At 49.1% G+C, this 57,671-nt stretch carries 43 protein-coding genes and 1 pseudogene (2 of these 44 running past the window's edge); 14 read left to right on the forward strand and 30 right to left on the reverse strand.

Going from position 1 to position 57,671, the window contains the following annotated elements; genetic code table 11:
- The 7 genes from ACZ5DH_RS15220 to ACZ5DH_RS15250 all read left to right on the forward strand — a co-directional run.
- On the forward strand, positions 1–1,183 hold the 3' portion of the coding sequence (locus tag ACZ5DH_RS15220) for an Eco57I restriction-modification methylase domain-containing protein (protein ID WP_464255080.1). The gene continues 2,321 nt to the left of window position 1, outside the view; 1,183 of the gene's 3,504 nt are visible here — the last part of the coding sequence; its start codon lies off the left edge, out of view; it ends in the stop codon at positions 1,181–1,183.
- Positions 1,180–3,837 carry a TrlF family AAA-like ATPase gene (locus tag ACZ5DH_RS15225; protein ID WP_464255081.1) on the forward strand — a complete coding sequence of 886 codons (2,658 nt, stop codon included), beginning with the start codon at positions 1,180–1,182 and terminating at the stop codon, positions 3,835–3,837. Before ACZ5DH_RS15220 ends, ACZ5DH_RS15225 begins: the two co-directional genes overlap by 4 nt.
- An 8-nt stretch (positions 3,838–3,845) precedes the next feature.
- Positions 3,846–5,084, forward strand: coding sequence for an RNA-binding domain-containing protein (locus ACZ5DH_RS15230; RefSeq protein ID WP_464255082.1), 1,239 nt, complete (start codon positions 3,846–3,848; stop codon positions 5,082–5,084).
- 45 nt (positions 5,085–5,129) lie between these two features.
- Complete coding sequence (gene pglZ / locus ACZ5DH_RS15235) at positions 5,130–7,472, forward strand: BREX-1 system phosphatase PglZ type B (protein WP_464255083.1); 2,343 nt, start codon at positions 5,130–5,132, stop codon at positions 7,470–7,472.
- A gap of 5 nt (positions 7,473–7,477) precedes the next feature.
- Positions 7,478–9,520, forward strand: a complete 2,043-nt coding sequence (gene brxL / locus ACZ5DH_RS15240; RefSeq protein ID WP_464255084.1) for a BREX system Lon protease-like protein BrxL — start codon at positions 7,478–7,480, stop codon at positions 9,518–9,520.
- Between the two features lie 361 nt (positions 9,521–9,881).
- The gene (locus ACZ5DH_RS15245) at positions 9,882–10,169 is read left to right on the forward strand and encodes a helix-turn-helix transcriptional regulator (protein ID WP_464255085.1); all 288 of its coding nucleotides are present in this window, start codon (positions 9,882–9,884) and stop codon (positions 10,167–10,169) included.
- A gap of 24 nt (positions 10,170–10,193) precedes the next feature.
- Positions 10,194–10,463, forward strand: a complete 270-nt coding sequence (locus ACZ5DH_RS15250) for a hypothetical protein (RefSeq protein ID WP_464255086.1) — start codon at positions 10,194–10,196, stop codon at positions 10,461–10,463.
- Here ACZ5DH_RS15250 and ACZ5DH_RS15255 read toward each other — a convergent pair.
- Positions 10,450–11,676, reverse strand: coding sequence for a tyrosine-type recombinase/integrase (locus tag ACZ5DH_RS15255; RefSeq protein WP_464255087.1), 1,227 nt, complete (start codon positions 11,674–11,676; stop codon positions 10,450–10,452). The two genes, ACZ5DH_RS15250 and ACZ5DH_RS15255, sit on opposite strands and share 14 nt — an antisense overlap.
- A 342-nt stretch (positions 11,677–12,018) precedes the next feature.
- Here ACZ5DH_RS15255 and ACZ5DH_RS15260 point away from each other — a divergent pair, with 342 nt between their 5' ends.
- The 4 genes from ACZ5DH_RS15260 (at position 12,019) to ACZ5DH_RS15275 (ending at position 17,576) form a co-directional block, all read left to right on the forward strand.
- Positions 12,019–13,854: a DUF6538 domain-containing protein gene (locus ACZ5DH_RS15260; RefSeq protein WP_464255088.1), complete on the forward strand. Its 1,836-nt coding sequence runs from the start codon at positions 12,019–12,021 to the stop codon at positions 13,852–13,854.
- 225 nt (positions 13,855–14,079) lie between these two features.
- Positions 14,080–15,618 carry a DUF3987 domain-containing protein gene (locus tag ACZ5DH_RS15265; RefSeq protein ID WP_464255089.1) on the forward strand — a complete coding sequence of 513 codons (1,539 nt, stop codon included), beginning with the start codon at positions 14,080–14,082 and terminating at the stop codon, positions 15,616–15,618.
- Positions 15,619–15,871: 253 nt separating this feature from the next.
- Positions 15,872–16,696 carry a ParB/RepB/Spo0J family partition protein gene (locus ACZ5DH_RS15270; RefSeq protein ID WP_464255090.1) on the forward strand — a complete coding sequence of 275 codons (825 nt, stop codon included), beginning with the start codon at positions 15,872–15,874 and terminating at the stop codon, positions 16,694–16,696.
- A 163-nt stretch (positions 16,697–16,859) separates the two neighbouring features.
- The gene (locus tag ACZ5DH_RS15275; protein WP_464255091.1) at positions 16,860–17,576 is read left to right on the forward strand and encodes a Fic family protein; all 717 of its coding nucleotides are present in this window, start codon (positions 16,860–16,862) and stop codon (positions 17,574–17,576) included.
- A gap of 55 nt (positions 17,577–17,631) precedes the next feature.
- Here the strand turns inward: ACZ5DH_RS15275 and ACZ5DH_RS15280 are convergent.
- Together ACZ5DH_RS15280 and ACZ5DH_RS15285 are read right to left on the reverse strand one after the other, a co-directional pair.
- Positions 17,632–18,347: pseudogene (locus ACZ5DH_RS15280) on the reverse strand (type II toxin-antitoxin system HipA family toxin).
- Positions 18,348–18,496: 149 nt separating this feature from the next.
- Positions 18,497–18,715, reverse strand: coding sequence for a HipA N-terminal domain-containing protein (locus ACZ5DH_RS15285; RefSeq protein WP_464256573.1), 219 nt, complete (start codon positions 18,713–18,715; stop codon positions 18,497–18,499).
- 124 nt (positions 18,716–18,839) lie between these two features.
- Between ACZ5DH_RS15285 and ACZ5DH_RS15290 the strand changes: the two genes are divergently transcribed.
- Together ACZ5DH_RS15290 and ACZ5DH_RS15295 are read left to right on the forward strand one after the other, a co-directional pair.
- On the forward strand, positions 18,840–19,079 hold the full coding sequence (locus ACZ5DH_RS15290; protein ID WP_464255092.1) for a hypothetical protein: 240 nt from the start codon (positions 18,840–18,842) through the stop codon (positions 19,077–19,079).
- Positions 19,080–19,218: 139 nt separating this feature from the next.
- The gene (locus tag ACZ5DH_RS15295) at positions 19,219–22,038 is read left to right on the forward strand and encodes a DUF927 domain-containing protein (RefSeq protein ID WP_464255093.1); all 2,820 of its coding nucleotides are present in this window, start codon (positions 19,219–19,221) and stop codon (positions 22,036–22,038) included.
- A 730-nt stretch (positions 22,039–22,768) separates the two neighbouring features.
- On the opposite strand, the gene ACZ5DH_RS15300 is transcribed toward ACZ5DH_RS15295, so the two are convergent.
- Positions 22,769–23,650: an SWIM zinc finger family protein gene (locus ACZ5DH_RS15300; protein ID WP_464255094.1), complete on the reverse strand. Its 882-nt coding sequence runs from the start codon at positions 23,648–23,650 to the stop codon at positions 22,769–22,771.
- Positions 23,651–23,782: 132 nt separating this feature from the next.
- Positions 23,783–27,043 carry a DEAD/DEAH box helicase gene (locus ACZ5DH_RS15305; protein WP_464255095.1) on the reverse strand — a complete coding sequence of 1,087 codons (3,261 nt, stop codon included), beginning with the start codon at positions 27,041–27,043 and terminating at the stop codon, positions 23,783–23,785.
- A 232-nt stretch (positions 27,044–27,275) separates the two neighbouring features.
- Between ACZ5DH_RS15305 and ACZ5DH_RS15310 the strand changes: the two genes are divergently transcribed.
- Complete coding sequence (locus ACZ5DH_RS15310) at positions 27,276–28,424, forward strand: glycosyltransferase (RefSeq protein WP_464255096.1); 1,149 nt, start codon at positions 27,276–27,278, stop codon at positions 28,422–28,424.
- Here the strand turns inward: ACZ5DH_RS15310 and ACZ5DH_RS15315 are convergent.
- The 25 genes from ACZ5DH_RS15315 to ACZ5DH_RS15435 all read right to left on the reverse strand — a co-directional run.
- Positions 28,419–29,693 carry a glycosyltransferase family 4 protein gene (locus ACZ5DH_RS15315; RefSeq protein WP_464255097.1) on the reverse strand — a complete coding sequence of 425 codons (1,275 nt, stop codon included), beginning with the start codon at positions 29,691–29,693 and terminating at the stop codon, positions 28,419–28,421. The two genes, ACZ5DH_RS15310 and ACZ5DH_RS15315, sit on opposite strands and share 6 nt — an antisense overlap.
- Before the next feature lie 8 nt (positions 29,694–29,701).
- Positions 29,702–30,505 (reverse strand): glycosyltransferase, encoded by an 804-nt coding sequence (locus ACZ5DH_RS15320; protein ID WP_464255098.1) that lies wholly within the window; start codon positions 30,503–30,505, stop codon positions 29,702–29,704.
- A complete protein-coding gene (locus ACZ5DH_RS15325; RefSeq protein WP_464255099.1) occupies positions 30,502–31,254 on the reverse strand; it encodes a hypothetical protein in 753 nt (250 codons plus the stop codon). The genes ACZ5DH_RS15320 and ACZ5DH_RS15325 overlap by 4 nt, the downstream gene beginning before the upstream one ends.
- A complete protein-coding gene (locus tag ACZ5DH_RS15330; RefSeq protein ID WP_464255100.1) occupies positions 31,247–32,479 on the reverse strand; it encodes a glycosyltransferase in 1,233 nt (410 codons plus the stop codon). Before ACZ5DH_RS15330 ends, ACZ5DH_RS15325 begins: the two co-directional genes overlap by 8 nt.
- A gap of 2 nt (positions 32,480–32,481) precedes the next feature.
- The gene (locus tag ACZ5DH_RS15335) at positions 32,482–33,423 is read right to left on the reverse strand and encodes a methyltransferase domain-containing protein (RefSeq protein ID WP_464255101.1); all 942 of its coding nucleotides are present in this window, start codon (positions 33,421–33,423) and stop codon (positions 32,482–32,484) included.
- A 36-nt stretch (positions 33,424–33,459) separates the two neighbouring features.
- A complete protein-coding gene (locus ACZ5DH_RS15340) occupies positions 33,460–34,350 on the reverse strand; it encodes a glycosyltransferase family 2 protein (protein WP_464255102.1) in 891 nt (296 codons plus the stop codon).
- An 18-nt stretch (positions 34,351–34,368) separates the two neighbouring features.
- A complete protein-coding gene (locus ACZ5DH_RS15345; RefSeq protein WP_464255103.1) occupies positions 34,369–35,190 on the reverse strand; it encodes a glycosyltransferase family protein in 822 nt (273 codons plus the stop codon).
- A gap of 13 nt (positions 35,191–35,203) precedes the next feature.
- Positions 35,204–36,169, reverse strand: coding sequence for a glycosyltransferase family 2 protein (locus tag ACZ5DH_RS15350; protein ID WP_464255104.1), 966 nt, complete (start codon positions 36,167–36,169; stop codon positions 35,204–35,206).
- Positions 36,166–37,236 carry a non-hydrolyzing UDP-N-acetylglucosamine 2-epimerase gene (gene wecB, locus ACZ5DH_RS15355; RefSeq protein WP_464256574.1) on the reverse strand — a complete coding sequence of 357 codons (1,071 nt, stop codon included), beginning with the start codon at positions 37,234–37,236 and terminating at the stop codon, positions 36,166–36,168. The genes ACZ5DH_RS15350 and wecB overlap by 4 nt, the downstream gene beginning before the upstream one ends.
- A gap of 5 nt (positions 37,237–37,241) precedes the next feature.
- Complete coding sequence (locus ACZ5DH_RS15360; protein ID WP_464255105.1) at positions 37,242–38,312, reverse strand: polysaccharide biosynthesis protein; 1,071 nt, start codon at positions 38,310–38,312, stop codon at positions 37,242–37,244.
- A complete protein-coding gene (locus tag ACZ5DH_RS15365) occupies positions 38,293–39,198 on the reverse strand; it encodes a dTDP-4-dehydrorhamnose reductase family protein (protein WP_464255106.1) in 906 nt (301 codons plus the stop codon). The genes ACZ5DH_RS15360 and ACZ5DH_RS15365 overlap by 20 nt, the downstream gene beginning before the upstream one ends.
- 165 nt (positions 39,199–39,363) lie before the next feature.
- Entirely contained in the window at positions 39,364–40,647 is a 1,284-nt protein-coding gene (locus ACZ5DH_RS15370; RefSeq protein ID WP_464255107.1) for a glycosyltransferase, read from the reverse strand.
- Between the two features lie 108 nt (positions 40,648–40,755).
- A complete protein-coding gene (locus ACZ5DH_RS15375; protein WP_464255108.1) occupies positions 40,756–42,588 on the reverse strand; it encodes a hypothetical protein in 1,833 nt (610 codons plus the stop codon).
- A gap of 2 nt (positions 42,589–42,590) precedes the next feature.
- Complete coding sequence (locus ACZ5DH_RS15380; protein WP_464256575.1) at positions 42,591–43,622, reverse strand: GHMP family kinase ATP-binding protein; 1,032 nt, start codon at positions 43,620–43,622, stop codon at positions 42,591–42,593.
- Positions 43,622–44,845, reverse strand: a complete 1,224-nt coding sequence (locus ACZ5DH_RS15385; RefSeq protein ID WP_464255109.1) for an HAD-IIIA family hydrolase — start codon at positions 44,843–44,845, stop codon at positions 43,622–43,624. Before ACZ5DH_RS15385 ends, ACZ5DH_RS15380 begins: the two co-directional genes overlap by 1 nt.
- Positions 44,835–46,334 carry a B12-binding domain-containing radical SAM protein gene (locus ACZ5DH_RS15390; protein ID WP_464255110.1) on the reverse strand — a complete coding sequence of 500 codons (1,500 nt, stop codon included), beginning with the start codon at positions 46,332–46,334 and terminating at the stop codon, positions 44,835–44,837. The genes ACZ5DH_RS15385 and ACZ5DH_RS15390 overlap by 11 nt, the downstream gene beginning before the upstream one ends.
- Positions 46,335–46,353: 19 nt before the next feature.
- Positions 46,354–47,391, reverse strand: a complete 1,038-nt coding sequence (locus ACZ5DH_RS15395) for an alpha-ketoacid dehydrogenase subunit beta (protein WP_464255111.1) — start codon at positions 47,389–47,391, stop codon at positions 46,354–46,356.
- A gap of 3 nt (positions 47,392–47,394) precedes the next feature.
- On the reverse strand, positions 47,395–48,363 hold the full coding sequence (locus tag ACZ5DH_RS15400; RefSeq protein ID WP_464255112.1) for a thiamine pyrophosphate-dependent dehydrogenase E1 component subunit alpha: 969 nt from the start codon (positions 48,361–48,363) through the stop codon (positions 47,395–47,397).
- 5 nt (positions 48,364–48,368) lie between these two features.
- On the reverse strand, positions 48,369–49,388 hold the full coding sequence (locus ACZ5DH_RS15405) for a GDP-mannose 4,6-dehydratase (protein WP_464255113.1): 1,020 nt from the start codon (positions 49,386–49,388) through the stop codon (positions 48,369–48,371).
- 1 nt (position 49,389) lies between these two features.
- Positions 49,390–50,592, reverse strand: a complete 1,203-nt coding sequence (locus ACZ5DH_RS15410) for a DegT/DnrJ/EryC1/StrS family aminotransferase (RefSeq protein ID WP_464255114.1) — start codon at positions 50,590–50,592, stop codon at positions 49,390–49,392.
- A 21-nt stretch (positions 50,593–50,613) separates the two neighbouring features.
- Positions 50,614–51,549: a GDP-L-fucose synthase gene (gene fcl / locus ACZ5DH_RS15415; RefSeq protein WP_464255115.1), complete on the reverse strand. Its 936-nt coding sequence runs from the start codon at positions 51,547–51,549 to the stop codon at positions 50,614–50,616.
- A gap of 19 nt (positions 51,550–51,568) precedes the next feature.
- On the reverse strand, positions 51,569–53,377 hold the full coding sequence (locus ACZ5DH_RS15420; protein ID WP_464255116.1) for an ABC transporter ATP-binding protein: 1,809 nt from the start codon (positions 53,375–53,377) through the stop codon (positions 51,569–51,571).
- 407 nt (positions 53,378–53,784) lie between these two features.
- A complete protein-coding gene (gmd, locus tag ACZ5DH_RS15425; protein WP_464255117.1) occupies positions 53,785–54,933 on the reverse strand; it encodes a GDP-mannose 4,6-dehydratase in 1,149 nt (382 codons plus the stop codon).
- 109 nt (positions 54,934–55,042) lie between these two features.
- Complete coding sequence (locus ACZ5DH_RS15430; protein ID WP_464255118.1) at positions 55,043–56,482, reverse strand: mannose-1-phosphate guanylyltransferase/mannose-6-phosphate isomerase; 1,440 nt, start codon at positions 56,480–56,482, stop codon at positions 55,043–55,045.
- A gap of 132 nt (positions 56,483–56,614) precedes the next feature.
- Positions 56,615–57,671, reverse strand: partial view of a phosphohexomutase domain-containing protein gene (locus tag ACZ5DH_RS15435; RefSeq protein WP_464255119.1) — the 3' portion only. Its footprint extends 353 nt past the window's final position; only the last 1,057 of its 1,410 coding nucleotides appear in the window; its start codon lies off the right edge, out of view; the stop codon is at positions 56,615–56,617.

The raw sequence follows: 57,671 nt of genomic DNA on the forward strand, positions 1-57,671 counted from the left end.
AATATTTGGCAAAAACGGCGGAACACTTATCCTTAAAAGCAACAAAAACCTGCCTGCAACATGGGCTTTTTGTGAATCAATAGCATATAGTGGATTGGTTCGAGAAATCGATCAGTCTATGGCAGTCACCGTTGGCTCGATGATAAAAATCCCCTTCGACCTTGACCACTGGACTGCCGTTGCCGCCGAAAAATACCCTCACGGTCTGCCCAAGCCCTATACCGACGACCCCACGCAGTGGATATTCCACGGCCACCCTTGCGGTTCTGTTATTTGGGACGAAGACGCCAAGCTGACAGCCCACGGCCCGCTGCGACAGGACGCCACTGTGCTGGATGTGGCTGTGGCCCGCCTGCTGGGCTACCGCTGGCCCGCCGAACTGGATGCAAACATGGAGCTGGCGCCGGAACAGCGCCAGTGGGTAGAGCGTTGCGACGCTCTTTTGCCCTATGCCGATGATGACGGCATCGTGTGCATTCCCCCGGTGCGCGGCGAAGCTGCCGCGCCTGACAGGCTGCTGGATTTGTTGGCCGCCGCCTATGGCCCGGCCTGGAGTAGCGAAACCCTTTCCGCCTTGCTCACCCAGGCCGACCACGCTGGCAAAACCTTGGAAACCTGGCTGCGCGAAAAGTTCTTTGCCCAGCATTGCAAACTGTTCCAGCACCGGCCCTTTATCTGGCATGTCTGGGATGGCCTGCGCGACGGCTTTTCCGCCCTGGTCAACTACCATAAGCTGGATTATAAGAACCTGGAAACGCTCACCTATACCTATGTGGGCGACTGGATAAGCCGCCAGAAGCAAGACCAGCAGAACGGCATTGACGGTGCGGGCGAACGCCTGGCCGCCGCCGAATCCCTCAAGAAAAAGCTGGAACTGATCCTTACGGGTGAAGCCCCCTACGACATCTTTGTTCGCTGGAAAGCCTTGGACAAACAGCCCATCGGCTGGAACCCTGATCTTAACGATGGCGTCCGCCTGAACATCCGCCCCTTCCTCTCCGTGCCTGATGTAGGCAAAAAAGGCGCGGGCATCCTGCGCGACAAACCCAATATCAAATGGGACAAAGACCGGGGCAAGGATGTGGAATCCGCCCCCTGGTATCATGCCTTCAATGGCGACCGCATCAATGACCACCACCTGACTCTGGCGGAAAAACAAGCCGCAAGGGGAGTGACGCAATGACCAGCTACACGAGGGCACGATTTTGGAAGTGCGCGCTTCAGGTAAATCCTTCGGAGTATATACGCTTTCGAGGTGAAAACCACGGAATGCAAGAAGCAGAGTATAATGCTCAGTTGGTTCACTATGCCAAAGAAAACGCTATAAAAGTTATTGGGCTGGCACATCATGGAAGTGTTGAAGGTGCCGATGCCATAAGAAAAGCGCTAGACGAAGAAGGCATTCTTGTCTTTCCAGGATTTGAAATATCTTCAAGTGAGCAGATACATTTTGTTTGTTTATATTCTGAAGAAACAACTACAGAAGAATTGCATCGCTATCTTGGAGACTTGCAACTCCTTAACCCAAGTGATGGCATACGCCCTTCCTCGTTAAGCGCATATCAGCTTATTGAGAAAGTTGTAAAAAACCACCACGGTTTTATTTATGCTGCACATTGCGTCAATGAAAGCGGGCTTCTTAATAAAAAGAATCCACATATCTGGAAAAATCCTCTTCTCAAAGCTGCGCAAATAGCAGGCTCTATTGAAGACCTCACTGGTGTTGATGGCGATTTTTATCGCAAGACTATTTTGAATAAAGAACACGCCTATAAGCGTGAGTATCCTATGGCAATTATCAATGCTAAGGACGTAGCAAGACCTGAAGAATTGGGAGATTTAAGGTCTTCATGTCTCATAAAAATGACCAAGCCAGGCTTTGAAGCATTTAAATTGGCGTTTCAAGATCCTGAATCACGGGTGCGTTTAAACAGCGATGTAGAAGAGAAATATTATTCACAATTAACGAATCTAAAAATAACAGGAGGTTACCTGGACAATCTTTGTATTGAGTTTTCTGAGCATTTGAATGCCGTCATTGGTGGGCGCGGCACTGGAAAATCCACGCTCTTGGAGTGTCTCCGTTATGTTTTAGGAAAAACCCCTATTGGTAAAAATGCTCAAAAACAACATACAGAAATTATAAAAGAAAATATTGGAAAAAATAAGGCGCGCATTGACCTTTCCGTGCTCTCTTCAGCCATGAACGGCCAACAATTTACCATATCACGGCGCTACGGCGAAAATTTAGTTGTGCTGGATGCAGAGGGTAAACCTTCAAATTTTTTACCTGATGATTTGCTGCCTGGTATTGAGTTCTTCAGTCAGAACGAAATTTACGAAATAACCCAGGATCAAGAGGGTCAGCGTAACTTGCTTGAACGCTTTTTGGATAGTGGACATGGCGAGCTTGAAGCCGTCATCCGCGAAGCAATGACAAAGCTTACTGAGAATCGTAAACAAATTGTCCAGGCCAGTAACGATGTTCAGGCTTTAGAAGATCAGGTTGCGCGGTTACCAAAAATTGATGAACAGCTTGGCATGTTTAAAAGTCTAGGAATAGAAGAAAAACTCAAGGCTATTCCTGTGCTGGAAAAGTCAAAGCGTTTGTTAAACCGTGCAGCCGAGCAAGAAGGTTCAGCACTGCAAAAGGCAATACATACGCTTAAAGATAATTATCCAGATACCGCTTTCTTAAGTGACGCTGCTTTAGAAAATATCCCCCAAGCAGAGAACTTTAGAAAAATCAAGGCAGAACTAGATAAAATCCAGCCATATACTGAAGGGTTGTTGGCGCAGTGGGTGTCCTTTTATGCAGAAGTGCATAAAAGGATAGCTATGGTAGCTCAAGAAATCATAGCTGCGCTAGCCTCGGAAGAACGTGCACTTGAAGCCGTTTTCGCAGAGTTGCCAACCAGTGCGGGTAAAAGTGGCCAGGAAATAGGTATGGAGTATCAAAAGCTTCTAAAAGAGCGAGAACGTATTATTCCGGCACAGGCCACAAAGTCAACAAAGGAGCAGTACTTAAATTCACTTAAACAACAGCGAACTGCTATTCATAATGAGCTTTCTCAAGTCCGTGCAGAGCGTGCCGCACGATTTGAGCGTGCTTTAAAGAGAACCAATAAAAGACTGGATGGCAAACTAAAATTAACAATAAAGCCAGAGGCAGACCGCAAGCCAATGTTGAATTTTTTACTTGGATGCCATCTTGAAAATGTTGGAGTTGCGCGGTTAAGCTGGGTAGAGCAAGTATCTGATTTTTCTCCGCTGAAGCTCTCAGGCCTCATACAGAGTGGCAGTGAAGCACTAAAAAGTGCAAATTGGCAGATTCCGCCCTCTGTAGCGGATGCTTTACCGCGTATGTCTTTAGAGCAGCGCTTACAGCTTGAAGAAATTGAATTGCCTGATCAGGTAAATATAGAACTGAATGTCAGTCATGGTGACGAAAAGAACTATAAAGACCTTAATAGACTTTCTACAGGGCAACAATGCACAGCTATTTTACACCTTTTATTGTTGGATAATAAAGACCCACTTGTCATGGATCAACCCGAAGACAACTTAGATAATGCATTTATTGCAGAGCGAATTGTTGCAGAGTTACGACGAGCCAAGATTTCAAGGCAGTTTTTGTTTGCCACTCATAACGCAAATATTCCTGTGTTTGGAGATGCAGAATGGATAGGTGTATTCAGCGCTGATGATGGCAAGGGATGTATGCCGGAAGAGTCACAAGGGGCTATAGATGTGCCCGCCGTGCGTGATCAGGCTGCTGAAATTCTTGAAGGCGGCAAGGCGGCATTTACTATGCGTAAAGATAAATATGGCTATTGAGGTGCTCAATGCTTCGTTCGGAGTTGTTTGAAATTATTGCTAATGGTGAAAATTCAGGCGTTGAGTTCAAGCGCGATGATGTGCGCCCGGAACAATTAGCTAAAGAAGTAGTTGCCTTTGCCAATTTGCTTGGTGGCCGAGTTTTGTTAGGGGTAGAAGATGATGGAACAATTACTGGCCTGCAAAGGCCGAATCCACAAGAATGGGTGCTTAATGTTTTTCGGGATAAAGTGCATCCTCAAATTATTCCATTTTATGAGGAAGTGCTTCTTGAAAACAATATCCGAGTCGGTGTGGTCACACTTACAGCTGGCATATCTAAGCCCTATGTTGTGCGTCACAACAATAGAGAAGAGATTTATATTAGAATGGGTGACAGGTCTGAGCTTGCAACGCGTGAACAGCAGGCCAGACTGTTCCAGGCCGGTGGTTTGCTTCATGTAGAAGTGTTACCGGTGGCAGGCTCTTCCTTCCGTTCGTTGGATTTAAATCGAATGGAATACTATCTTCGCGACATCATGCATGACCCCAGCATTCCAGCGACAGACGAAGCATGGATCGAGCGCCTTTTGGGCTTAGGGCTTATGGCAGAAGACGGCTTTGGAAACAGGGTTTGTTCCATAGCAGGACTGCTTTGTTTTGGCATATCTCCAAGACGTTTTCTTGGTCAGGCTGGCATTCGGTTTATGGTGTTTGAAGAGCTTGATAAAGAATACCGGGCTGTATTTGATACTGTGCTGGATGGCCCGCTAGTGGGGCGATGGGAAACGGCTGAGGCAGGACAAAGAATCCTGGCTGATGAAGGCATCATTGAAAAATTTTCCTCTGCGATCATGCCTTTTGTCACAGAAGAATCCGGCACTGTGGATCACAACATGCGGCGTGATGTTTCTTGGCTTTACCCGTGGGAGGCTTTGCGTGAGGCAGTCATAAATGCCTTGGTTCACCGTGATTGGACAAGATCAGTAGATATTGAAGTTGTGTGTTATGCAGATCGGCTGGAAGTCATTAGTCCTGGAAGACTGCAAAACTCAATGACAATAAGTAAGATGATCGCTGGGCAGCGCTCTCCTCGTAATACCTTGGTTGTAGAAATTCTGCGGGACTATGGCTATGTGGACTCTCGTGGTATGGGGGTACGCACAAAAATTATCCCGTTGATGCGGCAGCATAACCATGTTGATCCTGCTTTTGAGGCGACTGATGACTATGTAAGAGTCGTGTTGCCCCGACAAGTTCATAGATAACTGACGCCAATGTGTGAACATGTTTGCTGAAAAGGTATTGTATGTATGACCATCCTAGACCATCTCCTCAAATCCATCCGTGCTGCCGCAGTCTTCAACCCTGAAATACAGGTAGCTCCTGCCTGCATTCTGTGGCCAGATCATGACCGGCAATGGCAAGCCGTTATGCCCCTTCTCCAGGCACGGTTGCCGGAACTCTTGGTTTTGGGCGACTATGCTCCGGACAAGCGCACTGGGCCTGCTATCTGGCTGCGTTGTGTTCTGGCGGGTTGCATTGAAGATGCCACGCTTCCGCATGAACACACGCCTGTTTTATATCTCCCCGGAGTGAGCCGCCAGGATTTGCGGGCCATTGAAAGCTGCGCCGATCACCTGAAGCCCTTGGCCGAACTACAGTATCGTGGCGTAATCTGGTCGCAGGGCAATGGCAAGGACTGGACAATACTTGCCTGGTTAAAATCCGATCAGGGTGGTCTTGGGCTGGACGTGGCACAAGATAGCGAGGCCAAACAAGCCATGCAGCTTGCGCTGCACCGTCTTCTTGATGAAGATGTGAACTTGTTGAAAGGTAAGCGGCTGGACAAGGATTATTTCAATATGCTGCTTACAGGGGGCGATCCTGCTCGTGATGTACTGCAATGGCTTGACCAGGGAGATAGCTTCCAAGCCAGCCGTGAGGAACACGAGTGGAAAGCGTTTTGTGAAGTATGCAAGTCGCAACTGGCCTTCAGTCCGTTGACTGAAGGTGTTCTTGAGGGATGCACCAGGCTGGCCAATCACAAAGGCCCCTGGCTTTCTATTTGGGAGCGTTTTTGTGAAGCCCCTGGGCGGTACCCGAATATTCCTGCGCACATCAGAAAATGCAGTCCTCCAAGTAATACCCTGATCTGGCTCTCGCACGAGGCAGAAGACTTTGAGGGCTGGCCGCAGTGGAACGAGGCGCAGGAAAAGAGTTTACAAAATGAACTTATGAGCCTTGCCAGTTTGCCTCCTCATGAAGCACGAGCAAAAATAGCGGTATTTGAAAACAATCATGCACACAGACGATCCCTGGTTTGGGCACAGCTTGGCGAGGCTCCTTTAGCCTGTGCATTGGCGCACCTTGCCACTCTCGCAGAAACATCCTCCGGCCTGGCTGCCGGGTCTGTGGATGATCTTGTCAAAAGCTACGCAAGTCATGGCTGGCAGGCTGATGCTGCTGCTGTGCAGGCGTTGGCGCATGTTAACGGCAAAGCCGATGTCGAAGCCGTTTCCGCTGCCATTCGATCTGTCTACCTTCCGTGGATGGAAGCATCTGCACGGCATCTCCAAAAAATAGTTGCTGAGGGTTCCTATCCTGGGGCTTCTCTGGCAGCACAAAATACTGTGTTCAACCCCGGCGACTGCCTTCTCTTTGTTGACGGCTTGCGCTTTGACACAGCCCAACGCCTAAAAACGGTTCTTGAATTATGTGGTCATACCATAGCTGCAAAGCCTGTTTGGGCCGCTCTGCCCAGTGTCACCGCTACCGGAAAACCGGCAGTAAGCCCTGTTAAAAGCCATTTTACCGGCCACGATGACATGGCTGATTTTGAGCCTTCAGTGGCAAAAACCGGCCATTCGCTGAAGGGAGGCTACCACCTGAAGAAAGCGTTGGCTGATGCGGGCTGGGTTCTCTTGGAAGGAGCCGGAGTTGGCGACGGTCAGGGCATGGCCTGGGCCGAAGTTGGCGATATTGATCATGAAGGCCACGACCGGGGTTGGAAACTGGCAAAGCATCTTGATGCCTGCATCTTGGAAATACGAGATCGTGTCAATGAGCTTCTTGCGGCAGGCTGGAAGCAGGTCATTGTGGTCACAGATCACGGCTGGCTGTTGCTCCCAGGCGGGTTGCCCAAGGTTGAACTTCCCATAGCCCTTGCGGACAATAAATGGGGACGTTGCGCATCGCTGAAAGCCGGTGCAGCTTGTGAGGAGAGGTTATACCCTTGGTATTGGAATCCTAACCATTTTGTGGCCCTTGCCGATGGGGTGAGTTGCTTTAAAAGTGGGCAAGAGTATACACATGGCGGCCTCAGCCTTCAGGAGTGCCTGACTTTACAACTGACAGTGACAAAAGGTGAGCGTTCCTCTGCTGAAATGCCCATCGTATTTTCTGATGTGATTTGGAAAGGATTACGGTGTACCGCTGCCATTGAAGGCGCGTTTTCAGGAGTGTTTGATATACGCAAACAAGCTGGTGATGCTTCTTCCAGCGTAGTTGTGTCTGAAAAGGCTTTTAAAGAAAATGGAACGGCTTCGGTAGTCGTTGAAAATGAAGAGCTGGCAGGACAACAGGCTTTTGCGGTTCTACTTGATGCAAATGGAACGCTGGTTGCACAACGCGCAACCATTATAGGCGAGGGCTGAGAACAATGGAAATGGATCACATTGATATAAAGGCCGCATCATCGCTGGAAGGCTATCTTGTTCGCAAGGATTTGGTGCGAACATTCAGCCGTCTGTTTCCTGTCCCAACCTATGTTGTTGAATTTTTGCTTGGTAGATACTGTGCCAGCACCGATAGAAGTGAAATTGATGAAGGCTTGGAAATTGTTCAACGCCAGCTTGCCTCCCGTACTGTCAAAGCGGGAGAAGAAGAGCTGTTCAAAGCCAGAGCCAGAGAAAACGGAGAGGTCAAACTTATTGACCTTATCACGGCACGGCTTGACGCTAAAACGGATTCCTATGTGGCGACTTTGCCAAGCCTGCGGCTTACAGATGTGCGCATCAGCCCAGAGCTGGTCAATGCCCATGAGCGGATGTTCACCGGTGGTTTCTATGCGGAAATTACCTTGAGCTATGATGCTGTTATTGCTCAGGAGCATAAGGGAAGACCGTTCGGCGTTGTGTCTCTGCGGGAAATTCAACTATCCAAGCGGGATGTTCTTGATACTCTGGCCAAAGCCCGTCAGAACTTTACCTCAGCAGAATGGAAAGAATTTTTACTCCGCTCCATAGGCATAGAGCCTGCGGGGCTATCTGATCGCCAGCGTAATGCGCTCTTACTGCGTATGGTTCCCTTTGTGGAACGTAACTACAACATGGTTGAACTAGGCCCACGGGGGACTGGCAAAAGCCATCTGTTCCAGCAGGTTTCACCTTACGCACACCTGATTTCAGGCGGCAAGGCCACCGTGGCCAGAATGTTTGTAAACAATGCTTCCGGCCAGCGGGGCCTCGTATGTCAATACGACGTGGTGTGCTTTGACGAAGTTTCTGGCGTGTCTTTTGACCAGAAAGATGGCGTAAATATCATGAAAGGGTATATGGAGTCCGGCGAATTCAGCCGAGGCAAAGAAAGTATCCGTGCAGACGGCAGTATTGTGTTGGTAGGCAACTTTGATGTTGATGTTGAACATCAACAAAGAGTCGGGCACTTGTTCGGCCCTATGCCGCCAGAAATGAGAGATGACACAGCGTTTATGGATCGCATCCATGCTTTCTTACCTGGCTGGGATGTGCCCAAAATCAGCAAGGAACTTTTGACTGACCATTTTGGGCTCGTGAGCGATTTCTTGTCAGAGTGCTGGGGGCAACTGCGCAATCAAAGCAGAGTTCATGTGCTTCAAAATAAAGTTTTTTTCGGAGGTGCTCTCTCTGGTCGAGACACAAACGCAGTCAATAAGACGGTAAGCGGTTTGCTCAAGCTTGTTTGTCCAGATGAAAGCATTACTACTGCTGAAGACGTGGAATGGGCTGTTCGTATTGCTCTCGAAGCAAGGCGGCGCGTGAAAGAACAGCAAAAGCGCATTGGTGCTGCTGAATTCAGAAATACGCACTTCAGTTATGTGATGGGGAACGATGGCGTTGAAAAATTCGTTTCAACTCCCGAACTTCAAGCAGAGAATTGCATCGGTACAGACCCATTGGAGCCTGGTCAGGTTTGGGCTATTTCACCTGGTGGCGGCGATGAGCACCCTGGCCTCTACCGCATTGAAAGCAATGAAGGTTTTGGATCTGGCGTAAAGATACTCAATAAGCCAGTGCCTCCTGCCTTTAAGGAAAGCATGGGTTACGCCGAGCAAAACCTTTATGCTAGAGCAATGCAATTGGTGGGCGATAAAGACCCGCGCCAGCATGAATTTACTGTTCAACTCAGGTCATTCGATGCTTCAAAGTCAGGGTCAAAGCTCGGCGTTGCTATACTGATTGCATTATGCACAGCTTTATTGAAAAAAAGCGTGCGCGGAGGACTTATTGTTGTAGGTGAAATAAATCTTGGAGGTTCTCTTGAGGCTATTCATAATCCAGTACAGATTGCAGAAATAGCAATAGAAAAGGGTGCTTCTGGACTCCTGATGCCAGTAGCTTGTCGTCGTCAGCTTATTGATCTGTCCGATGACATGGCCACAAAAATTGATATACAATTTTACTCGGATGCCAAAGATGCTTTTTTGAAAGCAATTCTAGATTAACATACTGTATATATTTACTTTTTTAAATAGTCTTTAATCGTCAAAGATAAAGCCGATCTCCAATAACTTGGCGTTCGGCTTTGTTTTTTTGCAAATTTCAAACTACTTTCCGAGTTATTTGAAAACCCTATCAAAACGCCACTGTGAGCGAGGGGTTTCCCCGTGCTACTGCCTGTAAAGATGTACTTTTTTATAGACACTGTAGCACGGAGGTACACTATGCGGAATTTGACCAGGATGGAGCGGCGGGTTGCGGGGCTACTGGCCCACGGGATACGACCTAAAAGAAATGGTTCCGATTCTTTTTGTCTCCTACGGAACTATTCGTTGGCATCTTGTGAATCTCAGGAGATATTTTAAGGTGCGTACCACCCGCGAATTGTTACATAAACTTGAAGTGGACTGCATTGCAGATGCACCTGCTAGTACTTCGCAAATCAAACTATCCCCGCGTGGTAAAGAAGTGTTTGATCTTTTCATGCGTAGCTTCACGCACAGGGAGATTGCTGAACGCTTAGGAATGAGCGTTAGCGGAGTTCGCAGGCATTGCGAAAAAATGCTTTGGAAAAACGGCTGCAATACTATGCTGGCTCTTATAGCCAAGTACAAGTTGCATAGAAAGCAGGAATCTACTTTGAATGATCTTTAATTTTGAACCTGCATTGAGGCCACCATGACACAGACTGCTTTACGACCGGAAGATGAGTTTCGCAAGTTGCTGCTGTCCAAACTACCGCCCACCATAGCTCGCAAGGATGTGGAGCGGCAGCTCGGTGGTATCATAACCCCCAAAACTCTCGCCAATGCGGATTCATCCGGCAAAGGCCCCTTGGGAGCCTTTCAGGTAGGCCGCAATGTTGTGTATCCAACGGAATCGCTTGTAAACTGGCTGATCGGCACTATGGGTGTATCACGGCTCAAAAACAACATTAAAGCGTTTTAGGCGGTTTCAGATTATGGACGGCGGAACGGGTGGCATCAGGTATCAAATGGGCATAGCGCATGGTCATGGTAATGGTTCTATGCCGCATCAGCCGTTGGATGCGGTATATGTCTTCGCCATTGCAGGCCAGCCAGCTTGCAAAGGTATGCCGAAGACTGTGGAATACGATGCGCCTGGCTCGGTCGTCCAATCTAATGCCGTCATTGATGCCGATGGAATCTGCAAGAGCTCTGAATGCATGGGTCAGGCTGGTGCGCATATTGCCGCCGACAATAGGAGGAAAAACCAGTCCGGTGAGTATTTCTTTGTCCTGCTGCTTGCGGCGCTTTTTAAAGATGCCCAGTGCCGCGTCGTTCAGCGGCACTTTGCCGCCCGGCTTTCGATGGGCCTCATCACGCACGGTAAGCATGGCATGAACCATGTCCACGTCAGGCCATTCCAGACGCTGAAGTTCGCCAAGCCTCAAGCCGGTGTTCAGCGAAAGAACTATGCAATCATGCAAGTCTATGCAGGGCAACTTCTTTGCGGCATTGACCAGGGACTTTACTTCCTTGGCAGTCAGGAATCGTTCACGGGCATTTCTGATGGGGGGAATCTTGACGCCGCGAACGGGATTTTGCCCTGTGAAAATCGTTGCTCCATCCACTTTCGTGAGGCTGGCCTGAGTGAAAGTATAATTTATGATGCTTCGGTACTGCTTGATAGTAGAGGGGGCGGCACCGGACTCCACCAGGTTATCAATGATAGCCTGAATATCTTCCCGCGTGATGACCGACAGGGGTTTTGCGCCAATGGCCGGTTTGATGATTTTGTTGAAGCGTTGCTCGTCGGTAAGCCAGCTCCGCTTGGATCGCTTGGCTTCCGCCATATAGTACCGTTCAAAGAAGTCTTGGAAGGGCATATGGGCAACGTATTCTTCAGACTCCTCTCTCTCGGCGGCGGCACGTTCGGCAGCGGCCTGTTTCCGCATTTCGTAAAGGCTCTGCGGCCCAGCGCCGGTCTTTTTGTTCTCTTTGATTCCGGCCAGCACCTTGAAGGCTTTTTCTGCGTTCCATTGCTCCGTGGCCCAGCCCATGCCTTCTTCGACTGTACGGCCATCTTTTTTATAGCGGATGGAGTAGTAGCGGTCGGGTTGCCCGTTGCGCTGCTTGCGGGTAGAGTGCTCGTAGTAGCGGACTCCGGGGTACTGGGTCTTGATTTTTGGCTTTTTCATGCCCCCACTATGCCCCCACTTTTGGGGGAAAACAAGGGTGCTCCAGGGAACTCGACCATGACGTATCATATTGAAATTACTATCCCTAGGAAGTCAAGGGAAGTTCGCAACCAGATTCAGGGTCTAGTTCTCGCAAGGGAGTGGGAGTTCGAGTCTCCCCTTCGGCACCATTTTTCAAAAGTCGTTACAAGCAACAGCTTGTAACGACTTATTTTTTTGTCTCGCTGCCAACATCGGCATCAGACAAAAGCTCGCACTTGGGAGCTTATGGGGTCAAAGTGCGGGGTCATAGACGTGTCAAAATCGGGTGCAAACCCTTTTGGCGGGTCAGGAGAAAACCCCATGTCGCCTCTCACTCCCGTATCCTCTGTTTCAAGTTACGTACCTGCTCTCCGTATTTACGGGGATGACAAAAAAAGTTCTCCTGCGTATCTTTGCCTCAAACGAAGCATCTATTACTTTCGTTACGCTTTGCCCAAAGAACCCCGGCTGTATTGGGGGCGAAGTGAGCTGCGCCTCAGCCTGCGGACATCCTATCTGCGGGCGGCCCGTTTTCGCGCGCGTATGCTGCTTGCGGAAGTGGAAAAAATGTTTCTTGAGGAAAACATGCTGGAGTACAGAGAAATCCGCCGCCGAATGAATATCCTGCTCCAGCGGATGCTGGCGCAGGATCATGCGGACCTTTCCGAAAAAAAAGCTCTCGTGGTGGGCGATATTACTGTTCCCTACGACCAACTGAGGGCATCCCAGGCTGAAATGCTCTTGCGCTGGAATTCTGAAAAATCACTGGAAAAACTCGCACCAGATTGCCTCATTGATTTATTCAGATCTGGAGCCTTTACCCGGGAAGAACTTTCAGCAGAGAATTATTTACAGATAGTCAAGGCATATAACGAAATGCAAATCACCATGCACCGCATCGAAGTCGCTCGACTGCGTGGGGATTTTTTACTGGAAGAAGAAATTGTCGGACGTGATTTTGGAAAACTTCCTTGTGAAATAAAAGAAACGGCAGAAAAAGAACCTTCTTCAGTCTCAATACAGGTCCCCATAGAGGCAATGCCACCAAAGAAAAATGCGCTTCTATACTCTGAAGCTATGGAGCGGTACACCCATCAAAAACTGCAGGATGGTGAATGGCGCGAACACAGCGTGGCAGATCACCGTGGCCGCCTGGGCGAGTTTTTGGCCATCATCGGGGATAAGCCCATTGAGAGCATCACCCGTGAAGATATGCGGCATTTTCGTGAAACCCTGCGGCGATTGCCGCCGAATCGCACGAGGGTGAAGGCCTATAAGGACAAAAGCATTCAGGAACTGCTTGCGCTCAAAGTTGAAAAAACGCTCAGCGTCACCACCGTCAACATTTTAGTGGAGGCAGTGGGGAGCCTGCTGGGATGGTACGTTCGGGAAGGCCTTCTGGAATCTAACCCGGCAACGCACCTGCAAATCAAGGACACGAGGCAAGCGATTGAATTGCGTCAGGCTTTTTCCGCTGAAGAAATTACCAAGATTTTCTCACACCCCAGATTTTTGCGGAAGGAATTCAAATCGCTCTCCTATTACTGGATCCCCCTCATCGCCCTTTTTACAGGTATGCGCCTTGAAGAGATTGCACAGCTTCACTGCACCGACATTTATGAAAGCCAGACAAAGGGAATTTGGGTTATCGACATCAACAGCAATGGCCTTGATGAACTTGGCAGGCCAAAACTGCTGAAAAATAAAAATGCCCGGCGAATCGTGCCCATACATCCCGTTTTAATAACGCTGGGAATTTTAGACTACCATGCTGATATTGCGAAGAAAAAACATATACGGCTTTTTCCTGATTTGAAAAAATCACAAAGGGCGGTAAAATTCGGCAAACAGCCAGGCAAGCAGTTCAAAGCTGCGGTGACGGCTGCCCTTGGGGATACCCCTGGTAAAACGTTTCACTCTCTCAGGCACACCTTTGCTGACTTTTTCAAGCAACGAGGTTTGCAAAATGATTATTTTCGGCAAGTCTTCGGGCATGAGTTGCCAATGCTGGCAGCAAAACAGTATGGCGAAAAATTTCCGCCAGAGACTTTATATGAAAATGTGATTGTGAAGTTGGAGTATGGTAACTTATTAGAGCATTTTCGCATTGAGAATATCCATTCTCAATGCTTCCAAGACGCCCGCGCCGGCGCTTAACCGCGCAAATAAATTGCGCTTGCGTCTCTGCGGCGGGCGCCCGCTCACGCAGTCGCCAGAGCAATTTCAAAGTGAAATTGCTCTAAACACCTAGATGAGCATACTGAAATAATAAATGTAGCCTGAGGAAGCGTCCAACGTATAAAATATGCAATTTGATATTTGCCTCTAAGATACCGTCTCGTTGAACCGTAAACCCTCAACTTAGATAGAGGGAGAAATGTAATGGATAGGGACGTTCCAAATATATATGAACCAGAAATTTGTCCATCCTCCAGCCGGAGGAGAATGCCATCTACACGGCTTTATGGTGATTTGGCTCAAGAGACTGACAATTTACGCATAATTATTGAACATGCTGCAGCTTGTAAGGCCATGTCCAAGCTTGAGCTAGATGCCTGCATAGAAAGAATGTTGCGATCCCACGAACGGGAGCTTCGTTATGAGCCCCTCGGGACTTGTCGGTTCATGGAGGCTCAAGAGATCGATTTTGATGAATTTCCCCCTTTTATGGTTAGTGCAGTGCATTTTGCTGCAAACAGTCTTGATTGGGATCATTTGTCAGTATTTCTACTGATGCTGACAACGGTAGCGGCAGCAACGCATGGAAAATATCAAATAGAAGTCAATTCAGACTGGGTGGAGGCGTTTGTCCTGTATTTAATCGTCAGCGCTGAGTCTGGAAGCAAAAAATCTGCCCTGCTGAAAAAAATTATGGGGCCTCTTGATGAACTTGAGGAGACACTTCAGGCTGAGCACCAGAACGAATCAGAGAATGGAGTGGAGAACGGATCAAATTACAAATATTCTCCAAGCCTTTTTTTTCATGAGACCTCTATCCCAAAACTGTATGAAAAAATGAGGCAACAAGGGGGTGGTTGCAACCATTTTGATGATGAAGGAAATACTTTCTTGACCCTGATAAATACCCCAAAGGCAAAATTGGATATATTTGCAAAAGCGTATGACTATGGGAGACACCAGTATGAAACAAAATCTATGGGAACCCAAAGTTTACGAAAAATTTTCATGAATATAGCTCTTCTCACAAATCCTGGTGTCGTACGACAAATATATACTTCAAGACGTTTGGCAGATAATGGGATTACTCCAAGGATGCTTGTTTGTTTTGGTGGTAAGAATCGCTATAACAGTCGTAACCGTATGTTGAGACCCAGCTTGTGTGAAGATAACTTTTCAGCCTACTGTGACATGCTTCGTGACCGATTAAAAGAGTGCTATACACAGGACAGCCCGCGAACAATCCAAACTCTCCGCCTTGCCACAGATGCCGAACAAGAGCTGAAAAAAATTTCAGATCATTACGCCACCCTCCTAAGTAGAGCGCCTGAAACAGAGATCGGCTTTCGAGCGCATATTTCCAAATATTCCGGAATGATTGTACGGATAGCTACTGCACTCCATATATGGGAAAACCATAAAACTATAGAACAACGACCAATAAGCAAAAAGAATATTTTGTTTGCCGAAAATATTGTCCACGCAACCCATAGGCATGCGGAGTATGCCTTTGGTGTAAATGGTCTCCAGGCGAACTATAGCGCTGCAAAGGTAATAGAGTGGATTAAACGTCATCGGCATGCAAGGTTCACTTCGAGTGACGTTATGCAAGGGGTAAGCAGTATGAATAAAGAATCTACACATGCCGCGTTGGACTACCTTGAAAATATAAACGCAATTAGGCAGGTAGTGGTACCCGGCAAGGCCAGGCAGTGCGTTGCACACCCCGATCTCTTGGATTAAATCTTAAACGTTAATGTGCATACCCCCCCCCCATCTAAGGCGAAATTAGATGGGGGCATGGTAAGAATACTGTTCGACGCGTACGTATTCACGGGTGTCAAAACATTTTATACGTATGGGGATAGACTTCGGAACTCCGAAGTCCACCATTTGAGAGCAATAAGAAATGGAAAGTCAGCGGCAATACGAAAACGATGTGACTTCGGATCGCCAAGGGCACCCCTCAGTCATCACGAGGAGAAGGAGGAAAGAAATGGATACCCACCAGTCTCTTCTGCTTGAGCATGTCGCCTTGTCTGATCTGCAACCAGACCCTGAGCAGCCGAGAAAATATTTTGATCCAGAGCAGATGGAAGATCTCAAAAATTCTATTGCAGCCATTGGAATACAGGTGCCTCTCCTTTATCGGCTGGATATCGAGCAAAAGAAAATTATTGTTTCTGGAGAACGGCGATATAAGGCGGCTAAAGATCTTTCCCTGGCAACTGTGCCTGCTTATAGAGTTACGGGAGATTATCAGATTATTTCTTTGACAGAAAATATTCAGCGTAGCTCATTATTGCCTATGGAGGAGGCCCGCGCTATTAAGGCTGCCATAGAGAATCTTGGCATTACACAGGAACAACTTTCTGAAAAACTAGGGAAAGGGTCGAGCACCATATCAGAAATGTTAAAACCGAATGCACTCCCAATGAGCATGCAAACTGAAGCCCTGCAAAGTCATCTTTGGTCAAGAAATAAGTTGTTAACGCTTGCAAAAATTAAAAATTCTGACAGACAACAGGTTGAATTTGAAAAAATGAAGCAGGCTATTGAGGAAAAAATAGCTCGTAAACAAAAAAAAGAAAATTCTATAACTCCTACTGAGGCCGAAGTGGCTGAAAAAATGGCAACTAAGGATTGCCGCCGTGCAGCGGCACTAAAGTCTCATTGTGTAAAAATAAGAGAAAGAATTGCAAGAGAAACAAAAAAAGCAATGCCAGATGAATTGAGGAGGGAGGTTGAACGGGAGTTTAAAATGCTAATTGAAGAGCTTGAACGTTTTTTACGGCATCCTTCACCACTGAAGCCGGAATGATATGGCAGGAAAATATTAGCAGGTTATATATCCTGAGAAGTGGGAGCGCTAAAATGCTGCACTTGGCTTTGTTCCGGCATGGCCTTTTCCAAAAAAGATCTGGAATAATTGACGTGCTGAAAAGAAGCCACGGAAGCCAGGGCCGGAAAAAGAGAGGTAGCTAATGATGAAAGAAAATTTGAACGGGATGTTCTGGGAGCCTACGGGCTTAAATTTCAACATTCCCCATGCTGGCAACACAAAAAATGCTCTTTATATATTTCAGAAAAATATCGTTCCCATCACTTGGAATTGCATGACAACCCTTGAGCGGAATCCAACAACACTGCCCCAAACAGAAACAATTCTGAAAGGGCAATCCGTCAGCGGCATAAGCATAGATCAGTTGATGCAGGTAAAAAATTATGGAGAAGGGGCAAAAAAGCTTATTGAACTCCTTTCAAAAGGCACTTTTGCACTGAATGAGAACACAGCCAGTTCTCTACATAATTATGTAGGGAAAGAAGATGCTTTGACCTGGGGAAAACTCAGGGATTCCGATATCGCAATTGGAGGCGTAGAGTATAGCCCGCCGAAGTATAAAAATCTTTCTCAAATTGCTGAAAAAGGCTTTTCATTTTTAACAAATACAGTGGAGGCGAAAGAAGCCGCCATAGCCACATTTCTTTTTATGTCACGCTCTCAATTTTTTCATGACGCAAATAAAAGAACTTCATCATTGATGATGAATGGATTTTTAATCAAGCATGGTTATTATCCAATAACCATAATGAATAGGGACTCAGAAGAATTTCACACTAGATTGTCAAATTTTTATAATTCAGGTAATGCAACTGATATGATGAAATTCTTTGAAAGGACAGTTGAAAAAAATTATTAATAGCGTTTTATTCATTTGTAGCCGGAGAACCGTTGTACCGCATTGTCTCCGTGCTTTACTTTTTAACTTTCCCCAAAGCCTCGTCCACCCGCTCAATAATCTCAAGCACAGTCCGGCCATCAACATCCACGGTGGCCGCAGCGGTCTGCAGGTCCTTTTCAGTAATGCCCAGACCTTTGTTGTTGACCATGCAGGTTTGTTCTCCGTTGATGCCTTCGGATGGGGTGAGGTCGTAAACAGGGGCCATGCGCCACTGGTTACCCTTATCCAGCAGGAAGGAGAAGTTTTTGGAGTGGTCATCTTTGTTGCCGGAGCGCACGTTGAACACCATAAGGCGCACCATTTTCAATACTTCGCGCATATCCTTGGTCAGCAGTAGCGTCAGGCGCAGCAGACTTTCGTAGGTCAGGGACGGTTCGCGGTGAGATGCGTGCAGCAGGCCACAGGCGGTGTGTACATGCACCTTCATGCCTTGTTCCCTGTCAAAGCGTTTAACGCCAAGCCTGGCGTGCCCTCGGACGGAAAGAGGTACGTCTCGGGCATATCGAGCCCGGCTTCTCTGGCTGCTATGGAGTAGGCGTATTCTATTTGGCCTGCATCCGGCGATTCATGCGCGGAACGGAACTTGATAATCCAGGGAGTGCCTTGGAGCTCTCCAGCTTCTTGGAGCACAATGCGATAATCATCAGTAACATTTACCAAAATTTTCGGTCTGGCACCGGCGGATGAGCCGTTGAGTTGAATCAGCCTGTCCAACTGTCTTGCATCCACAGGGGCGTCGCGCAATACTTGAGAGATTCTTCGGCCAGCGCGTCCAACTCCGCTACAGAAACAGACTCGTCGGTCTCTCCCTGCGCATCATCTGGTGCCGGGGTATACTCCAGCGCTCCCATCCCGTGCGTGCCCACCATAGCAAGGCGTTATAAAGGCAGACAGGCATGCAGAGATGAACCTTTCTTGCGCAAAGCCCTGTCCAGTGGAAGGAGTCCCCAGCCATCCGGCAGGCTGTCGTTAAAGACGCCAAACAAACCGTCAAAGGTGCGCTTGGGGTCTTCTTTTACCTCCGGGCTGAGCGGGAGCCTGAATGGCGAAATATTGATTCCAGAATCAAGAAATTCCGGCGCGTACTGGAACAGTATCGTGCCACCCCGGTTCGTCTGTTCTCTTCCGCGTCAACGACGATGTGTAGGCCGATGCCGCAATGCCCCCCCCTGAATCAGGCTGATGCAGGCCTATATGGTATGCAAAACTTGAAGGAGGGCATTGAGCATGCGCGACATCACATCTGAAACCATCTTTTTTGATCAACTGGAGAAAAATCTCCCTCCAGTCTTTTCCCGTGAGGAGGCGGCCCGGCAGATGGGCGGCTTGATCCGGGCCAAAACTCTTTCAAATCTTGATGCCACAGGGGAAGGGCCAAGGGTGAAGATCCGCATCAGAAAAAAAGTCTGCTATGAGCGTCGAAGCTTCCTCCAATGGCTCAAGCAGCATGTGCGGCAGTAACTGACCGCAAAAAACACCAGCAACGAACAACCGCAGGGGTATGAATTTTTTCATGCCCCTTTCTTTATGCTATGCGGCAAGTATTTACCCGTTTCGGAATAATTCACCCTGTAGTGGACTGAAGAATAAGGATGTTATCATGAATGCGAAAAAATTTGTCTACGCTGGAACACCAGCATCTGGCCATGGCCACTGGACACTTATAGAAGATTCGCCTGAATCGCGTGCCCAGGCGCTTGAACAGGGCTGCAAGGCGTTCACGACCATGAGCTTCGCCTACGAGCCGGAAAAGGGGAAACCCGAACCCATGCGCTACGGCGATCTCTGGCTGGACATAGACTGCAGGGAAGCGCCGTTTCTCGCCATCGTGGGCGCACGGGATTTTGTTAAGGATTTGTGTGCACGGTATGATGATTTTGATCCTGCCATGCTCGATTACTTCATGAGCGGCAGCAAAGGCGTTCATATCCGTATTCCATCAGAAATCTTTGGCGGAGAAAACGGACACCCCTGCCTGCCAAAGCTGCATTTGAAAATGCTGAAACGGCTTTTTCAGCACTCCCCAATTTGCCGTAACCTGGGCTTGCTGGCGCTGGGCAAGCCTGTACCCGATGATTTCAGAAGTAAGACGGTCGGCGATCTTGTGGACATAAGCCTGTATTGCATGGGCAAGGGGCATTTGCTGAGGGCTCCCAACATCAGGCGCCCTGACGGACGTTACAAAGTGCAGGTCAGCGTTGAGGAATTTTTTGAATGGGAAATCGATTCGTTACTGGAACTGACACAGACGCCAAGAGCGGGGACCATACAGACCGTGCCACCCAAGGCAACGCAGATGACAAGCCTCTACGATACAATCCTGATGGATCTGCAATCGTCTGATCAGCGCAGTTGCAACCTGCATGCGCTTTCCCAATGTCAGTTCATGCGCCATTGCCGTGAACAGGCAGCAACACTCAGCGAGCCGGAATGGTTCATGATGCTGCGGGTGCTGGCTCCTTTGGGAGAAAAAGGGCTTGAGCTGGCGCAGGAATATAGCCACCCCCATCCGGAGTACACGCCGGAAAAGACCCGTGCCAAGTTTCTGCATGCGCTGTATAAGGGGTATCCAGCCAGTTGTGGGGAAATTCAGGAATTTTTTCAGTGCAACCCCCGCTGCAAGGTGCGCGGCCCGCTTGATCTTGAGCGCAAACGCCAGAGCGACATTGTGGTCGCGGTAGGCTCCTTCAGTTCTCAAAATGACGGCCTGTACTACTCGCCCTCTCGTGGCATGATGGAGGGCGACAGTTTCAAGGTGTGCAGCCCGTTAAAAGTCCTTGGCAAGATGCGCAATACGGACGGTACGGGCTGGGCGAGGCTGGTGGAATTGCAGACGCCCGATGGCAGAGAACAAAAACTGACCATCACCATGAAGGAATGTGTGGGGCGCGGCGATGTCGTCCTTGGACGGCTTTGTGAGCATGGCCTTGAATTGTCGGGCGGGCGAATGGATAAATTTATTATGGACTACCTGCGTCTGGCGGGTTCCGACAAAATTTTTACCAATGTTGAGCGCCTGGGTTGGCATGACAGGTGCTACGTCCTGCCGGACGCGATTTTTGGCGGGGGGGCGCATGAAGAAATCCATTACACGCAGGAACACGGTCTATTCAACCATGCAGGGGAACTGGAGCAGTGGCAGGAGCATGTGGGCCGTTATTGCCAGGGCAACACGCTGCTCATGCTGGTTGCGTCCTTTGCCCTGACCGGGCCGCTTTTGCGCCCTTGTGAAATGGAAGGGGGCGGCCTGCACCTGTACGGCCCATCGTCCACGGGCAAAACAACCCTGGCGCTTTTGGCTGGCAGTCTCTGCGGTGGCAACGAAGGCAAGGGCTTTATCCGGCAGTGGCGCAGCACACACAATGCCCTTGAGCACATCGCGGCCCAGCACAATGACTGCCTGCTGGTTCTTGATGAAATCGGCCAGACCACAGCAGACACCGTGTCCCAGGTCACATACATGCTGCCCAACGGTCAGGGCAAGGAACGTATGCGGGCCGATGCCACCCAGCGCAAGCCCCACCAATGGCTGCTCAACTTTTTTTCCACAGGCGAACTGAGCATGGAGGACAAGATTGAGGAAACCGGCAAATACCGGGCCATGGCCGGGCAGAACGTACGTGTGATCAATCTTCCCATTGACGGAGGCACAGGTAAAAATGTCCATACCTCTTTGCATGGCTTCAAAAATCCAGCGGCACTGAGTGAGCACCTTAAAACTGCCTCCCGAAATTACTATGGGACACCATTGCGTGCTTTTCTGAAGGTTTTGTGTGGCGCTGGCGGGCATGAACTGGATATGAATCTCGATGAGATCAATAATAATATCGACATGTTCACAAAAAGACATTGCCCCGAAGGAGCCTGCGGGCAGGTACGGCGTGTGGCCCTTAAGTTTGGGCTGATTGCCGCGGCCAGTATGTTCGCTGCAAGGGCAGGCGTTCTGCCCTGGACACCGGAAAGCGCCCATGATGCCGTTGTGGACTGGTTCAACGTCTGGCTTGACGAACGCGGCGGCGTCGGCAATCTGGAAATCATGAAAGCTCTTGACCGCTTTAAGGATTTCTTTGCGCGCCACGGAAGAAGCCGTTTTGCCGATGTGGACGGTCTGGGTGAAGGCATGCGCGATTTGGCCGGCTATAGATGGGAGGACAAGGGGGATTTGCGATTATTCATGACAAGCCCAACGTTCAACGACCTTGCCAAAGGAGTAAATCGCCATGAATTGTTGGAGCACATGAAGCGTCAGGGGTGGCTTTTGATGAACACCAAGGGAAATCTCACGCAAACAAAGTGCATCAAGGGGCGAAACGTGCGCGGTTATGGCTTCATCCCTTCCGCATGGGAAGGCCGTGGGAATCAGGAAGAGCGGGACATAACGATGATAAAAGACGCCACATTTTGCGATTGTGACTTTTAGGCTGTGCGGCGCACAAAAGCGTTTGTGCGATTTTCTGTATAAAACACCTGCAATCTCTTGGTGTTTTGAACCTTCGCACAAACGCACAGCCGCACAGCGGTTTTTATACGGAACAAAAAAGGGCAAGCGAAATGGGGTATTACAGGCATGGATCTTGTACCATTCATAGACTCCATTTTCTTGTCAGAAAAAATGATGCGTATCTGCACGACAACCTCTATCTCCTGCCCTGCCCTGCTCTGCCACTTGATAAAAAACCCCTGGGGCTGAATAAAACAACCATTCCTGAATTTTTTGATGGCTGTGACGCGGAAGCGGCCACGAACCTTTTTACATTAGAGCAGATTAACTTTGAGAATATACATTCTCAAAGTTTAAGACACGCTCACTTCGGCGTTTAACCACGCAGATAAACTGCGCTTACGCCTCCGTAGCGAACGTCTGCTCACGCAGACGTCTGAGCAATTTAAAAGTTAAATTGCTCTAACCGGGGCGTTTGATGCGCCAACGTTGCCAAAAAGAGCAGGAACAGCATTTTGTTTGTGCGCCTGTGCGCCAGTGCGTTTGTGCGATGCCCGAAACGTTTGGCAATTGCGGGACATCGAGACAAAATTGCGCACAGCAGCGTTTGTGCGAAGTTCATTTTTGTTGTGCAACGTGGTCACGCCCTCCAAAAACACCTTGAAATCCCAGCTCGTTATCAAAATCGTCGTTGCCGAGTGAGAAGAACCTACTCCGCTTGTGGAATTTCTCCCCCGATATTGCAGCCTATAGCGCAGTTGAGGCCCACATCACTTGCCGCACCGTACACGTCCACCATCGTATCCAAAAAATTTTCATTCCCCTGCCAAAAGGGGATTCCGCCAAGCCGCCGGGGTAGGGCGGCGGCAACAGCGGGAAGCATGACCGCTCCAAGTTCAATCGGCGTTGCGCAGTAGCCCCAAAACGGTACAGGATCGCCGGGAAGCGATTCAGGCTCTTCCTGCCTGGCATCAGGATCGGTTTCAGCATCGCTTGCGCCAGTCCCCAGCAGTTCCAGGAGGGCCTCCCGCTCGATCCCTCGAAGCTTGAACAGTAAAAAGGGATCCCGGTCAAATTCCTCTGCCACAAGGTAGTACACAGCGGCAATATGCTTGCACGGATTTGACCAGTCCGGACACGAGCAGTCGGTTGTAAAATCATCCTTCTTTGCCGGAAAAAGCGACAGTTTGGCTTTTTTAAAAATTTCTTCAATGCCCTCCGGCATCTGGCCGAACAAAAGAGCGGCGGCAAAAAGGGCTTCCTTGCGCAGCGCATGGCCGATGGTGGCCCAAGCGTCAGCCTCCAGAGGTTTGACCCGCATGGTGACAGTATACGGCTTGGCCCGTGAGCCTTGCACTTTGGCGGAGATGCAGCCTTTTTCCATTTGTATGGACACGACCTGCCCTTTGCGGGCATAAGCGCGCCCACGGGTCAGCCTTGCCCCCAGCCCGAAGCTTTCAATAAGTTCAATCCAACGTTTGGCCCACCAGTTTTGCCCAAAGCCGCCGCGCCGACTTTGGGACTTGATGCCCCCCTTGACCTCGCGGGCTTGCGATGGAGGAAAGCCGCCATATTCAGGATACCAGGCCATGTTTACCCCTCTAGAGTATATCAACTTTGAGAATGTACATTCTCAAAGTTGTCATTCTGCCGAAAAATGCGATTTTCGGCAGAATCCACGCCGCGTTGCGGCGCGATGCACTCGCGTGCAGCGTTGGAGCATTTAAACTTTTTCAAAGTTGAAATGCTCCAGAGCGTTTTCCCGCAGCGCGAACAAATCCCGAAGTTCCTGGTTGGACAGTTCTGTCAACCACGCCTCGCCAACCCCTACCACTGCGTCGGAAATTTCTTTCTTGCGCTCAATCATGGCATCAATCTTTTCTTCCAGCGTACCGCTACAGACAAATTTATGCACGAGCACATTGCGGTGCTGGCCGATTCTGAAGGCGCGGTCCGTGGCCTGATTTTCCACCGCCGGGTTCCACCATCTGTCATAGTGAAACACATGGTTTGCCGCAGTGAGGTTAAGTCCGGTAGAGCCGGCCTTGAGTGAAAGAATAAAAATCGGAGGAGCCTGGGCATCATCCTGAAAGCGTTCAATCATCCGGTCGCGCGCTTTTCGTGTCACGCCACCGTGCAGAAAAAGTACTTCCCTGCCGAGGGTGTCCTGCAAATGCGCCCTGAGGATGTCGCCCATTTCCCTGAACTGGGTGAATATCAAGGCTCTGTCGCCCACGGTCAGAACCTCTTCCAGCATTTCAGTAAGGCGGGCGAGCTTGCCGGAGCGCCCGTCTATGGCCGAATTGTCGCCAAGGAAGTGGGCGGGGTGATTGCATACCTGCTTGAGACGGGACAGGGTAGCAAGAATAACACCCTTGCGCTGGATGCCGTCCACCTCGTATAGTGTACGCTTGAGATCTTCAAGCACAGCGGCATACAGCGACGCCTGCTCCCTGGTCAGCGGGCAAAACTCTTTCATTTCCACTTTGTCCGGGAGGTCGGAAATGATGGACGTGTCTGTCTTGAGGCGGCGCAGGAGGAAGGGCGCGGTAAGGCGCTTCAGCCTTGTGACGGCTTCGGGATCGCGTCCGGTCTGGATGGGCATGAAGAAGCGCTTGCGGAATTCTTGCTGGTTGCCCAGAAGGCCCGGATTGAGAAAATCCATAAGGGACCACAGGTCGCCGACGTTGTTTTCCACCGGCGTTCCTGTCAGGGCTATGCGGTACGCCGCCGGGATTGCCCTGGCGGCCCTGGCCTGTTTTGTGCCGGGGTTTTTAATGTTTTGCGCCTCGTCCAGAATGACGCCGCCCCAGGCAATATCCTTCAGGACCTCCACATCTCGCTGGAGAAGCCCATAGCTTGAGATGACCAGCGCCTGCGCGGACGCAAGCCGCCTGAAGGCCGCTCCTTTTTTGCGCTCAAGCCCATGATGCACCATGACCGGCAGTTCGGGGGTGAATTTTTCCGCTTCTCTGGCCCAGTTGTTGACAACCGATGTGGGGCAGATGAGCAGGCTGGGCATCTTTTTGTCGGAAGCCCATAATCTTTGCAGCAGGGCCAGGGTCTGGATGGTTTTTCCCAGGCCCATGTCATCGGCAAGGCAGGCCCCCAGGCCCCATTGCTGCAAAAAGGCGAGCCAGGAAAATCCCCGCGCCTGATAGGGCCGCAGAGTTCCGCCAAACTCCGCCGGGGGTTGCAATTCCGCGCAGGGCGTCCGGCCCTCCAACTGGTCGAGCAACTCGCTGAGCCAGCCCACAATCTGCACACCGCCAAAGGCAAATCCCTGGGGGGCATCCTCACTGCCAAGGGCCATACGGAGAATATCCCGGGCCGGGGCGGCATTCTTGCTGTTTTTCTTCCAGAAATCAGCGGCGGCCAAAATTTCCTGGCTATTGACCTCCACCCACTGCCCCCGCACCTGCACCAGAGGAACCTTGAGCCGGGCCAGAGCCAGAAGGTCTTTATAGGTTATGGGCTCTCCGCCCAGCGAAACCTGCCAGTCGAACTCCACAATGGTATCAAGGGAAAGACCGCTTGAAGATCGTAGTTTGGGGGACGCCGCCCTGGACTGAATGACCGGGCGGAGCTTCGCGCCTTTGCTGATCCACCACGAAGGCAGCATGACGCCGAACCCGGCCTGCTCCAAAGCCAGGGACGTGTGCGTCAAAAAACTGTGCGCGCCCTGGACGTCCAGGCTGTAGCCTTCGGGGGCGGCATCCTTGAGGCTGGCCGCAATCTCCGGCGAAATGCCGGATGCCTGGCCCAGCGCCGAAAGCACATACTCCCTGGCATCCGCGCCCAGATGCTTCACTATCGAAGCACGCTTTTTGGGGCCTGACCAGAGATCCCGTATGGGGAGCAGGAGGCTGTGGTCGTCATGTGGATGCAGAAGATAGGAAACCCGCCAGACGGAATCGCCCTCCGTCGGAGAGGCAGGGAGAGCATTGTCCAGGACCGCGTCGTCATTTACGGGCTCTTCGAGCCTGAAACAGAGCCGCACCGGGGATTTGGACAAAACCGTTATGGGGCGTTTCCAACGGGCGAGCGTGTTTTTCAGGACTTCCACGTCCTTTTGGGGCCAGTCTATGCGTCCATCTGGCGAGCGCAGGGCGGCCAGCCAGGCGTCATGCACGCTCTCCGCCTCGAGCTGCGACCATGATGCGCGTAATGTGCTGGAGGTGCTGGCCTGGCTCTTTTTATTCGACGATGCTTGCGGTATGACGGAGCGGACAAGGGCGTCCACCATGTCCGTCAAAAAAGCGCGCAGCACAGAAGCGGCTGCGGTGGAAGGCGGCGCTTTTTCGTCAGACTTGGTCAAGGCTCTGGCCGATGGGGGCATGGCGGAGGCAAAAGCGGCGAAGCGTGGCTGATCCTCCGCAGTTATCACCGGCTCCCATACGGCGCGGTAATGGCCGTCGACCATCCGCACGCCGGGCAGATAGTGCTGCTTGGCAACAAGCCCCCCGGCGAACCTGAGCATTTCCGCCCAATAAACCAGGTCATGCCCAAAAAGAACGCCATGGGCGAGAGTTTGCTTGCCTGCGCAATTTGCCAGAACAATGATGGCTTCCTGGCTATCGAGCCGTTTGGCTGAAACGCGCCAGGGGCGTAGATGCACTGTTTTGCCAGAGTACTCCACATCGTGGAGGAGCCGATTTGACGGCACGGGGCCAGATTTTGTGGATGGCAGCCAGGCCATGGCCTCAAACGGGCTTGCAGCGCCTGGCGGAAGGTCAAGGTGCTCGGTCAGAATTGCATCAAGGGCGGCCTGCCCGGCGTCAAACGGAGAAATGGCGGGAAAAGTGGCAGACGAGAAGGGGCTTGCGGTTTTTTTCCCGGAAGTGCGCTTCGGGGAGAGTGCCGGGGCTGCGCCCTCCACCGCAGCAACATCGGAAGAAGGAGCGGAAGATACTGGAGAGGCTGGCGAACTCTCGCCCCAAAGCAGTAATCCCATCTCCGTCTGCGCCGCGTGAAGGATAATCATTGGCTTTTACCTCTTGCTTCTGGAAGGCGAGGATGACAACATGACGCCAAGCCCATTAACATACACTACTTTCAGGTGTGGCGCGCGTCAATTGCATAGAACTGCTTTGTGGATGACCAGATTATGTGACCCAGTAGACGATACGGATTATTGTCCTGTTCGGGCGAAAGAAGCCTCGCCTGCCCATAAAACTGAAATACTATGAACCGCGAACTATTGAAGCTTTAGCAATATGAAAAATATTATTTTTTGTGATCAATATGGGCAACTGGGCGGAGGGCAACAGGTTTTGCTGGAACTTGTCAAGGCCACGCTGGCGGACAGGTTTGCAGTAACAGTGCTGATTCCCGCAGGTTCCTGCGCTGACAAGCTTGAGTCTCTGGGCGTTGAAGTGCGGCGAACTCCGTACTGCGAGCTGACGCAAGGCAAGAAAAGCATGGCGGATATTCTACGCCTTGCTGTGCATACCCTTGCAGTCTTTTTACAGAATTTCACAACACTGCGTTCCGCAGACTTGATTTATGTTAACGGAAACCGCTTGTTGCCCGTGGCTTTTTTGGCACAAAGAATTTTTGGCAAGCAGGCCGCCTGCCATGTTCACCTGAATCACGGATCACTGGAAAAAAAATTACTCCGCCTATTCCTCGGGCAGCAGCGCACCGTAGCCATTGTGGTTCCGTCTCTCTTCATCCAGCGAGAACTGGTTCATTTTGATACCGTCTTTGACTCACCCAAGGTTCGTATAGTGGAAAACGGACTGGATGCCCGCTTCTCAGAAACAGTTTTTGAAGATCGTTTTTCTGGTCATCCTTTACGGCATGTAGGCATTGTGGGCAGGGTGTCAGCAGAAAAGGGGCAGGATGTTTTGCCCGTTCTTGCTCGGCAGTTTCCAGATATGGATTTTCATGTATTGGGCGATGCAGCGTTTTCTTCAGCAGATTTTGATGCTGCACTGCGCCGTGAAAGTCCGAGGAACGTGTATTTTCACGGATGGGTAGAAGATCTGCCCGCGAAGGTGCGTGAGATTGGCCTGCAAATCTGCCTTGTGCCTTCACGCTGTCCGGAAAGTACGCCTGGGCACAGCTTTGAGGCTGCTCCGCTTGTTCCTTTGCAGATGGCCGCGCTCTCGTGTTTTGTGCTGGTGCGCCGCCTGGGTGCGTTGGAAGATGTTGCGGAAAACTTACAGTTACCCTACTTCGATTCGGATGACGAACTGATGACTGTGGTTAAAAATTTGTGTTCACAACCAAAGGCTAAAATCATTGATCAGTGTAAAAATAGCCATGCGGTTGCGCTATCTAAGTATAGTCATAGCATTTTTCATGAGCGCCTGAAAAAGCTTATACATACGCTCACTTTGAACAGATACCCGCGTTTATGAATTTCGCATAACTTGTACTATTTTTTCTGCACAGTTATCCCACGAAAAGGCTTTGGCCTGCTCAATGCCCGCCAGACGGAGTCGCTGCGACAATTTTGGGTCATCAAGCAGTGTCATCATTGCTTGGCAGAGCGCGTTCAAATCCCGCGGGGGCAGCGCCAAAGCCGCATCGCCTGCTACTTCAGGCAAAGACGTTGTGTTAGCAGTTACGGCCGGCGCACCGCAGGACATGGCTTCAAGCAGGGGCAAGCCAAACCCTTCGTATTCCGACATATACAAGAATGCTTCACAGCCGCTATACAGGGCTGGCAAATCTTCGTCTGCAATAAAACCCGTTGTAAATATTTTATCCTTACTCTTGGAAGCTGACTCTGTTATTTCATCACATTTCCAACCTTTTTGGCCAGCAAGCACGAGACAGATATTGGCATCAGGGCGCTTTTTGCATAATGCTTCAAAAGCCTTCAATACGTGCAAAAGCCCTTTCCTCGGCTCTAGTGTAGACAATGTAAGAAAGAATTTTTTTTCCGGAGGAATCCTGTATTTTGCTTTAACGGCAGCCACTGCATGTTCATCTGCGCGTCTAAAGCGCGCATCACAGGCCAGATATGCCACATGTATTTTTTCTGGTGTAAAGCAAGTTAGCGAAGACAAGATGTCTTCACGGGTAAATGCAGAGTTGGTAAATACTAAGTCTGTCCGTTCTGCTATGGTTTGCACCTTGCTCATGGAATCCTGTGCATTTATAAAACATTCAGGCATTTTTAACGGAATAATATCGTGTACAAAGGCTGCTTTTTTAATGTTTTGCAAAGGTTCTATAAAAAGCGGAGGTTCATAGTAGGGGGAAAAGTACCAAAACGGTTGCCCATCTGTATATTCCGCAAGCATCTTGCTTTTTTGCATGTCAGGGGTGCTATACCCAGCATTTACATTGACTGGTGATAGTCGCTTGATTCGAGCGCGCATTTCATGTGTGCAATATTTTCGCATATTTTTGATAATAGCATCAACGCACGATTTTAATGCGCTTCTGGTATTATTTTCAAAACGTAAAAATGTATAGGGATAGGGAACTTCATTACATAATGTTTGATATACATCATCCTCAATGCCATTGGGAGAAAGAAGTGTAGCGGCGACGTCATCCCTGCGCAAAAAAGCTTTGAGTATTTCAAGCCCCACGCGTCCGATACCCGTTCTATAGCCAGTTCCCTGATTCCACTGACCAAGCGAATACACATCATAAATAATATTTAACCTTGGCATTTGCGTGCTCAATGTTTTAATTTAGTCAAATAGTGTTGCATGTATCTGAAAACTGAGCCAAAAATTGCTTTGCAGCGCCATAAGCTAAAAATATATTTTTTGGGCGCATACCGCCACGCAACAACCAGTTCTTCATATCTGACGCGTATTCGTTGACTGGGTGAAGATGATAGCCCTCCATCAAACATTTTTGTCACCACCACGGGTAAAGACTTGAGACGAGGGCTGCTTTTCAAGGCGCGGTACACAAAATCATAGTCTGCACAAATACGAAAACGAGCGTCAAATCGTCCTAAAAACAAACTGCTCGCATGAAACAAAGCCCCATGCCCCATGGGAAGATGTCGTGAACAGGTTTTTTGCACATCTTCCAAGGTGCTAAGATCAAGGCAGAAAATGTGTTCCTGCTTGCCTCCGTGCGTATTAAAACGCTCCAGTTCTGCTGCCCAAAAACAGGGGGTTTCAGCAGATTGCGATATTATGGCAAAGCTTTTTTCCAGCACATCTGGAGCGGCGAGCATATCATCCGCGCCGATGAATAACACCCACTGTCCGAGCTTCCCTTGCTCCCTGTCAAGCGCTCTGTTCCATGCGTCGTAGACGCCTTTGTCTTGAATGCTTTCCAGGGAAATGGCAGGTAGTTTGTCCTGCCATTCCTTGATGACCGCAAGCGTGCTATCGGTGCTGCCGCCGTCCTGTACCACCCAGGTAAAGTCGCAACAGGTCTGCGCAACAAGAGATTCCAGCAAGCGCGGCAGCGTTGATGCGGCATTATAGGTGGCTGTGATAATGGTGAAGAAAGGTGTGCTCATATAAAACCATTATATCCCCAAATACGTTCACGCATTTTACGTCTGAACCGGTGAAACTTAAAGCGCAAACGCTGGGCCCTCAATGTCTCAACTTGCTGGAGTTGCTGCCATTCTGGTCCGCGTTGTCCATTTGCATCGAATATTTCGCCAATAAAGTCGTATTCTTTGCGCGCTGAGGTGAACGGCCGTGCATCCTGCTCATAAGCAAAGAAATCATCATGAATAAGTACACCCTGTTTACGCAACAAGGGATAAATAAGTCTTGCCAAGAACAACTGGTCTTCAAGATAGGCGTCATTGGGCGTAAAATTTTGAGATGCTTGCTTCATATTGGGCAGCACGCCGCCCATGCATCCCCACATGCCACTTAACATGACCATGGCATGGCAAGGGTGGTCACGCATTATGTGCCCTGCAAGAGTACTGTTTATCCATTCTTGAACGGCAACAGCTTCACGTTGTGTCAGACGTGAGTCTGTATCACGAAAGATAACTCTTTCAACACCATCATCATCAAGGGCAAAAAAGCGCACAAATGGCCCATAAACACCATCGCATTCTGGTGAAATGAAAACTTCAGCCTGGGCTTCTTGGAGTTGTGAAATAATTTTTTTAGGCACAGAGGGCGCACAATAAAAACGTGCTTGCCAGTCTGGGTAAATCTCACGGGCCTGATAAGCGTTTATCACAGCGCCCACTGTATATTTGGGATTATCTCCCCAAAGTGAATAAGAAATTATTTTAGTCACGGTTTGCTCTTCGTATTATTTTCTCATAAAAAGCTATGTGTTGCCGTGCAATGAGGCTGCTTTCAAAATGCGTTAGAATATGACTTCGGGCGGCCTTGCCCCATTGTTTGCGCAAAGTCAGGTTGTCTAAAAGCAAGGATATTCCCTGCGCGAGTTCTTTTACATCAAAAGGCGGTGCAAGATACCCGTGCTGATTATGTGTAACAATATCAGAAACCCCCCCGATATCAAAAGCGACGCAGGGGGTCTCGCATGCTGAAGCTTCAATAAGGGTTGTGGGCAGGTTGTCTTGGCGAGAAGGGGCCACAAATATATCTGCGGCGGAATACAAAGAGGCCAATTTTGACGGATCACTAATAAAACCCACACAAGTACAGGGAATCTGCAGGTCTGCTTCGTTATGCTCGCCAAAGATAGCGAGATGGAATTTTTTTTCTTGAGTTTTGAGATCGTGCAAAGCCTTTATAAGTAAATCAAACCCTTTGTAAGGAATTTTGGATGACGTGGCGCCAAAAAGTAGAATAGGCATATCATTTGGCAAGCCCCACTGCCTGCGCGCGGCGACTTTATTTTGAGGTGCAAAAATGTTTATATCAAGAGCGTTGCCCAAGTGGATACATGTTTTTTTTTGCCACAGGGAACTCAGTGACGCCATTTTTGTCATCCAGTGGCTGGGGCCAATGGCATAGACATGCTTAAGCTTATGATATGCATCTTTTTTGTAGTTCCAAGCAAGCCGGGGCATATTAAATCCCATCAAGCCCTTACCAAGCTGTGGACATGTAGAGCATTGTTTTTGCCATTGTTCGCAATCCAAAGGGCAGTGACAGCCAGCGGTCAACGGCCACATATCATGAAATGTCCAAACAATTGGTACGGAAAGGGCTGCCAAGCGTGGCAGATTGACTGTAGATGCGGCTATCCAGTGCATGTGGACGACATCAGGGTTCAAGTTCTTAACCCATTTATCGAGTGAATAGGCGCACCAGGGGCTCGTCCACGGCATGGCGGTGTTGCGCTGTGGGTGCAAGTGCAGTGCTATGCGCCCCAAGCGTCGCCACCATTGTATTTGTGAGGCCGAATTGGAGAAAAAATGTCCGTCATCGAAGGCAGGAGGCTCAATGCCAAGACTGGAAACAGTACAGCCCTCTCGAGTCAGGCTTGTGCATAAACGACCAGCAGCGGACTCTGGCCCTAGTGATGCGGCAACGTGTAGAATATGCATAGTTATTTTTTGCCAAGCCTGGCAACCTGTATCGCTTGTTGAATTTTGCGAAATGCCCACCGTAGCGAATTCCCCAAAAATCTTCTGTCAATCGCGGCAATAAATACACGCAATCCAGTAATAATTCGCTGCTTGTATTGCCAGTCGCTGCCGGCCTCTGCCAGTGATTTTTGAAATAGCATATCCATGCTGTCTGGCCCGGAAGCATTTTTGCTTAGTACAATAAAAAATTCATCGTTAACTGTATCATGAAAATATTTTTCTCGAAATTCTATGAAATTTGCCAGAAAGAGCGACTCTATTAACAACCTGAAATGGTTGGGAGTAAATACCCAGGCATGGACATCCATGTAGCCCTCGAATTCATTAATATAATTCAGCGTATTTTTAATATTTCCGCGAGGCTTTCTAGGCAGCAAAAATTTTTTAACTCTTGATTCGTCTTCATTAGAAGTGCAGCAAAAAAAATTATTTTCAATTTTCATGCCAAAGGAAGGTTCATTCCTTCGTGATGAATGTGCATCAATTATTGAGGACAAGCTAGATTGTGGCCTGTACGCATCAAAAGTATATCTTCTATCAGGAACAACAAGCACAATAGATCCATTTTCTTTTATTATCTGTGATATATCGTTAAAGAAAGAAATAAAGTCTGGTACATGCTCGATAACATGTGAGGCAAATATCCAGTCGAACCGATCTTCACCAACCAAATCTACGTATGTTTCTCCATGCCAAACAAAATCAACATCCTCAATATTATCCAGATTAACCTTGTCATCACACGCGTATTTGGCTCTTAACTTTTCCTTAGAGAGCAGATCCAGCGATTTCACATTGTTGAAATCTTTTTTTGGGAATACAGGATTGTAGCTAGGGCCAATTTCCAGGCCAACACCTGACGTGCCCACTAATTTTCTGAGAAAATCAGTTCTGTCGGTCATGTTGTCGCTCCAGAGATACGCATGCTGAAAATCTTTCTATTTTTTACACCCAAAAATTTTTTTCATCCCGCAACTCAAGGATAAGCGGATAAACTGTACGGCAAAGACTGCTGCAAAGAGGTAACGTGAGCGTAAGGATGTTGTGAACTGTGAAAAACAAGAGAAAATGAGATGGGAAAGGATATATGTCAGCTTCATCATGGCTGATATGGGTATGTTTTTCCCCCACAATTTCTCAGCCAGCATAAGTCCTTCGCGTAATTGTACGTCAATGTTGTATTCACATTGCCGGGTCACTTGTGTTGGGCCATGAATGGTAACATTGACTAAGGGGTCTTTAATATAAAAAAGCTTTGTGTTGGCCAAAACTGCCATATATTGCTCAACATCCACAAGAAACTTCAGCCTTTCATCATAATATTGAAAAAAATCGCGGCGAAATAATGTTACACTGGGTACACCAATAAAGTTTTCTGCAAAGGAAAAAAACCTGTCTTTATTCATTGCGCCAATCAGGCGGCCATCTGTAACCATCAGTTCAAGGGCGTTCGTTCTCGCATCATAATGATTTCTTGCACTGGCAAAAAAGCCATAGTCAGGATTACTGACAGCAAAAGTATGAAATATTGCCAGACTCTCTGGTGTGCTTAGCCAATCATCATGGTGCAAAATCTTGATGAGCGCTCCGCTGCTTTCACGGATTGCTTTGTTCCAGTTGGCTGGGGTACCAAGGGCTGGCGTATTGCGGATGTATTTAAAACGCTCGTCTTTTAAAAAGGGTGCAATCGCCTGCTCAACGCCGTTGTCCGTAGAGTCATCGGTAATAATACATTCAAAATCGTCAAAGAGTTGTTCCGCAACGCTTGTGACAGCGCGTAACGCTCCCACAGGATTATTATAGCAAGGTATGCAAACAGAAATCTTCATCTTGTGTATCATGACCGCTTAAAAAATTTTTCTACATAAAACTTTCAAACCATAAAGTATCTGGGCTGTCCAATGCAGTTTGGCAAAAGCAAAATCCCTTTGCATCATCAAAACCTGCTGGCGGAGTTTGGCATTTTCATCTCGCAATAAGGCTTCAGGCGTGAGCCAATGTGATGAGCCGAGAAGAACCTTTTGCTGATAATGTTGCGTCTCTTCAGTAGGATTTTGTGTGTCATCATACCATGGCAGATGACATGCCTGATAAGGGGGAAATGTTCGCCCGGAGGCAAACCACTTTCTATTTTCCGGGTAAATGTCTGGGCGATATAAGGCAAATGTGGTGTCAATGGGCGCTTTATATAGAGGCAAGCTGTCAATGGTTTCGCTCCAAAACTGCGACTCCCACTCTACCACCTGCTGCTTTTTGGCAAATGAATCAGGAAGATTATCAATGCGTAAGGAAGGACCCACCTTGGTGAGTGAGGGGAGTTCTTTCAAGAGCTGGTAACAGTGTTCTACGATATCAAAGGGGCAATCCTTATCTGGAACCACATCACAGTCCGTGACTACATAATATTGTTTCTTGAGTATATCGTCGAACCGCCCACACTTCCATACAGCAAGGTGTCCCATATTTGAGGGGAGATACTCAACTTTACACGAGGTTTTTTTCAAAAATTCGATAAGTGGAGGATAGGTAGAGGCGTTATCTACAATAATAATGTTTTCATATTTTGCATTCTTTAGCCATGCAATGAGATCTTTGAGACATGCAACACGGTTGTACGATATAATGAAAATCGGCACAGTTGATAGATTATTTCTATTCTTCATATCCATGTGACTCAAAGTTTTACTTCCAGATTTTTCTACAAAAATACTTTGCAATATGCTTTACATGCCCGGCGTTGGCTCGTAAATCTGGGGAAAGTTCGCGCAATGCGCCCACGGCATAGAGAATATGAAACTTCACTGAAGCCCATGTGTTTTTCATTGGTGGAGCAGAAAAAAATACATTTTGGATGAAGGTCCAATTTTTTGCTTTTATCCACTGGTGTAGCAGATGATATAAAGCTTTTTCTTCAGAACCCAATTCATGCCCTTTATACAAAAAATAACTTTCTACATTTCTTTTGTGTAAATCAATAATTTCATCTTGATGATGGGCTATGGTGACAGAGCCTTGCTCGTCGTGGTTTCTTGAAAGCACATAACAGCCTTCGCACGGCACAAAGGGCAGCATACGGCCCAACGTAAACCATAGTTCATAGTCCTGCGTTGTGGGAAACTGCTCTGGAAACAATCCTGCTGCCAAGAGCGTTGTTCGAGGAATTAAAAGCGCACAGCCGTGCATCCCACCGCTCTCAAACAGAAAACAGAATGGACTTTTGGTAATTTCTTTGGGTACGTGTAAACTGTATAACTTTTCGCCTTTGGCGTTTATGTAGGTTATGTCGCAAAAAACTAAAGACTCTTTATCTTGCAGGCCACGCAGAGTCGTGACTTGCGCCTCCACCTTTTTGGGCAGATACACATCGTCGTGAGAAAGCCAAGAAAAGTATTCTCCGCGCATTTCGCGGATTCCCAGATTCAAGGCCGTGGCTACCCCACCATTATTCTTGGAAAAATAGCGAATTTTATCACCATAGGACAGGGCAATGCGTTCTGTTTCTCCATTATCGGTCGAGCCATCGTTGATGACGAGTACTTCGCAGTTGTCGTAGGTTTGCGCAAGTGCCGAATCAATAGCCTCCCGCATATAATTAGACCCGTTATACACAGGAATGACAATGGAAACCAGCGGGTGAAAGTCGCTCACAGCCTGTACCCCAACACGATATTGGCAACAATTCTGCTGACCTCGGGCTCAAGGTATTCGACCGGAGACTTCCAGGTGGCAGCACGGTTGAGCACCATGGCAAGGCACTTCAAAATTTCTTGCTCAGAGCATCCACTTAGTATATTGCTGCCGCATTCAAGGGTTTCGGGCCGTTCAGTCACGTCGCGCAACGTTACGGTAGGCACTCCCATGATGCAGCCTTCTTCCTGCACAGTGCCACTGTCAGAAAGCAAAGCCCTAGCACTTTGCTCCAGACGAACAAAGTCAAAAAAACCCGGAGGTTCTATAAACACGACCCCTTCTGGCACCACAACTTTCAACTCTCGCAAGCGGGCGCGTGTACGCGGATGCAGCGAAAGGAGCACGGGCTGATCATACTGCGAGGCAATCGCGCCAAAAACAGCCATGAATGATGCCAGTCTTTCCGGCACGTCCACATTTTCCGCACGGTGCAGGGTAACCAGAAAGTACTCACCCTGCTTTACACGCAGACTTTCGAGTATGGAACTTGACTCAATCTGGGGCGCGTAAAAATCCATTACTTCTTTGATAGGATTACCCGTGACATATATTCTGTTGGGCGCAACGCCCTCGCGCAGCAGATGGTCTCGGCTACGGTTTGTATAGGGCAGCAATACGTCGCTGGCGCTGTCAATGGCACGGCGGTTTATTTCTTCGGGAACACGGTCGTCAAAGCAGCGGTTGCCAGCCTCCATATGATATACGGATACGCCCTGGCGTTTGGCCACCATGGCTGTTAGCGCCGAGTTGGTGTCACCCAAAACCAGAAAACGATCCGGGCGCTCCTTTTGCAGCACGGCATCCGTCTCACGGAGAATATTGCCAATCTGCCCCCATGTTGAGTCCGCACGGGTATCAAAGGAGTAGTTTGCGCTACGCAGCCCCAGATCATCAAAAAAGAGGGTGCTCAGCCGTGGGTCGTAGTTTTGCCCTGTAAAAACGAGTACATGCTCGCACAACGAATCCAGCAGAGGAATAATGCGTGCAAGCCGGATTATCTCTGGCCTTGTGCCGAGCACGGTCATTATTTTCACGACAGCATCTCCTCGTCGGCCCCTTCACGCACATCACCAACCATGAGCTTGTGCTTTTTCAGCAAGGCCAAGGTACCCGCGTAATCCATTACGTCGTCATTGGAACCATAAGGGCGGCCAAGAGGCTCGTCTTTTTCTACCCTGAGGGATGCCAGTTCTGGCAGCATAGGTTTGATTGCGTAGAAGTCGCCGCGAGCATAGGCGCGCACACCTTCTTCGGGTGCAATCATCAGTTCATGAATTTTTTCGCCTGGGCGAATGCCAATGACCTTGATGGGAATATTGCGGTCACCAATAAGGGCCTTGGCTATATCAGTGATATTGGCTGCGGCGATTTTAGGCACATATGTTTCGCCCGGAGCGGCACCAGCGATGGCAGTGGCAATGGTGGTAACTGCGTGTGAAAGCGGCAACAGAAAGCGGGTCATGTCTGTGGTGGTTATGGTGACGGGCCCACCAGCAAGTATCTGCTCGTGAAACAAAGGAATGACCGAACCACGCGACGCAAGCACGTTGCCGTACCGCACACAGATAAAGTTGGTATTGGGGTTTGTTACGTTGGCAGCGATAACCACTCGTTCTTGCAGAGCTTTTGTCATTCCCATGGCATTGACCGGCAGGCAGGCCTTGTCAGTAGAAACGCCGACAACGGCTTCCACAGGCAGTGCATTTTCACTGATGGCACGCACAATGTTGCCCGCGCCGATAACGTTGGTCAGGGAAGCTTCAACGGGAAAATACTCACACGACGGTACCTGCTTCAACGCCGCGCCGTTGATGACAATATTGGCATCGCGAAGCACGGAACAGATGGAGGCATAGTTGCGCACATCACCAATCCGAAATTCCAGAAGGCGGCGAAAATTGTCGTAAATTATCTCGTCTGTAGGATTTTTAACCGTTGAGTAGGCCACGCGCATGTAGTGCTGCTTGGCTTCGTCTCGCGAAAAAACGATAATCTTTTTGGGAACACCGTAAGTTCCGGCAAGAAGATGGTGTACAAGCGTTTTGCCAAGGGAGCCTGTCCCACCTGTGATGACGATGTGTTTATTTTGAAACGGTTTCATGAGAATGTGATTCCTTCATCCTTTGATGGTGGCTGCGGTACATATCATAAATAAGTTGCTCCCAATCCGGCGGAGCATACCCTGTGGCGCGCCTAAACGCATCGCCGCTCATGGCTTTATTTTCACCAAATCCGCCAACAGGGATTACGGAAGTCGATTTTCCGTAAATCTTACCTACAAGCGAGAGCAAAGTATACTTTGATATGGGCTTGCCCGCGACCTGGTATAAGCCAGTAAGTTCTGGTGCAGGCAATATTACGTCACGCAAAACCCTTGCATGTTCCGTTACAGGCAAACCTGAGTAGATAGCCTGAGTATAGCCATTTACAGGGCCTTTTTGTGACAAAAACCACTCTATCAGACCATGGTGACTTCGCAGCTCATGCCCAATAATAGACGTGCGGATTGTCAAGGCAGGCGCCTCACGCACTTCCCCCAGGTATTTGCTCATGCCATAGATATCCTTAGCACTTGGCGGATCTTCTTCTGTATATGGAGACCCTTTGCTGCCATCAAAAACACAGTCTGTGCTGTAGTGGATAAGGCGGATATGCCGTTCTTTGCAAAGCGATAAAAGCAAGTGTGGAAAGCGGGCATTTATTTCTATGCACGGAAGAGGCTCACGGCCTTCGGGAAGCTGTCGGATAAGCCCTATGCAGTTAATAATAATATCAGGGGCAGAATCCATAACAGCATTTCGCACTGTTAGAAAGTCGTCAGCAGACACCCCGTCTATGAGCAAAGGCAATAAGTGGCTAGGATATTCGCTCATCAACTGTTGCTTTCGTCGTACAGTGCCTATGATGGTATAGGGGGTGGTTGCTGTCAGCTCATGCATGAGCAAATTGCCCAGCATTCCTGAGGCACCAAGAATTAGAATTCTCATGTTTTTACCTGATAGATTTTTTGTATACCTGCACGATCTATTCAGCAATGAAAATAGCTGAATTTTATTCTGGGATTTTAAGCTGGCAAGAGCCCTGAGAAGGAAATATATCAATTATGTCCATATGGTTAATATGATGCCTGCCTCTATCAGGATGTTCTCGAGTTAGCCAAACCTAAATTTACTCAAAAAGCTGCAAAGCCGATTTTTGATGTTTTTTTTCTTAATTGTCAGCGATGGCTCCTCTGCACAGTGCTTGGAGATTTGCGAAATTACCACCGTTGCATTCACATCAGGCCTGCTCTGTGCAACAACCTTTGTATATATCCCTATCATTCCCTTTACGTAGATGTCTTTTCCATAATGGGCTTTAGCGTACTTTAATGCTTTTACCCCGTACTGTTGACCTAGAGCGGGGTCATCTACCAAGCCTTGTAATGTTTTTGCAAGGTCATCACGGCTGGCAGCAATGCCACATTCGGGTGCGTTAATGACAGTTTTGAGGGCAGAACCCCCGGTATCCAGCGCAAGGACACACGCAGCACAGCTCATGGCCTCAATGGCCATCATTCCGAAGGCTTCTTGTCGGGAAGGCATGAGAAGTACATCGCAAGCCTGATAAAGTTCCGCAAGCTTCGCCTGTTCGCAAACCCAGCCAAAATCCAGCACAGCATATTGAGTGGCGAACTCTGCAAGCAGTCCCTTTTCAGCTACAGTAATGATCGTTATTTTTTTTTGCGCGGACAGAGCCCCAAGGGCCTCCTTTACCAGATCCAGGCCTTTGAAAGGTGTATTTTGTGCGCGAACCATAATCACAAACGAATCTGGTGATATACCAAGATTTTTTTTGGCTTCTAGCTTGTCTTTTGGGCAAAACACCTGCTGATCAACACCAAAAGGCAGGTGAAAAATCGTTTTATTCTTCCATATGGGAGACAGGGAGGCTTTTTCGTACATCCAGTGAGATGCGACAATGGCACAAATATTTGAATTTTCGATAGCCAATTTTTTTTGTAAAAAGCTTAAAGCAGTGTCGTCCTGCCCTATACAAAAAGGTACCTCCAAGTATTCACAATCAAAGCATTGTGACTGCCATTTGTTGCAATCAAAGTGGTGGATGCAATGCCCCCCCATAAAAAAGGAATCGTGAAGGGTTATAACCACAGGCTTTAACGATGCTAACAATGGCAAGTAGTTGATATCAAATGTGGTGTTATGAATAAGGTGAAGGTGAACAATGTCTGCCTCAATAAGCAGCTTGCTCTTCAGCAATTCGACAGCAATATTGCTATGCCCTTGAGTGAAAACATAGGTAAACACATCATGAGACAGCTTGTCTACAACAAGATGATTGGCCTCAAGGCCAGCATCGCGTAAATAGTTATGCAAGTTGTGCCCACCAAAAGAAGCACAAAATACATCGTTATCGCCTACAAGCAATACATTCACAAAAAACTCCCAATTGTATGCCTGTGCTTGCCTGATGTGGTATTAATGTGCGCATACAGCCAAGAATGCAACTAGGGTAATCGCCATTATAATTTCATAATATCTCTGTTAAGATAGTTCCGCACGGTGTAATATGGCTACGCTTGGCAGTTTCCCAACAAGAGTAAATCCTTCAACTTGCAGTGCGTGTGTCGCAACTTCAAGTCGCTTCGATGTACCTTTGCAAATAATCGTACACTCCACACAAAGCAGTGGTCGCAGTTTTTCGCATAACGATCCTGAAATTTTAGATAAAAAGTCAAGATCAAGATACACGGACTGATAGGGCTCTCCAATGAAAGCGCTATTTTTGATCCGCTCAAAGGCTGTTTCCATCTCTCCTGTTTGCGAGTGGTAGTGGCCTTGAAAGCCTGCGCAATGTAACCACTTAAAGCGTTCATACACCCGCTGTGCTTCGCCTACTGATGCGTTGGCATGGCCAAGGAGGCTACTGGGAACGAGATCTCCAGTGACAGAACCAACGGCCTCCGAGAGATTACTACAATGATCATAGCTTGTAATTTCCAGCGTGGGATCTGTGAAGGTCGCGGCCCTTGCTATATAGAGTTCGCGACTAGGCGCATACAAAAAGCGTTGAGGACGCTGCTTTCCCAAGGTGGCAATAATGGCAATTAGTGATTGCGCGGCTCCAGCATCCCACGGCTTCCGGTTATGCTGTAATCCTTGTTTCATGGCAAAAAACAGATACTCCTGCAGATCTCCTTTCTCGCCAAACCACTCAGTAAGCTGATACCCGGCATTTTTATCACTCTTGCACCACTGATGGATCAGATTTTGAAAAATGAACCGCGTGGCAACAGAATAGAGTTTTGCATGCAGATAACCGTCCAAGCAGTTGGCGTGAGCCATGTAGCGATACGCGCAGTCAACTATTTTTTTTTGCTCTGGAAAATTCGAACAAAAATAATTCATCAACATAACAGCATAGCGCATTTTCCGATCGCTAGCGTTACTTTCAATTGCCATGCTTCTGTCGTATGGAGCAGATTTCACCTCTGGCGAGTTGTCCACATGAGGGCACGCCACAGCAGGGACTTTATGAATTTCTACGTTTCCTAGTCCCCAGTTTTCATCATTTGCACTTTCAGGAAGAGTGAGCGGCCGCTTCTCGGGCTGAATGGCAGCTCTTGCCATAGGAGGCTGCTGCAAATCATAACAAAAAATACCGGCGTGCGTCAGCTTGAGCAGTGGGCCACGCTGCATAACGCGCAAAGAAATTTCTATATCCTGCGCTCCCCATCCGCCAATCTGTTCATTAAACCCATGCAACGCTAGCAATTTTTCACGTGATACAATATGAGCCCCCTCCCCAGCGGAAACTCCGGGCACTCTTGTTTCGAGACGCATCCCCGGAGTGTGCAACAGCAAATAGCGCTCCAGATTATCCAGTGTAAGCCGTTCCGCCGCTTGCCATGGAATAAGAAAACGTTCTAATCCCATATAACAATTTTTAATATCTACACCACAGTAAGTGCCCAATTGCAGAAGATGAAAGAAAGCTCGCATTGCTGGGGCAGGTATAAGGACATCAGCAGGCCCCACCATAACCATAGCGCCTTCTGCACGACGGGCACCTACGTTAAATCCCCTTGAAATATCAACGATAGGCCCTTTACCAATATGGGTTGCAATTATCTCTGGTGTTACTTCAAGAAACTTGACGCACTGCAGGGCAAATTTATTGAGATTTAATGCTTCGCGCAAAGGGGTATCACTATTCCAGTCTACGACCAACATCTCATAGCGATCTAAAAAACCCGCCTCCGCGACACTCGCTGCATTGTAATTAATTGTCATTTCAAGGCGTTGCTTGAAATTTCCAAGGTAATTGTCATTTCTGCCAACTACCACCTGTGAAAGCAATATATTCGTACTTTGCACGATTAATCCCTGGAATCAGCTATTTTTTCAGGAAATACTGTGTAATCTTCATGTGCAAAAAAGACCACATGGGCACCAAGATGCTCTAAGCGTATGGGCACGATGAGCATGCCCTGCAGCGCATTTTTTACACGCTCTCTATACTCGGGGCGTACATAGAACATCATGAAGCCACCGCCCCCCGCGCCACAAACTTTGCCTCCGCTGGCGCCTGCGTCCATGGCGCGTTTGTAGATAACATCCAAAACCTCGGTGGAGACTTTTTTAGAAAAACTCTTTTTTAATTTCCAAGCCTCATGCAATAGAGAGCCGAAGGCATCGATACCTTTTTCGCCCTGCCCCAAAAGGCTTTGCGCTTCGTCGACCATATGATGCATTTCTTTAAGCTGTGACACCATCAACGGAAGATTTTTTTTATGTTCGGCCTGAATCTCAGAGGACATGCGTGCAATACCACTAAAACAAAACAGCAGATTATCTTGCAGGTAATCCAGATTCTCTTTGGGTATAAACAGAGGATTTATCATAATCTGTTTTCCCCTACCAAAATCGATACGATTAAATCCGCCAAAGGCTGCCGCATACTGATCCTGCGATCCCACATTTTCCCTAATACGCTCCTGCTCCACAATTATTGCATGCTCTGCCAATTCTCTCTTAGTCACCATGCGCCCTTGTAGACCGTACAATGCCATGAGCAGTCCAACGGTAAAGGAGGAACTGGAGCCGATGCCGGACATGGCGGGTATGTCACCTGAATGAAGAATCTCCAGCGGATATTTATAATCGAGAAAACGTATACACTCTCGCACCGAGGGGTGCTGGATGTCGGCAACACTGCTCACACGCTCTGTCTGAAAGTAGCGGATACGGTATTTATGGTCAAAATATGGAGGAAGGTGGCGGCAATGAATGTAAGAATAACGGTTGATGGTGCTGCTGATAACAGCCCCACCGTGCTCGGAATAATGCGCAGGAAAGTCGGTACCCCCGCCAAAAAAAGATACACGATAAGGAGTTCTGGTAATTATCATCAATGTTTCTCGATGTGTGTACGAACAATGGAGTAAAGACTTTCTTCCGCAGTAAAAAGATGCGTAGTTAACAGGCTTTTTTCCCCAGCTGCCACATCGCTTTGTTTATCACCCACAAGCAAACTACGCGTTCTGTTTGTGGGCCATTTGGCAAGTAAACGTTCAATCATTCCATTTTCAGGCTTGCGGCAAGGGCAGGCTGTGTTTAGGCCTGGCACGATTCCCTCAGGATGGTGCGGGCAAAAGGCAAAATCATCTATGTGTGCGCCGATGACGGACAATTCCTGTTGCATATGCTGGTGAAGCTGATGCACATCTTTTTCAGTATAGTAGCCGCGGGCAATGCCTGCCTGATTGGTCACCACAAAAACGTTATACCCGTGGTCATTGGCGTAGAGTATGGCTTCGCGCGCATCCCCGAGCCAGCAAAAGTCTTCGCGCCGATGGGTGTAGCCCGCGTCTACATTGAGCACACCGTCTCTGTCAAAAAAAATTGCTGGGCGGGTTATTTTTTTCACCCATTCATGGCGCACACGCGCCAAATCATCAACAATGCCGATGTCTATAAAGTAGCTTTCAGGAAACTCCGTGTATTCCAAAACTTTTTTTTCAGCAAGATCAGGAAAAATATCCCGCTCCAAAGATGATGGTCTATTTTCAGGAATACACTGAATAATTTCTCGCTTCAGATAGTACAGACCAGCGTTCATTAAACCTGCAGTGTTACTTTCGTCCCTTTCATTAAACGCAAGAACTCGTCCATCTGCAACGCGCACAGATCCATAGCGGGTGTTATGCACGATATGGCGCAATGATATACGTCCCAGAGAAGCATTGCCGGCAAAAGGGAGCACAAGGCGCTGTACATTGCATTCAAAATATGAATCACCGTTACACAGTAAAAATTCTCGTGCAAGCAGCTCCTTGGCATGAAGAATTGCGCCACCCGTGCCCAGGGGGTACTCTTCTCTACAGCAGCGTATGGAGACTCCCAGCTTTTTTGCAACACTGCCATCGCCAAAATATGCCTCAACAACTTCTCCTCTGTATCCTGTGAGTAAAATAAAATCTTTAAATCCAAAACGGGTCAACTGTTTTATAATATGCACAACAAAAGGATACCCATCCACCTCAAGCATAGGCTTTGGGGTATCATGCACAAGGGAGCCAAGGCGTGTGCCTTGGCCCCCGATGAGGATCGCGCATTGTTTTTTAAGAGACATATTTTCGAGGAAGGGTATAGCTTGTCATGCGTTCAATGTGTTCCTTTGTTGACGCTCCAAATTTTTGTTCTATCATCTGCAGATATGTGGGATTAGTAAAATACTCTAACCACCCAGCATCACGGAACTTAAGGACTTCTTGTCCGGAGATGTATTTTGTAGGCAAGGGCAAGGTATCGTAAGCATGCTGAGAATAGCCATTCCATGTTGCAGGCAAGGACAGATTCTCACCTATAGCACGCTGATACAATTTTGATCCTGGGTAGGCCATGGCGCAATAAAAATTGAAAAACTCACAATTCAATTCTTTTGCAAAATCCAGGGTTTCCCGCATTGTGCAAAGGTCATCTTCAGGAAGTCCCACTAAAAAGTTTCCGATAGTATGTATTTCATGCTGTCTGAAGGCTTCTATTGCCATAACGGCTTTATCTTGTTTGAAATTTTTGTGCATATCCGCCCGGACTCGCTGACTTCCAGATTCTATGCCTGGCGCTAGCCAGCGAATTCCTGCTTTACGCATGAGCTCTAGCATTTCATGCGTCCAAGTATCAACGCGAACATACGCCCATATGTTTAAGTCATAACCTTTGGATACTATTTGTTCACAGATGCTTTTTACATGCGCTGTATTGTAGACAAAAAGCTCATCAGCAAACTTTATGTTTGTGATGCCATACTTGTTAACCAATATATCCAGTTGATCAAGGACAGATGTCGGTGAAAACAGGCGATAGGCACTCTTATTTTTTAACCCTAAAACATCTTGTCCATGCTTGAACGGTGCGTGAATACAGCAAAAATCGCAACTAAAAGGGCAACCTAAAGACGTATATATTGAAGAGTAAGAGTTTCTTGAGTCAAGCCGCCCAAAGCAGTGCCAATTATGGGCTACATATTTTTCCACAGGCAGTAAATCCCACGCAACGCCCGGCATCTCATTGTCCAAATCCATCACCAGCGGGGCAGAGGCATTATGAAAAATTTGCCCGTCATGCCTGTAAAGCAATCCACGAACTTTTGAAAAATCAGGAGAGCGTGATTTCAGCGCAAGAACCAGTTCATGTAGAGTGTACGGCCCCTCGCCATCGCACACAAAATCACACGCTTCTTCCTGCAGTGTTCGTTCTGGCAATGCCGCTACATGCCCTCCAATAAAAAGTATCGGCTGTTCAGGCATGATTTCTTTGATATTTATTACCAGTTGACCAGCCCCTGGCATCACCAGGGTGGATGCGGAGGGCTGCTGCCCATAACAAACCACTGCCACAAGGACTGGCGAAATTTGCTTTACAATATCCGCGGCATCGGCATATCCCAAGCCTTCTGCGTTGGTATCAAGAATGCGTACCTCCAGCCCCTTTTTATGCAAAAAAGTGGCGAGCATACCCGCCCACACCGGGGGCTCCACAGATGCAAACTCACTACCAAGCCTCTGATAGGTGTCCACCCTATTGCTTGGATGAACAAGTAATACATCGATTTTTTTCATATATTATCTCAAAATATTTTTAATATGCCAGTACTCTGCGCACAGCATCGACGATTGCATCCTTGCCGACATAAAAACCTTGCTCCAGTGTATATGAAGATGGCGTCGACACATCTGGAGTTGCAACACGTTGCACAGGGGCTTTTAGATACTTATAACCTGGCCCTGCGGCAAGCGCGGCAATTTCAGCCGTCACACCTCCGGTAAGCCAACCAGTATCTGCAACAACGAGCCTGCCTGTCTTTTGTAGTGACTCAAGAATAAGAGCAGTATCAAGTGGTTTGATCGTACGGAGATCAATAATTTCTACATCAATATTTTCTTCTGCCAATTCACAGGCTGCTTGCCACGCTTCCTGTACCATTTGGGATGTAGCGACGATGGTAACATCTGCACCGATGCGTCGCACAGCACCTACTCCGATAGGCACAAGATATGGCTCTTGAGGAACAACACCAATATTTTTGAAATTATAGCGGTGATCTAAAATAAGGACAGGATTATTATCCTTGATGGCAGATAACATCAGCCCCTTGGCATCATAGCAGGTGGCAGGCATAACCACCTTAAGCCCTGGTATATGCAAAAAAATGCCTTGTAAGGCCTGGGAATGTTGCGCGGCTGATCCCCATCCTCTGCCCGTACACGCCCACAAAACCAGGGGGACAGGCACCTGCCCATCAAACATATAGGCCCATTTCGCCGCATGATTTGCTAATTGATCAAGAGCTAAATATAAGAAATCAGGCCTGTTATGAAAGTACACAGGGCGCATGCCACATTGAGCTGCGCCTACGGCAATACCCGTCAGGGCGGTTTCAGCCAGGGGGGTATCAAAAACCCTGTCTGAGCCAAACTCGCCATGTAAATTTTTGGTGCACCCAAACATGCCTGAAGGATCATCAACCCCCTGTCCCATTACAAAAACAGAGGGGTCGTTGGTCAGGGCAGTATGCAATGCCTCACGGGTAGCATCGGCCCAGCTTAACATGCGTCCAACAGCAGTTACCGCGTAGCCAGGCTCATGTGCCTCAGCTTTAATTCGACTCCATGGCATATATTACTCGCAGTAGACTGTACCCATAACGTCTTTAGGGTCAGGTAATGGGGAAGACAAGGCAAATTCAAAGGCCCCGTCAATTTCATTGGATATTTCCGCCTCAATTTGACACAGACTTTCAGCGCCCAAGATACCACTCTCTTGCAACTGTGTGCGGTACCTACTTAAGGGACACAGCTTCTGCCATGCCTCAATTTCAAGGGCATCTCTGTACCCTTTGGGGTCTTGAGCCTTGCACCCAGCGTGGCCAGAAATTCTATATGTGTGGCATTCTATGAAACTTGGCCCCTCACCATCGCGTGCGCGTTGCACAGCATCGCGGGCTGCGTTGTGAACCAATTCCACGTCATTTCCATCAAGTTCCCATGATGTAAGCGCCGCAGAATCATAGCCAGTGTGAAAGACAGAACGTGCATTCTTTCGTTGCTTTAAAGGAGAACAAACAGCCCATTTATTATTTTCGAGAATAAAGACTACAGGGAGCTTTTTTAGCACTGCAAAGTGGATACTTTCATAGAACACACCCTCTTCTGAAGCGCCATCACCAAAAAAAACCACACTTACGCGCGGTTCCTTACGCATATGAAAGGCAAGTCCATAACCAGCTCCGATAGGAATACCACCTGCGACAATCGATGAAGACCCTAAATGTCCAACACTTGTATCGATTATGTGCATGGAGCCACCATAACCATGGGAGCATCCTGTGGTGCGACAATGCAGCTCTGCAACCAACCGAGACATGTCTCCACCCTTTGCAAGGTAGTGTCCATGCCCTCGATGATTACTGGAGATAACGTCATCTTTTTGCAGGGCAGCGCACACCCCTACTGCAATGGCTTCCTGCCCGATACAAAGATGCACAGGTGTGCGCATGTTGTCTTGTAAGTATTCAGCATCTATGCGTTCTTGCAAACGGCGTATCCGCAGCATTTGCTTGAACATTTTCAATCTATGGCTGGAATCCATATATCCTACCTCACCAGCGTTACGCCATGCTTGGTTATCCGCTCCCGCCAATAGTGCAGCAAATCAACCATAGTTTTTTCAAAAGGAATTTCCGGTTTCCACCCCGTATGCTTGTTAAACTTGCCAATATCTGGAATTTGCAAGTCAGCATCAAGGGGGCGTAAGCGTTCAGGGTCTATCTCAACGCGGATATCCGCTCTACGACTCGATTGTGAGATAAGAAAATCCAGCATTTCTCGCACGGTACATGTATGCGCACCGCCAATATTGTAAGACTCGCCCGCCTGCGGATCCATCGTTACCAACATGTAGTATGCGCGCACAGCATCGCGCACATCAGCCCATGTGCGTAAAGAGTCCAGATTCCCCACTTTAACTATAGGCTTAATGAGCCCTGCTTCAATAAGGGCAATTTGCTTGGCAAAGGTGGACTCCACAAACACGTCACCCCGGCGAGGGCCAGTATGGGTAAACATACGTGTAATGACACATTTTTGCCCATACGCTTCGGCATGGAATTTGCCGATAAGGTCTGTACCAATTTTAGAAATAGAATAGGGAGAAGCAGGGTGAAAACTGCATTTTTCGTTGATGGGCAATTTTTCCTTGGGAACTCGTCCAAAAACTTCAGAGGAAGAACACACATGAATGACGGGGTCCAGACCGGGAGAACGCCGTACAACTTCAAGCAGCCGCTCTGTACCCAATATATTGGTATCCAGTGTATTAATGGGGGAGGTAAAGCTCGTTTTGGGATAGCTTTGGGCGGCGAGATGAAAAATATAGTCTGGTTGCGATTCTTCCACTGCATGCTGCAAGGAGAGAGTGTCTGTCAAATCTCCGTTAACAAAGTAAAGTCGATCTTTCTTGTTTGCCCGCTCCAGCAAATGTTCCACGTTGTCCAACGGGCTGCGCCAACGGCACATACCATAAATATCCCAGTCCGTATTGGCCAGCAGGTAGTCGGTCAAATGAGATCCAACCATGCCAGTTATACCAGTTATAAGGGCTCTTGGTGCAGACATGTTAATCCTTATGCTCCTGAATAAAATTCCGCATTACTTCAATGAAGTATGCAACATCGTCTTCAGTAATATCCTGATGCACACCAATATGCAGGCCGTGTAATCCAACGTATTCACTGTGCGGGAAATCACCAAGTTTGTGCCCTAAAAATTCATACCCTCCACACTGCGTGGGGATGGAAGTAAACAGCGTACGCGGATCAACCCCATTGCGTTGTAAATATACAGAGAGTTCATCACGCGTAAAAGGCGTATTTGGCTTAAGCACAAAAGGAAAAGCATGAGGCCCGATGCGCTCATGTGATTCTTCAGGAAATACCGTAAAATACTCTTCAAATTCCGCAAAGCCCGCAATCATGGCCATAAGGTTTCTATGACGAACGGCAATTATCTCGTCATACAATTCCATAGAACCAAGCCCGAGCGCAGCTTCTAAATCATTCATGCGGCTGGAATAGCCGAGCCGCTGAAAGTGAAAACGCTTGTCGCCCACAGACGTGTCTGCAAACCGTTTTTCGCAACGCCCGCCGTTTACCGTAGAAACACAAACCTTGCAGGCGCAGGCTCGCCCATGCCCTCTGAGAGAGCGAAGCACTTCCGCGTAATCTTCCCTATCGGTAGTGACGATGCCACCGTCACCCGTAGTTATAATGTGTGCAACATACAGGCTAAAAGCCCCCATATCGCCCAGCGCACCCGCAGGCTTGCCCTTGTAGAGTGCTCCCCAGGCCTCGGCGGCATCTTCGACAACCACAAGGTTGTTACGCCTGGCAATGTCGTTGATCTCATCCATGGGGGCGGGCTTGCCCATCAGGTGCACAGGCATGATGGCTCGCGTACGCGGTGTAATGGCCGATTTCAGTGCGCTTACATCAATATTGAGGGTTGTGGGATCAATATCAACAAATACGGGTTTAAAACCGGCGTGGATAACAGCATGCCCTGTGGCCACATAGGATAAAGCAGGAAGTATCACTTCATCGCCACGCTCGGCTCCAAAATCGTGCAAAACAGCAAGCGCAAGCATGTCCGCGTCTGTACCAGAACTCACGGTTACGGATTCTTTTACACCTATAAGATTAGCAATGGCGTCTTCAAAACGACGCACCAAGACCCCACCCGAAACACGCTTTCGATCAAGGCAGTCGTTGATTAGCTTCCTTGATGTTTCGGTAAGTGACATGGTACCAAAGGGGATACGCATAAAATCTCCAATAGAAGGTCACTATTTATTTGCTATATTTTCGAGGTACCACTGGTAAGCATCCGTTATACCTTCCCGCAACGAAATCTTTGAGGTCCATCCCAAATTATGCAGCCGAGTGCTGTCCACAAGCTTGCGAGGCGTGCCATCTGGCTTGCTGGTATCTTGTACGATTTCACCGCGGTACCCAACAACCTCGGCAATAATTTTTGCAAGTTCGGCTATGGTCACTTCTTCGTTGGTGCCAACGTTAATATGTTCTTCTTCATTATAGTGCTGCATGATGAAAACGAGGGCATCTGCCAGGTCATCAGCATGCATGAATTCACGAAATGCTTTACCCGTACCCCACACAACGACTGAGGCATCCCCGGCTAACTTCGCATTATGGAAACGTTGCAACATGGCTGGTAGCACATGCGAGTTAAGAGGATGAAAATTGTCGTTGGGGCCATACAGATTAGTGGGCATGGCTGAGATGGCGTTGAAGCCATACTGCCGCCTGTACGCCTGACAGAGCTTGATGCCTGCAATTTTAGCAATGGCGTACCACTCATTGGTAGGCTCCAACGCACTGGACAGTAGGGCCTCTTCGGGAATGGGCTGCGGAGCAAGCTTGGGATAAATGCATGAAGACCCCAAAAACATCAATTTGCGTGTGCCGTGCCTGTAGGCGGCATCAATCACATTGGTTCCAATACTCAAGTTATCATATATAAAGTCTGCGGGATATGTTGAATTGGCGTGTATACCCCCAACTTTGGCTGCGGACAGAAATACATAGTCAGGACGTTCGTCAGAGAAAAACTTGTTTACAGCATTCTGATTACATAAATCCAACTCGGCATGTGTGCGCACCAATACACTGCTATACCCTTTAGAACGCAAACATCGCATCAAAGCAGAACCTACAAGTCCCCTGTGGCCTGCCACATAAATTTTCGCTTGTTGTTCCACAACTACTCCTCAAAAAATGCTAGGAATCCCCAGCTACATTTTCTACGATGCCACACGCATTGGCGCCTTTCGCAAGAAAATCTTCATATTGCGGCAGTACAGCATCAAGGCTGCCGTGCATACGCACAACACCGCTATCAAGCCAATACAAAACATCACAGCCCTGTACAGTACTCAGCCGATGCGCAACGATAATAATTGTAATATTTTTTCGCAAAGTTAGGATAGTTTTTTGTATTGCTGTTTCCGCTGCACCATCCAGGGCGCTGGTGGCCTCGTCAAAAAGTAATATATCAGGGTCATCGTATAAAGCACGAGCTATGGCCACCCGCTGTACCTGCCCGCCAGACAGGCGGACTCCTCGGTCTCCTAAAATAGTATCTATATTTTTAGGCAAATCGTCCAAAAAATCTATGGCAGCCATCTGGCAGCAACGTCGCACCCTCTCCTCATCAGGTTTTTTGCCCCAGTCAGCAAATGCCACATTCTCGGCTAAGGATGCATCTATAATATAGGGATTTTGCGGCACATACCCAAGCCTTAAAAAACCAGGCGTCGGCACAGCCTTCTCCCCATCCAGCAATACCGAACCGTTTTTGGGCGCAAGCAGTCCAGTGAGCACCCCCACCAAGGTGCTCTTCCCCGCACCAGACAAACCAATGAAACCCACCATGCTACCTCTGGTAATGTGTAAATCTATCCCTTGCAAGGCTTCAGCTTGTACTGCCGGGTAACTGAAAGAAACACCGCACAGGTCCAAAGTTCGCATAAAATTCTTACGGCGTATGCATTTCTTCATTCTGGGCATAACTATGTAGTGGGACAGCAATGTTGTGACTGGAGCAATGTTGGATTTGATTTGCAATACCCCGCCCACAATCTTATTGAGAGCTGGCAGTAAACGCCACGAAATGGCTGCCATGAGCGTGAGTGTTCCTGTAATATTGGCCACACTGTCGCCGCGCAAACTCATGAACAACACAGAAAAAAAAAGCAAGAGCATTCCCACTCCCTCCAATACCCAATGTGGTAGAGGGGGATACATGGCCTGCTTTGCAGCAAATTTTGACGTTGAGTCAGCAAAACTCATAAAATGCGAATCAAAAGCGTTTTGTTGATTATATATTTGAACTTCACGTATCCCGTACAAACCGGAATGCACGATTTTTCCAGCATGCACCGCTAGCTGAGCCACCATCTCTCCAGTTTCACGAGCCTTCCGCTGCGATGCCTTATACACCAGCCAGGAAACACAGGCAGCTAGCCCGTACAAAAAAAATGATACTAAAGGTGCCACCCAAAATGCGCCTACCATGAGAAAAGTCATAATGCAGGCCTGAGCGGCTACCTGCACTGCCCCCAAAATATAGCCTGTGACATAGATCCGCCAGTTCAAGTACCCAAGCAGCTCCGCTGGATTTTTTTGAGTATGCCATACATAGGGCGCGTACAAATAGTTATTAAAGACAATGCCACCGACGTCCCAACTGATCCGTTGCGATACCAGCCCTTGCCAATACGTCATGAGGGCCGTCATGATATTCTTTAATACCGTGGCGAAACACACCACACCCATAATTAAAATGAGCACGCGCATGCTCTGGGGGATATCCTTTCCCCACGCGGGCAGCATCTGAAAAACTTTCCACAGGGGACCAATTTTTTCCAGACTGCTGGGGTCAGCCAGGGCAACCCCCAACAAGGAGATCGCCCCCGCCAGCCCCAATTCGACAAAACCCACAATAAGCATCCCTACAACAAGCCAGAGAAGTTGCCGCTGACGTTGCGAGGGGAGAAGCAAGTATATATTTCGAAAAGTGTTGAACATGGTTACCTGAAGAGGATTAAATGTTCGATCTTAACAGCGTAAAACATGACAAATTTCCTTTTGTTTATCCAAAATATGGAAAGTCCCGAAGAGCAAAAGACAGGCGGCCCGTGATAGTTGTCAAACTCGGGCGTTCTAATAAGCGGCAAGCAACCGTTTTGCTTCCGGCAGTCCATTTCTGGCAAAGGTGGCTGGCGGAAGATAGCCTAGCCACCTTTGCCTATTGTAAAAAGTGTAAATATATTCAATGAAATATGCAATGTTTTTAGTCTGCAGGCTGTAGCTTTTGCAATGGACAATGCATTCTTCAGCAAACCCCAAAAGTTTTTCATGTGCGCGCTATCGCAGTAATAGTCTTTTCTGCTTACGGTCTACGCTACAAATAAGCGAATCTTTGTCCATGCGGGTTACTCGTTATGGCTGAACGTCTTGAATCCAGCCACCTTGCACACGGCGTCGCGCATGCTGAGGGCCAGATCTTCGCGCGCCATTTCGGCCACCATGTCTTCAAAGGGCGTTCTCGGTTCCCAGCCCAGTTTTTCCTTGGCCCTGGCCGAGTTGCCCAGCAGGGTTTCCACCTCTGTGGGGCGGAAGTAGCGCGGGTCTACCCGTACGATGACGTCGCCGGGCTTGACGTGGCACTCCAGCCCCTGACGGTTGCCAGCGGCCTGTTGCAGTTTGTTTACGTCCACAGCTGCCACGGTGCCGATCTCGTCCACGCCTTGACCCTGCCATGTGAGCGTCAGGCCCATTTCTGCCGCTGCCGTATTGACAAAGTCCCGTACCGAAAATTGTCGCCCCGTGGCGATGACAAAATCCTCCGGCTTTTCCTGTTGCAGCATGAGCCACTGCATTTCAACATAATCTTTGGCGTGACCCCAGTCGCGCTTGGCATCCATATTGCCGAGATAGAGACAATCCTGAAGCCCCAGCACCATACGGGAAAGCGCGCGGGTGATTTTGCGTGTCACAAAGGTTTCGCCGCGGATGGGGGATTCATGGTTGAAAAGGATGCCATTGCAGGCATACATGCCATAGGCTTCGCGGTAGTTGATCGTAATCCAGTAAGCATAAAGCTTGGCGCAGGCGTAGGGCGAGCGGGGATAGAAGGGTGTTTTTTCGGTCTGCGGCATTTCCTGCACCAGGCCGAAAAGTTCGGAGGTGGACGCCTGGTAGAACCTGGTTTTTGAGGTCAGTCCAGCAATGCGGATGGCCTCCAACAGGCGCAGCGTGCCGAGGGCGTCCACATCTGCCGTGTATTCTGGCGATTCAAAGGACACCTGTACATGGCTTTGCGCCGCCAGATTATACACCTCGTCCGGCTGCACTTCCTGCATGATGCGGATGAGATTACTGGAATCGCTCAGGTCGCCGTAGTGCAGGATGAGGTTGCGCCCGCTGGCGTGCGGGTCCTGGTACAGGTGGTCAATACGGTCTGTGTTAAAGAGAGAGGCACGGCGCTTGATGCCGTGCACCTCATAGCTCTTGTGCAGCAGAAATTCCGCAAGATAGGCCCCGTCCTGACCGGTGATGCCCGTTATGAGCGCTTTCTTCATGGTCCTTATTTCCTGACCTGACAAATTGTCATAGTAATTTTGCGTTCAGACAGTCCAATGCTAACTTATAAATCTATATTGTATGATGGACGATGTCTACCCAGTGTTTTTATCTGTTTTCGTTGCTGTGCGCCGGCAAATCTTCCCGCCCATACATATCGGCAAAGCGAACAATATCGTCTTCACCGAGGTACGCGCCGGACTGGATTTCAATAAGCACCAGGGGGATGACGCCGGGATTTTTCAGGCGGTGCTTTGTGCCAACCGGGATGTAGGTGGACTGATTTTCAGAGAACAAACATACCACATCGCCGTTGGTCACCTCGGCCGTGCCGCTGACAACCACCCAATGCTCGGCGCGGTGATGGTGCATCTGGAGGGAAAGCTCCGCGCCGGGATTGACGATGATGCGTTTGACCTGAAAACGGCCGTCCATAACAAGCGTTTCGTAGCAGCCCCACGGGCGGTAGACTCGCGGATGCTGTTTGCATTCGGTTCGTTGGGCTGCCCGCAGGCGTCCCACAATGGCTTTGACGTCCTGGACCCGTTGGCGCGGGGCCACCAGAACGGCGTCACTCGTCTCCACAACCACAAGATCGCGCACGCCAATGGCGGTCAGCAGGCGGTGCTGGGCGTTGAAATAGCAGTTTTCCGCATCCTGAGTCATGATGTCACCGTGGCAGACATTGCCGCTATCGTCGGCCTGTTCTGCCTGGTACAGCGCCTCCCACGAACCGAGGTCGCTCCAGCCTGTGGATAGTGGCACAACCGCCGTAAGATCCGTCTGCTCCATGACCGCATAGTCGATGGAGTCGGAGGGCGAGTCCAGAAATGCGTCCGCGTCCGGGCGGCAGAACGCGCCGTCCGTTACATGTCCTTCCCAGGCGGCGCGGCAGGCTGCGTGTATTTCGGGAACAAAGCGTTCAAGCTCTTTCAGGTACACGGAGGCGCGCAGCAGGAACATGCCGCTGTTCCACAAAAAGCCGCCCCGATCCAGCATGGCCCGAGCAGTCGCCGCATCGGGCTTTTCCACAAAGCGGGCCACGCGGTAACCGTCGCCCAAAGCATCGCCCTGTTCGATATAGCCGAAGCCCGTTTCCGGGCTGGTGGGCGTGATGCCAAAGGTGACGATATGTCCTTGTTCCGCCAGGGCCGCGGCAGATGTCGCCCCCTTAAAAAAGGCGTCTTCATCGCTGATGGCATGGTCGGACGGCAGCACCAGCATGAGTGGATCTGCCCCGTTGCAAATAAGGGCAAAGGCCGCAAGAGCGATAGCCGGCGCGGTATTGCGCGGCGCAGGCTCCAAAAGAATGGTGGCGCGAACATCACATTCGTACAGCGCCGCTGTCACGTAAAAGCGGTGGGCTTCGTTGCAGACGACGACCGGCTCCAGGCATCCCGGCGTGCGCCGCGCCCGCAGGAGCGTATCCTTGAACAGAGTGCGCCCTTCGCCCATATCCACAAACTGCTTGGGATAGGTTTCGCGCGAGAGCGGCCACAAGCGAGTGCCGCTGCCGCCGCACAGTATGACGGGGGCAATGTTTTGCATGGATTTACTCATAGTTCAGGTGGAAGTTTCACACAGCATGTCGCATGTATGTTCGTTGTGATGGCAGACTTGAGTCTACACTATTCACGTAGGCAGAACAAGGCTGCCACGCGGGAGCGGCCTGCTTGCCGTCTATGCAGGAACAGCTCCGCCCCGTTCCTCCAGCAGGCGCAGAAGTTCGGCGGTCTTGTCTTCCAACAGGGGGCGGTTGCCTCGGGTTTCCACATTAAGGCGCAGGAGCGGTTCGGTATTGGACATGCGCAAATTGAAGCGCCAGTCCGTAAATTCAAGATTCACGCCGTCAATGCTGTCCTCGTGGATGGCCTGGGGCGCGTAGTGGTCACGCGCCAGTCGCATGAGGGCGGGCGCATCCTGCACGCGGCGGTTTATTTCGCCGCTGCACGGATAGGCGTCCGTGCGCTCGGCCACAAGTTCCGCCAGCGGGCGGCCGGTACGGTGCAGCAAGGCCGCCGTCAGCAGCCATGGCAGCATGCCGGAATCGCAATAGGCAAAATCACGAAAATAGTGGTGTGCGCTCATTTCGCCGCCGTAGACGGCATCTTCGGCGCGCATGCGTTCCTTCATGAAGGCATGGCCGGTCTTGCCCATGACAGGCCGGCCGCCTGCGGCCAGCACCACTTCACGGGTGTTCCAGTAAACCCGCGTGTCATGCACCACCTTGCCGCCGGGAGCGCGGCGCAGCAGTTCCTGCGCCAGCAGACCTATGCAGTAGTAGCCTTCGATGAAGTTGCCGTCGCCGTCATAAAAAAAGCAGCGGTCAAAATCTCCGTCCCAGGCAATGCCCATATCCGCTCCGGCCTTGCGCACGACAGCGGCGGTGGCGGCGCGGCGTTCCGGCAGAAGGGGGTTGGGCACGCCATTGGGAAACGAGCCGTCAGGCTCCATATGCAGGCAGGTGAAATCAAAGGGCAGGTCTTTTACCAGTTCTTGCAGCACAAGGCCCGCGCAGCCATTGCCCGCATCGGCCACGATTTTGATAGGCCTGTGGCCCGGCGCGGACGCGCTCTGGCCAGCGCCACTGTAATCGAGCAGCCAGCGCATGTATTCGGCTCTAAAAGAATCTTCATGCAGGGCAGGGCGCGCCGCGTCCCCAGCGGGGGGGCGGGCATCGTCAGCCAGCAGCGCCGCCACCCGGTCGCGCAGGGCAAACAGGCCGGAATCGCCGCTC

This window comes from Desulfovibrio simplex, assembly GCF_055387835.1.

Bases quoted from the DNA above. Each gene is read 5' to 3' on its own strand.
- ACZ5DH_RS15225 (WP_464255081.1), top strand. From the start codon at position 1,180: ATGACCAGCTACACGAGGGCACGATTTTGGAAGTGCGCGCTTCAGGTA.
- ACZ5DH_RS15230 (WP_464255082.1), top strand. From the start codon at position 3,846: ATGCTTCGTTCGGAGTTGTTTGAAATTATTGCTAATGGTGAAAATTCA.
- pglZ (WP_464255083.1), top strand. From the start codon at position 5,130: ATGACCATCCTAGACCATCTCCTCAAATCCATCCGTGCTGCCGCAGTC.
- brxL (WP_464255084.1), top strand. From the start codon at position 7,478: ATGGAAATGGATCACATTGATATAAAGGCCGCATCATCGCTGGAAGGC.
- ACZ5DH_RS15250 (WP_464255086.1), top strand. From the start codon at position 10,194: ATGACACAGACTGCTTTACGACCGGAAGATGAGTTTCGCAAGTTGCTG.
- ACZ5DH_RS15255 (WP_464255087.1), bottom strand. From the start codon at position 11,676: ATGAAAAAGCCAAAAATCAAGACCCAGTACCCCGGAGTCCGCTACTAC.
- ACZ5DH_RS15260 (WP_464255088.1), top strand. From the start codon at position 12,019: ATGTCGCCTCTCACTCCCGTATCCTCTGTTTCAAGTTACGTACCTGCT.
- ACZ5DH_RS15265 (WP_464255089.1), top strand. From the start codon at position 14,080: ATGGATAGGGACGTTCCAAATATATATGAACCAGAAATTTGTCCATCC.
- ACZ5DH_RS15270 (WP_464255090.1), top strand. From the start codon at position 15,872: ATGGATACCCACCAGTCTCTTCTGCTTGAGCATGTCGCCTTGTCTGAT.
- ACZ5DH_RS15275 (WP_464255091.1), top strand. From the start codon at position 16,860: ATGATGAAAGAAAATTTGAACGGGATGTTCTGGGAGCCTACGGGCTTA.
- ACZ5DH_RS15295 (WP_464255093.1), top strand. From the start codon at position 19,219: ATGAATGCGAAAAAATTTGTCTACGCTGGAACACCAGCATCTGGCCAT.
- ACZ5DH_RS15300 (WP_464255094.1), bottom strand. From the start codon at position 23,650: ATGGCCTGGTATCCTGAATATGGCGGCTTTCCTCCATCGCAAGCCCGC.
- ACZ5DH_RS15305 (WP_464255095.1), bottom strand. From the start codon at position 27,043: ATGATTATCCTTCACGCGGCGCAGACGGAGATGGGATTACTGCTTTGG.
- ACZ5DH_RS15310 (WP_464255096.1), top strand. From the start codon at position 27,276: ATGAAAAATATTATTTTTTGTGATCAATATGGGCAACTGGGCGGAGGG.
- ACZ5DH_RS15315 (WP_464255097.1), bottom strand. From the start codon at position 29,693: ATGCCAAGGTTAAATATTATTTATGATGTGTATTCGCTTGGTCAGTGG.
- ACZ5DH_RS15320 (WP_464255098.1), bottom strand. From the start codon at position 30,505: ATGAGCACACCTTTCTTCACCATTATCACAGCCACCTATAATGCCGCA.
- ACZ5DH_RS15330 (WP_464255100.1), bottom strand. From the start codon at position 32,479: ATGCATATTCTACACGTTGCCGCATCACTAGGGCCAGAGTCCGCTGCT.
- ACZ5DH_RS15335 (WP_464255101.1), bottom strand. From the start codon at position 33,423: ATGACCGACAGAACTGATTTTCTCAGAAAATTAGTGGGCACGTCAGGT.
- ACZ5DH_RS15340 (WP_464255102.1), bottom strand. From the start codon at position 34,350: ATGAAGATTTCTGTTTGCATACCTTGCTATAATAATCCTGTGGGAGCG.
- ACZ5DH_RS15345 (WP_464255103.1), bottom strand. From the start codon at position 35,190: ATGGATATGAAGAATAGAAATAATCTATCAACTGTGCCGATTTTCATT.
- wecB (WP_464256574.1), bottom strand. From the start codon at position 37,236: ATGACCGTGCTCGGCACAAGGCCAGAGATAATCCGGCTTGCACGCATT.
- ACZ5DH_RS15360 (WP_464255105.1), bottom strand. From the start codon at position 38,312: ATGAAACCGTTTCAAAATAAACACATCGTCATCACAGGTGGGACAGGC.
- ACZ5DH_RS15365 (WP_464255106.1), bottom strand. From the start codon at position 39,198: ATGAGAATTCTAATTCTTGGTGCCTCAGGAATGCTGGGCAATTTGCTC.
- ACZ5DH_RS15380 (WP_464256575.1), bottom strand. From the start codon at position 43,622: ATGATAATTACCAGAACTCCTTATCGTGTATCTTTTTTTGGCGGGGGT.
- ACZ5DH_RS15385 (WP_464255109.1), bottom strand. From the start codon at position 44,845: ATGTCTCTTAAAAAACAATGCGCGATCCTCATCGGGGGCCAAGGCACA.
- ACZ5DH_RS15390 (WP_464255110.1), bottom strand. From the start codon at position 46,334: ATGAAAAAAATCGATGTATTACTTGTTCATCCAAGCAATAGGGTGGAC.
- ACZ5DH_RS15395 (WP_464255111.1), bottom strand. From the start codon at position 47,391: ATGCCATGGAGTCGAATTAAAGCTGAGGCACATGAGCCTGGCTACGCG.
- ACZ5DH_RS15400 (WP_464255112.1), bottom strand. From the start codon at position 48,363: ATGGATTCCAGCCATAGATTGAAAATGTTCAAGCAAATGCTGCGGATA.
- ACZ5DH_RS15405 (WP_464255113.1), bottom strand. From the start codon at position 49,388: ATGTCTGCACCAAGAGCCCTTATAACTGGTATAACTGGCATGGTTGGA.
- ACZ5DH_RS15410 (WP_464255114.1), bottom strand. From the start codon at position 50,592: ATGCGTATCCCCTTTGGTACCATGTCACTTACCGAAACATCAAGGAAG.
- ACZ5DH_RS15420 (WP_464255116.1), bottom strand. From the start codon at position 53,377: ATGTTCAACACTTTTCGAAATATATACTTGCTTCTCCCCTCGCAACGT.
- gmd (WP_464255117.1), bottom strand. From the start codon at position 54,933: ATGAAGAAAGCGCTCATAACGGGCATCACCGGTCAGGACGGGGCCTAT.
- ACZ5DH_RS15430 (WP_464255118.1), bottom strand. From the start codon at position 56,482: ATGCAAAACATTGCCCCCGTCATACTGTGCGGCGGCAGCGGCACTCGC.